The 56,740-nt window shown below is 71.3% G+C and carries 47 protein-coding genes and 2 tRNA genes (2 of these 49 only partly in view); 26 read left to right on the forward strand and 23 right to left on the reverse strand.

From position 1 onward, the window contains the following. Window positions 1-1,568, reverse strand: the 5' portion of a protein-coding gene (mutS, locus tag ACE101_RS27035) for a DNA mismatch repair protein MutS (RefSeq protein WP_379138962.1). The gene continues 1,102 nt to the left of window position 1, outside the view; 1,568 of the gene's 2,670 nt are visible here — the first part of the coding sequence; the start codon lies at window positions 1,566-1,568; the stop codon falls past the left edge of the window. Between the two features lie 385 nt (window positions 1,569-1,953). Between mutS and ACE101_RS27040 the strand changes: the two genes are divergently transcribed. Beyond that, window positions 1,954-4,245 (forward strand): NADP-dependent malic enzyme, encoded by a 2,292-nt coding sequence (locus ACE101_RS27040; RefSeq protein ID WP_379136385.1) that lies wholly within the window; start codon window positions 1,954-1,956, stop codon window positions 4,243-4,245. Window positions 4,246-4,307: 62 nt separating this feature from the next. On the opposite strand, the gene ACE101_RS27045 is transcribed toward ACE101_RS27040, so the two are convergent. Next, window positions 4,308-4,592: a hypothetical protein gene (locus tag ACE101_RS27045; RefSeq protein ID WP_379136388.1), complete on the reverse strand. Its 285-nt coding sequence runs from the start codon at window positions 4,590-4,592 to the stop codon at window positions 4,308-4,310. 156 nt (window positions 4,593-4,748) lie between these two features. Between ACE101_RS27045 and hrpB the strand changes: the two genes are divergently transcribed. Then, a complete protein-coding gene (gene hrpB / locus ACE101_RS27050) occupies window positions 4,749-7,232 on the forward strand; it encodes an ATP-dependent helicase HrpB (RefSeq protein WP_379136391.1) in 2,484 nt (827 codons plus the stop codon). Between the two features lie 148 nt (window positions 7,233-7,380). Here the strand turns inward: hrpB and ACE101_RS27055 are convergent, their stop codons facing one another. The 3 genes from ACE101_RS27055 to aroA all read right to left on the reverse strand — a co-directional run bounded on the left by ACE101_RS27055 (window position 7,381) and on the right by aroA (window position 10,416). Beyond that, a complete protein-coding gene (locus ACE101_RS27055) occupies window positions 7,381-8,325 on the reverse strand; it encodes a class I SAM-dependent methyltransferase (RefSeq protein WP_379136393.1) in 945 nt (314 codons plus the stop codon). A gap of 68 nt (window positions 8,326-8,393) precedes the next feature. Then, window positions 8,394-9,032 (reverse strand): (d)CMP kinase, encoded by a 639-nt coding sequence (gene cmk / locus ACE101_RS27060; RefSeq protein ID WP_379138965.1) that lies wholly within the window; start codon window positions 9,030-9,032, stop codon window positions 8,394-8,396. Between the two features lie 34 nt (window positions 9,033-9,066). Next, the gene (gene aroA / locus ACE101_RS27065) at window positions 9,067-10,416 is read right to left on the reverse strand and encodes a 3-phosphoshikimate 1-carboxyvinyltransferase (RefSeq protein ID WP_379136396.1); all 1,350 of its coding nucleotides are present in this window, start codon (window positions 10,414-10,416) and stop codon (window positions 9,067-9,069) included. A 176-nt stretch (window positions 10,417-10,592) separates the two neighbouring features. Here aroA and ACE101_RS27070 point away from each other — a divergent pair, with 176 nt between their 5' ends. From ACE101_RS27070 to ACE101_RS27080, 3 genes are all read left to right on the forward strand, one after another. Next, window positions 10,593-10,979 (forward strand): TIGR02300 family protein, encoded by a 387-nt coding sequence (locus ACE101_RS27070; protein ID WP_379136398.1) that lies wholly within the window; start codon window positions 10,593-10,595, stop codon window positions 10,977-10,979. Window positions 10,980-11,162: 183 nt separating this feature from the next. Next, window positions 11,163-11,238 (forward strand) — tRNA-Ala (locus ACE101_RS27075). A gap of 96 nt (window positions 11,239-11,334) precedes the next feature. Continuing rightward, window positions 11,335-11,410 (forward strand) — tRNA-Ala (locus ACE101_RS27080). 481 nt (window positions 11,411-11,891) lie between these two features. On the opposite strand, the gene ACE101_RS27085 is transcribed toward ACE101_RS27080, so the two are convergent. Further along, the gene (locus ACE101_RS27085; RefSeq protein ID WP_379138968.1) at window positions 11,892-12,188 is read right to left on the reverse strand and encodes a hypothetical protein; all 297 of its coding nucleotides are present in this window, start codon (window positions 12,186-12,188) and stop codon (window positions 11,892-11,894) included. Window positions 12,189-12,692: 504 nt separating this feature from the next. On the opposite strand from ACE101_RS27085, the gene ACE101_RS27090 reads away from it, so the two are divergent. From ACE101_RS27090 to ACE101_RS27125, 8 genes are all read left to right on the forward strand, one after another. Beyond that, a complete protein-coding gene (locus ACE101_RS27090; RefSeq protein WP_379136401.1) occupies window positions 12,693-13,946 on the forward strand; it encodes an aminotransferase class V-fold PLP-dependent enzyme in 1,254 nt (417 codons plus the stop codon). Window positions 13,947-14,023: 77 nt separating this feature from the next. Continuing rightward, window positions 14,024-14,962, forward strand: a complete 939-nt coding sequence (locus ACE101_RS27095) for a D-2-hydroxyacid dehydrogenase (RefSeq protein WP_379136404.1) — start codon at window positions 14,024-14,026, stop codon at window positions 14,960-14,962. 150 nt (window positions 14,963-15,112) lie between these two features. Beyond that, window positions 15,113-15,976: an NADP-dependent methylenetetrahydromethanopterin/methylenetetrahydrofolate dehydrogenase gene (locus ACE101_RS27100; protein WP_379136406.1), complete on the forward strand. Its 864-nt coding sequence runs from the start codon at window positions 15,113-15,115 to the stop codon at window positions 15,974-15,976. Continuing rightward, on the forward strand, window positions 15,976-16,602 hold the full coding sequence (gene fchA, locus ACE101_RS27105) for a methenyltetrahydrofolate cyclohydrolase (protein WP_379136409.1): 627 nt from the start codon (window positions 15,976-15,978) through the stop codon (window positions 16,600-16,602). Before ACE101_RS27100 ends, fchA begins: the two co-directional genes overlap by 1 nt. 128 nt (window positions 16,603-16,730) lie before the next feature. Further along, entirely contained in the window at window positions 16,731-17,909 is a 1,179-nt protein-coding gene (locus ACE101_RS27110) for a malate--CoA ligase subunit beta (RefSeq protein ID WP_379136412.1), read from the forward strand. A gap of 25 nt (window positions 17,910-17,934) precedes the next feature. Continuing rightward, window positions 17,935-18,834 carry a succinate--CoA ligase subunit alpha gene (gene sucD / locus ACE101_RS27115; RefSeq protein ID WP_379136414.1) on the forward strand — a complete coding sequence of 300 codons (900 nt, stop codon included), beginning with the start codon at window positions 17,935-17,937 and terminating at the stop codon, window positions 18,832-18,834. A 292-nt stretch (window positions 18,835-19,126) separates the two neighbouring features. Continuing rightward, on the forward strand, window positions 19,127-21,889 hold the full coding sequence (locus ACE101_RS27120) for a phosphoenolpyruvate carboxylase (protein ID WP_379136417.1): 2,763 nt from the start codon (window positions 19,127-19,129) through the stop codon (window positions 21,887-21,889). A gap of 32 nt (window positions 21,890-21,921) precedes the next feature. Continuing rightward, window positions 21,922-22,890, forward strand: a complete 969-nt coding sequence (locus tag ACE101_RS27125; RefSeq protein ID WP_379136420.1) for an HpcH/HpaI aldolase/citrate lyase family protein — start codon at window positions 21,922-21,924, stop codon at window positions 22,888-22,890. A gap of 336 nt (window positions 22,891-23,226) precedes the next feature. Here ACE101_RS27125 and ACE101_RS27130 read toward each other — a convergent pair whose 3' ends face one another. The 7 genes from ACE101_RS27130 to ACE101_RS27160 form a co-directional block, all read right to left on the reverse strand. After that, window positions 23,227-24,045 (reverse strand): ATP12 family chaperone protein, encoded by an 819-nt coding sequence (locus ACE101_RS27130; RefSeq protein WP_379136423.1) that lies wholly within the window; start codon window positions 24,043-24,045, stop codon window positions 23,227-23,229. A gap of 49 nt (window positions 24,046-24,094) precedes the next feature. After that, entirely contained in the window at window positions 24,095-24,754 is a 660-nt protein-coding gene (locus ACE101_RS27135; RefSeq protein ID WP_379136425.1) for an HAD-IA family hydrolase, read from the reverse strand. Between the two features lie 51 nt (window positions 24,755-24,805). Beyond that, window positions 24,806-25,156, reverse strand: a complete 351-nt coding sequence (locus tag ACE101_RS27140) for a serine/threonine protein kinase (RefSeq protein WP_379136428.1) — start codon at window positions 25,154-25,156, stop codon at window positions 24,806-24,808. Window positions 25,157-25,302: 146 nt separating this feature from the next. Then, on the reverse strand, window positions 25,303-26,706 hold the full coding sequence (locus tag ACE101_RS27145) for an RluA family pseudouridine synthase (RefSeq protein ID WP_379136431.1): 1,404 nt from the start codon (window positions 26,704-26,706) through the stop codon (window positions 25,303-25,305). A 181-nt stretch (window positions 26,707-26,887) separates the two neighbouring features. After that, window positions 26,888-27,712, reverse strand: coding sequence for a ParA family protein (locus ACE101_RS27150; RefSeq protein ID WP_379136435.1), 825 nt, complete (start codon window positions 27,710-27,712; stop codon window positions 26,888-26,890). Between the two features lie 137 nt (window positions 27,713-27,849). Next, on the reverse strand, window positions 27,850-29,163 hold the full coding sequence (locus ACE101_RS27155; protein WP_379136437.1) for a replication-associated recombination protein A: 1,314 nt from the start codon (window positions 29,161-29,163) through the stop codon (window positions 27,850-27,852). Window positions 29,164-29,579: 416 nt separating this feature from the next. After that, window positions 29,580-30,215 (reverse strand): cation efflux transmembrane domain-containing protein, encoded by a 636-nt coding sequence (locus tag ACE101_RS27160; protein ID WP_379136440.1) that lies wholly within the window; start codon window positions 30,213-30,215, stop codon window positions 29,580-29,582. 243 nt (window positions 30,216-30,458) lie between these two features. Between ACE101_RS27160 and ACE101_RS27165 the strand changes: the two genes are divergently transcribed. Next, entirely contained in the window at window positions 30,459-30,722 is a 264-nt protein-coding gene (locus tag ACE101_RS27165) for a DUF2934 domain-containing protein (RefSeq protein ID WP_379138970.1), read from the forward strand. Between the two features lie 111 nt (window positions 30,723-30,833). On the opposite strand, the gene ACE101_RS27170 is transcribed toward ACE101_RS27165, so the two are convergent. Continuing rightward, a complete protein-coding gene (locus ACE101_RS27170) occupies window positions 30,834-32,216 on the reverse strand; it encodes a deoxyribodipyrimidine photo-lyase (RefSeq protein WP_379136443.1) in 1,383 nt (460 codons plus the stop codon). Between the two features lie 294 nt (window positions 32,217-32,510). Here ACE101_RS27170 and ACE101_RS27175 point away from each other — a divergent pair, with 294 nt between their 5' ends. Beyond that, on the forward strand, window positions 32,511-32,702 hold the full coding sequence (locus tag ACE101_RS27175) for a hypothetical protein (RefSeq protein ID WP_379136445.1): 192 nt from the start codon (window positions 32,511-32,513) through the stop codon (window positions 32,700-32,702). A gap of 2 nt (window positions 32,703-32,704) precedes the next feature. On the opposite strand, the gene ACE101_RS27180 is transcribed toward ACE101_RS27175, so the two are convergent. Then, window positions 32,705-33,784, reverse strand: a complete 1,080-nt coding sequence (locus tag ACE101_RS27180) for a TRAP transporter substrate-binding protein (protein ID WP_379136448.1) — start codon at window positions 33,782-33,784, stop codon at window positions 32,705-32,707. A 301-nt stretch (window positions 33,785-34,085) separates the two neighbouring features. On the opposite strand from ACE101_RS27180, the gene ACE101_RS27185 reads away from it, so the two are divergent. After that, window positions 34,086-34,664 (forward strand): tyrosine phosphatase family protein, encoded by a 579-nt coding sequence (locus ACE101_RS27185; protein WP_379136451.1) that lies wholly within the window; start codon window positions 34,086-34,088, stop codon window positions 34,662-34,664. 16 nt (window positions 34,665-34,680) lie between these two features. On the opposite strand, the gene ACE101_RS27190 is transcribed toward ACE101_RS27185, so the two are convergent. Together ACE101_RS27190 and ACE101_RS27195 are read right to left on the reverse strand one after the other, a co-directional pair. Beyond that, window positions 34,681-35,487, reverse strand: a complete 807-nt coding sequence (locus ACE101_RS27190) for a Cof-type HAD-IIB family hydrolase (RefSeq protein WP_379136452.1) — start codon at window positions 35,485-35,487, stop codon at window positions 34,681-34,683. A gap of 1 nt (window position 35,488) precedes the next feature. Beyond that, a complete protein-coding gene (locus tag ACE101_RS27195; protein ID WP_379136455.1) occupies window positions 35,489-36,757 on the reverse strand; it encodes an alpha/beta hydrolase in 1,269 nt (422 codons plus the stop codon). Between the two features lie 265 nt (window positions 36,758-37,022). Between ACE101_RS27195 and ACE101_RS27200 the strand changes: the two genes are divergently transcribed. Beyond that, complete coding sequence (locus ACE101_RS27200; protein WP_379136458.1) at window positions 37,023-38,192, forward strand: polysaccharide biosynthesis/export family protein; 1,170 nt, start codon at window positions 37,023-37,025, stop codon at window positions 38,190-38,192. 247 nt (window positions 38,193-38,439) lie between these two features. Here the strand turns inward: ACE101_RS27200 and ettA are convergent, their stop codons facing one another. The 3 genes from ettA to ACE101_RS27215 all read right to left on the reverse strand — a co-directional run bounded on the left by ettA (window position 38,440) and on the right by ACE101_RS27215 (window position 41,408). Next, window positions 38,440-40,092 (reverse strand): energy-dependent translational throttle protein EttA, encoded by a 1,653-nt coding sequence (ettA, locus tag ACE101_RS27205; RefSeq protein ID WP_379136461.1) that lies wholly within the window; start codon window positions 40,090-40,092, stop codon window positions 38,440-38,442. Between the two features lie 160 nt (window positions 40,093-40,252). Then, window positions 40,253-40,519 carry a hypothetical protein gene (locus ACE101_RS27210; RefSeq protein WP_379136463.1) on the reverse strand — a complete coding sequence of 89 codons (267 nt, stop codon included), beginning with the start codon at window positions 40,517-40,519 and terminating at the stop codon, window positions 40,253-40,255. A gap of 19 nt (window positions 40,520-40,538) precedes the next feature. Continuing rightward, window positions 40,539-41,408 (reverse strand): DNA/RNA non-specific endonuclease, encoded by an 870-nt coding sequence (locus ACE101_RS27215; protein ID WP_379136465.1) that lies wholly within the window; start codon window positions 41,406-41,408, stop codon window positions 40,539-40,541. A 575-nt stretch (window positions 41,409-41,983) separates the two neighbouring features. Here ACE101_RS27215 and dxs point away from each other — a divergent pair. The 7 genes from dxs to ACE101_RS27250 all read left to right on the forward strand — a co-directional run bounded on the left by dxs (window position 41,984) and on the right by ACE101_RS27250 (window position 51,421). Next, window positions 41,984-43,948, forward strand: coding sequence for a 1-deoxy-D-xylulose-5-phosphate synthase (dxs, locus tag ACE101_RS27220; RefSeq protein WP_379136467.1), 1,965 nt, complete (start codon window positions 41,984-41,986; stop codon window positions 43,946-43,948). 153 nt (window positions 43,949-44,101) lie between these two features. Next, window positions 44,102-45,139, forward strand: a complete 1,038-nt coding sequence (gene hpnA, locus ACE101_RS27225; protein WP_379136468.1) for a hopanoid-associated sugar epimerase — start codon at window positions 44,102-44,104, stop codon at window positions 45,137-45,139. Then, window positions 45,136-46,020: a squalene synthase HpnC gene (gene hpnC, locus ACE101_RS27230; RefSeq protein ID WP_379136471.1), complete on the forward strand. Its 885-nt coding sequence runs from the start codon at window positions 45,136-45,138 to the stop codon at window positions 46,018-46,020. The genes hpnA and hpnC overlap by 4 nt, the downstream gene beginning before the upstream one ends. Beyond that, the gene (hpnD, locus tag ACE101_RS27235) at window positions 46,017-46,868 is read left to right on the forward strand and encodes a presqualene diphosphate synthase HpnD (protein WP_379136474.1); all 852 of its coding nucleotides are present in this window, start codon (window positions 46,017-46,019) and stop codon (window positions 46,866-46,868) included. Before hpnC ends, hpnD begins: the two co-directional genes overlap by 4 nt. Beyond that, a complete protein-coding gene (gene hpnE, locus ACE101_RS27240) occupies window positions 46,868-48,145 on the forward strand; it encodes a hydroxysqualene dehydroxylase HpnE (RefSeq protein ID WP_379136477.1) in 1,278 nt (425 codons plus the stop codon). Before hpnD ends, hpnE begins: the two co-directional genes overlap by 1 nt. Before the next feature lie 145 nt (window positions 48,146-48,290). Further along, complete coding sequence (gene shc / locus ACE101_RS27245; RefSeq protein ID WP_379138973.1) at window positions 48,291-50,255, forward strand: squalene--hopene cyclase; 1,965 nt, start codon at window positions 48,291-48,293, stop codon at window positions 50,253-50,255. A 134-nt stretch (window positions 50,256-50,389) separates the two neighbouring features. Beyond that, window positions 50,390-51,421, forward strand: coding sequence for a TIGR03885 family FMN-dependent LLM class oxidoreductase (locus ACE101_RS27250; RefSeq protein ID WP_379136480.1), 1,032 nt, complete (start codon window positions 50,390-50,392; stop codon window positions 51,419-51,421). Between the two features lie 274 nt (window positions 51,422-51,695). Here the strand turns inward: ACE101_RS27250 and ACE101_RS27255 are convergent, their stop codons facing one another. Together ACE101_RS27255 and ACE101_RS27260 are read right to left on the reverse strand one after the other, a co-directional pair. Continuing rightward, complete coding sequence (locus tag ACE101_RS27255; RefSeq protein WP_379136482.1) at window positions 51,696-52,079, reverse strand: hypothetical protein; 384 nt, start codon at window positions 52,077-52,079, stop codon at window positions 51,696-51,698. A 156-nt stretch (window positions 52,080-52,235) separates the two neighbouring features. Next, window positions 52,236-52,499 carry a hypothetical protein gene (locus ACE101_RS27260; RefSeq protein WP_379136484.1) on the reverse strand — a complete coding sequence of 88 codons (264 nt, stop codon included), beginning with the start codon at window positions 52,497-52,499 and terminating at the stop codon, window positions 52,236-52,238. Window positions 52,500-52,685: 186 nt separating this feature from the next. On the opposite strand from ACE101_RS27260, the gene ACE101_RS27265 reads away from it, so the two are divergent. Continuing rightward, window positions 52,686-53,426 (forward strand): phosphorylase, encoded by a 741-nt coding sequence (locus tag ACE101_RS27265; protein WP_379136487.1) that lies wholly within the window; start codon window positions 52,686-52,688, stop codon window positions 53,424-53,426. Here ACE101_RS27265 and hpnH read toward each other — a convergent pair. Beyond that, window positions 53,349-54,503, reverse strand: a complete 1,155-nt coding sequence (gene hpnH, locus ACE101_RS27270; protein ID WP_379136488.1) for an adenosyl-hopene transferase HpnH — start codon at window positions 54,501-54,503, stop codon at window positions 53,349-53,351. The two genes, ACE101_RS27265 and hpnH, sit on opposite strands and share 78 nt — an antisense overlap. 661 nt (window positions 54,504-55,164) lie before the next feature. On the opposite strand from hpnH, the gene hpnN reads away from it, so the two are divergent. Next, on the forward strand, window positions 55,165-56,740 hold the 5' portion of the coding sequence (gene hpnN, locus ACE101_RS27275) for a hopanoid transporter HpnN (protein ID WP_379136490.1). The gene runs 1,073 nt beyond the window's last position; 1,576 of the gene's 2,649 nt are visible here — the first part of the coding sequence; it begins with the start codon at window positions 55,165-55,167; its stop codon lies off the right edge, out of view.

A 56,740-nucleotide genomic window follows, 5' to 3' on the forward strand; every position in this document is an offset into this window, starting at 1 on the left:
GATTCGAGTTCGCCCAGCTCCACGCTGGTGAAGCGCATCGCGTCCACCATGGTCTGGCGGTGCACGAAGGTCCCCCGCCAGGGATCCTTCAGCAGGGTCTCGCCCATCGCCTGCGGCACCTCGATGAAGAAGCCCAGCAGGTTGTTGTGCTTGATGCGCAGGGTGCGGCAGCCGGTCTCCTCGGCGTAGCGGGTCTGGAGCCCGGCGACGAAGCGGCGCGAATCGCTCTGCAGCACCCGGGATTCGTCGAGTTCGCTCCGGTAGCCCTCGCGCACGAAGCCGCCGTCGCGCTTCATCAGCGGCAGCTCGTCGGCCAGGGCCGCGGCGAGCGTCCCGGCGAGGTCCTCGCCCACCGTGGCGAGGAGCCGGGCCGCCTTGCCGATCTCGCCCGGCAGCGCCCCCGCCCCGGCGAGCCGCGTGGCGATGCTGCGGGCGGCGTCGAGCCCGTCGCGCAGGGCCGCGAGGTCCCGCGGTCCGCCGCGCCCGACGCCGATGCGCGAGAGGGCCCGGGCCATGTCGGGGGCCCGGGCGAGGTCGGCGCGCAACTCCGCCCGCAGGGCGCCCTCATTGACCAGGAAGGCCACGGCGTCGTGGCGGCGGCGGATCAGGGCGAGGTCGGTGGAGGGGCCGGCGAGCCGCTCGGCCAGGAGCCGCGATCCCGCCGCCCCCACCGTGCGGTCGATGGCGGCGAGCAGGCTCCCGGTCCGTTCGCCCTGAAGGGTGCGGGTGAGTTCGAGATTGGTGCGCGTCGCCGCGTCGATCAGGAGGGCGCCGCCCGCGGCCTGCCGGGTCGGCGGGCTCAGGGGCACCTTCGCGCCGAGCTGCGTGCGGGCGATGTAGTGCAGGACGGTGCCCGCCGCTGCGACCTCGGTGCGGGTGAAGGCGCCGAAGCCCTCCAGGGTGGCGACGCCGAACTGCTCCTTCAGCGCCCGCTCGGCCGAGGCCGGATCGGCCTCGCCGCGTCCGAGCGGCGTCACCGCGGCCGCGGTGTCGCGCCACAGGCGCGCCAGGTCCGGATCGGCGTGGATCGCCTCCGCCATGACGATCTCGCGCGGGTCGAGCCGCGCGATCTCGGCCGAGAGCGCCCCGCCCTCCACCTCCGAGAGGGCGAAGCGCCCGGTGGAGATGTCGACCGCCGCGACCCCGTAGGTCCAGCCGGACTCCGAGGCGCGGCGGCGCGCCAGCGCCACCAAGAGGTTGGCCCGGGCCGGATCGAGGAGGCGCTCCTCCGTGATGGTGCCGGGGGTGACGAGGCGCACCACCTCCCGGCGCACCACCGATTTCGAGCCGCGCTTCTTCGCCTCCGCCGGATCCTCGGTCTGCTCGCAGACCGCCACCCGGTGGCCGAGGGCGATGAGGCGCTGGAGGTAGTCGTCGGCGCGCTCCACCGGCACGCCGCACATCGGGATGTCGGCGCCGCCGTGCTTGCCGCGCTTCGTCAGCACGATCCCGAGCGCCCGCGATGCGATCTCCGCATCCTCGAAGAACAGCTCGTAGAAGTCGCCCATCCGGTAGAACAGGAGCGAGCCCGGATTGGCGGCCTTGATCTCGATGTACTGCGCCATCATGGGCGAGGGCGCGGGATCCGCGGCGGCGGGCGCGCCCCGCCGTGCGCGCGGCGGGGGCGGAGCCTCGTCGCTCGGCATGTGGGACGGCATATGGGGCTCATGGGGCTCGTCGCGCAGGCGCCGGCCGAGGTCGCTGTCCATCGTCATCGGGTCGACACTAGCAGAGGCCGGCGGCCGTTCCAGGCACCCGGGAGGTTCTCCCCGGGGATGATGGGGATGACGGACCGGTTTCGCGAGAGCGGTATTATCACGGCCGACAGTTGAGTATCCCGGGGCCGCCTCACCCGACAGGTTTATGCCACGACACCGCTTGAGCCCGGCTCCACTCGGCCCTATGGGACTTCTCCCATGGTCATATCAGACTAAAGGCGAAGAAGGTCCCGGCATGAGCGAGTCCCGTCCCACCAGCCGCCGCGCGCGTCCGACCTTCACCGACCAGGAGGCGCTGCAGTTCCACGCCCATGGCCGGCCCGGCAAGCTCGAGGTCGTCGCCACCAAGCCGATGGCGACGCAGCGCGACCTCTCGCTCGCCTATTCGCCGGGCGTCGCCGTGCCGGTGCTCGCCATCGCGGAGGATCCGGCGCTCGCCTTCGACTACACGGCCAAGGGCAACCTCGTGGCGGTGGTGTCGAACGGCACCGCGATCCTCGGCCTCGGCAATCGCGGGGCGCTGGCTTCGAAGCCGGTGATGGAGGGCAAGGCGGTCCTGTTCAAGCGCTTCGCCGACATCGATTCCTTCGACCTCGAGGTCGGCACCGAGGATCCCGAGGCGGTCATCAACTGCGTCCGCTATCTCGGCCCGACGTTCGGCGGCATCAACCTCGAAGACATCAAGGCCCCCGAGTGCTTCATCATCGAGGAGCGCCTGCGGGAACTGATGGACATCCCGGTCTTCCACGACGACCAGCATGGCACGGCGATCATCGCGGCGGCGGGCGTGCTCAACGCCCTGCACCTCACCGGGCGCGACATCCGCGAGGCGAAGCTCGTCGTGAACGGCGCGGGCGCGGCCGGCATCGCCTGCATCGAGCTCCTCAAGGCGATGGGCTTCGGCGACCGCAACGTCGTCCTGTGCGACACCAAGGGCGTGGTCTATGCCGGCCGCACCGAGGGCATGAACCAGTGGAAGTCGGCCCACGCGGTCGAGACCGCCAAGCGCACGCTCGCCGAAGCCCTCGAGGGCGCCGACATCGTGTTCGGCCTCTCGGTCAAGGGCGCCTTCACCCCTGAGATGATCCGCTCGATGGCGCCCCAGCCGATCATCTTCGCCATGGCCAATCCCGATCCCGAGATCACCGTCGAGGAGGTCGGGCAGGTCCGCGACGACGCCATCGTGGCGACCGGGCGCTCGGACTACCCGAACCAAGTCAACAACGTGCTGGGCTTCCCCTACATCTTCCGGGGCGCCCTCGACGTGCGCGCGACCACCATCAACATGGAGATGAAGATCGCCGCCGCGCAGGCGCTGGCGGCGCTCGCCCGCGAGGACGTGCCGGACGAGGTGGCGGCGGCCTACCAGGGCACCCGGCCGCGCTTCGGGCGCGAATACATCATCCCGGTGCCCTTCGACCCGCGGCTGATCCACACCATCCCGCCGGCGGTGGCCAAGGCCGCCATGGATACGGGCGTGGCGAGGAAGCCGATTCCCTCCATGGACCGCTACCGGGCCCAGCTCTCGGCCCGCCGCGACCCCGTCGCCGGCACCCTCAACCGCATCTTCGAGCGCGTGCGCAAGTTCCCCAAGCGCGTCGTGTTCGCGGAGGGCGAGGAGGAGGTCGTCATCCGGGCGGCCGTGTCCTTCGTCAACCAGGGGCTCGGCACCGCGATCCTGGTCGGGCGCGAGGACCGGGTGCTGGCCAATGCCGAGGCCGCCGGCATCGACCTCTCGGGCCGCGACAACATCGAGATCCACAACGCCGCGAAGTCGGACCGCAACGCGGTCTACGCGCAGTTCCTCTACGCGCGCATGCAGCGCAAGGGCCTGCTGTTCCGCGACTGCCAGCGGCTGATCAACCAGGACCGCAACCACTTCGCGGCTTCCATGGTGGCGCTCGGCGACGCGGACGCGATGGTGACGGGGGCGACCCGCAACTATTCGGTCGCCCTCGACGACGTGCGCCACGTCATCGATCCCAAGCCCGGCCACCGGGTGATCGGCGTCTCGCTCTGCCTCGCGCGCGGGCGCGTCGTGCTCGTCGCCGACACGGCGATCCACGAGATGCCCAACGCCCAGGAACTCGCCGGCATCGCCGTCGAGGCCGCGGGCGTCGCCCGGCGCCTCGGCTACGAGCCGCGCGTCGCCATGCTGTCCTTCTCGACCTTCGGCCATCCCAAGGCCGAGCGCGCCGAGAAGGTGCAGGAGGCGGTCAAGATCCTCGACGGGATGCGGGTCGATTTCGAGTACGACGGCGAGATGTCGGCCGAGGTGGCGCTCAACAAGGACGTGCTGGCCCAGTATCCGTTCAGCCGGCTCAAGCAGCCCGCCAACGTGCTGGTGATGCCGGCCTTCCACTCGGCCTCGATCTCCACGAAGATGCTGCAGGAACTCGGCGGCGCGCAGGTGCTCGGGCCGCTGATCGTCGGCCTCGACAAGCCGGTTCAGATCGCCTCGCTCGGCGCCACCGACACCGACCTCGTTAACATGGCGGCGCTGGCGGCCTTCAACATCGGCGGCTGAGCCGATCCGGCCGCGCAACGGGATCCCGGAACCTCCGGGATCCCGTTTTCGCATGAGGCGGCTCAGTAAGCCGGGCCGCCGCTCGTGTTGCCCTTCTGCTGCTGGTAGCCGGGGCGCGACGGGTTCCGGGCGTTGATGTCCTGCTGCATCATCCGGCGGCTCACGCCGCGGCCGTGCATCGTGCGGTGGCGGCGCATCTCGCGGTGGGTCATCCGCGTCTGCTCGATCATGCCGCCGTTCTGCGAGACGGCGGTCGGCCCGGTGACGGCGGCCGAGGCCGGCGCGGTGGACAGGGACAGAGCACCCGCGAGCGTCGCCGCCGCGAGGGACAGGGTAAGGATTCGCATCGACTGGATCTCCGGACGGCGGATCGTGCCGCCGTTCTGTCGCTACAAAGTCTTGGCCGCCGCTTCTGTTCCGTCACCTCGCGAAGAACATTAGGGCAGGTCCGGGCGGCCCCGGCCGGGCTTGCATCGCGGGCCGGGCCCGGCCATGCGGGCCGCATGTCCGCTGCTCCCGCCGCTGCTCCCGCCCTGCCGATCGACGCCGTCCTCGGCGACCTCCAGGCCGCCCTCGCCGCCGGCCCCAACGCCGTGCTGGTCGCGCCGCCCGGGGCCGGCAAGACCACCCGCGTTCCCCTCGCCCTGCTCGACGCGTCCTGGCGCGGGGACGGGCGGATCATCGTACTGGAGCCGCGCCGGCTCGCCGCCCGGGCGGCGGCCGAGCGCATGGCCGAGACGCTCGGGGAGCGCGTCGGCGACACGGTGGGCCTGCGGGTCCGGCTCGGCTCGAAGGTGTCGGGCCGCACCCGGATCGAGGTCGTCACCGAGGGGGTCTTCGCCCGCATGATCCTCGACGATCCGGAACTGTCGGGCGTCGCCGCGGTGCTGTTCGACGAGTTCCACGAGCGCTCCCTCGACGCGGATCTCGGCCTCGCCCTCGCCCTCGACGCCCAAGGGGGGTTGCGTGAGGATCTGCGGCTCGTCGCCATGTCGGCGACCCTCGACGGGGCGCGGGTGGCCCGCCTGATGGGGGAGGCTCCCGTCATCGCCTCGGAGGGCCGGGCCCACCCGGTCGAGACCCGCTACCTCGACCGCGACCCGAACCGGCGCATCGAGGAGGCGATGGCCGAGGCGATCGAGCGGGCCTTGCGGGCGGAGCCCGGCTCGGTGCTGGCCTTCCTGCCGGGCCAGGGGGAGATCCGCCGCGTGGCGACGCTCCTCGAAGGGCGCCTCGGCGCCTTTCCGGAGGTCGATCTCGCGCCGCTCTACGGCGCCCTCGACCGGGCCGAGCAGGACCGCGCCGTGCGCCCGAGCCCGCCCGGCCGCCGCAAGGTGGTGCTCGCGACCTCGATCGCCGAGACCTCGCTCACCATCGAGGGCGTGCGGGTGGTGGTGGATTCCGGGCTCGCCCGGGTGCCGGTCTACGAGCCCGATCTCGGCCTCACCCGCCTCGTCACGGTCCGGGCCTCGCGCGCCTCGGTCGATCAGCGCCGGGGCCGCGCCGGGCGCACGCAGCCCGGCATCTGCTACCGGCTCTGGGCCGAGGCGGCGACGGGGGCGCTGGAGCCCTTCACCAAGCCGGAGATCCTCTCGGCCGACCTCGCCGGCCTCGTCCTCGACGCCGCCGCCTGGGGCGTCGCCGATCCCGCCACCCTGCCCTTCCTCGATCCGCCCCCCGCTCCGGCCCTCGCCGAGGCGAAGGCGCTGCTCGGCGGTCTCGGTGCCCTCGACGCGGACGGGCGCCTGACGCCCGAGGGGGAGCGCCTGCGGGCCCTGCCCCTGCCGCCGCGCCTCGCCCGCATGGTGGTGGCGGCGGGGGCGCGGGGGCGCGCGGCGGCCCGGGACGCGGCCGATCTCGCGGCGGTGCTGGTCGAGCGCGGGCTCGGGGGCGACGCCGTCGACCTGACCGAGCGGGTCGAGCGCTTCCGGCGCGACCGCTCCGGCCGGGCCGAGGACATGCGCCGCCTCGCCGCCGGCTGGGCACGGGCCGCCGGACCCGTCGCCTCCGAGACCGAGTCCCCCGCGCCCGGCGCGCTGCTGGCGCTCGCTTATCCGGACCGGATCGCCCGCGCCCGCGGAAAGCCCGGCGAGTTCGTGCTGGCGAATGGCCGCGGCGCGGCCCTGGAGCCCGCCCTGGCGCTCGCCCGCGAGCCCTTCCTCGCGGTGGCGGAGATCGTCGGCAAGGCCTCCGCCGCCCGCATCCTGGCGGCGGCGCCGATCACCCTCGACGCCATCGAAGCCCTGTTCGCCGACCGGATCGAGGCCCGCACCAGCGTCGCCTTCGATGCGGGCGCCCGCGCCCTGCGCGCCCGGGCCCAGCGCCGCCTCGGGGCGCTGGTGCTCGGCGAGCGCGTCCTGCCGGTGCCGGCGGACGCGGACAGCGCGCGGCTGCTCGCCCGCGGCGTCGCGGATCTCGGGCTTTCCGCCCTGCCCTGGTCGAAGGCGGCGGCGCAGTGGCGCGAGCGGGTGCAGTTCCTGCGCCGGGCCGAGGGCGAGCCCTGGCCCGACCTGTCCGACGCGGCGCTCGGCGCCACGGCCGAGGACTGGCTCGCGCCGCATCTCGTCGGCCTCACCCGCCTCGACGAGATCGGTCCCGACCGCCTCGCCGAGGCGCTCCATGCCCTCCTGCCCTGGAACCTGCGCGCGCGCCTCGATGCGGAGGCGCCGACCCATCTCGAGGTGCCGACCGGCTCGCGCATCCCGGTCGATTACGGGGCCGAGGAGCCGGTGCTGGCGGTGCGCGTGCAGGAATTGTTCGGGCTCGCGGCCCATCCGACCATCGGCGGCGGGCGGGTGCCGCTGCTGCTGCACCTGCTCTCCCCGGCCCAGCGCCCGATCCAGATCACCCGCGACCTGCCGGGCTTCTGGCGCGGCTCCTGGGCGGCCGTGCGCTCCGACATGCGCGGCCAGTATCCGAAGCATCCCTGGCCGGAAGACCCCCTCACCGCCCCGCCGACCCGGCGGGCGAAGCCCCGGGGGGCCTGACTCTCAGCCCTTCACGTGAGGGGCGGGTTGCGTCCGCCGCGCATCATACGGTTTCCGGATGATCGCTTCGCGATGCGGAAACCGGCCTCGCTCAGGCGCCGCGCGGGCTCGTGATCCGGTTTCCGAAAGTGATCTTCCGGAAACCGTATCACTTCAGCAGATCGGCGAAGATGTTGCCCTCGATGTCGGGCCGGTCGGCTCCCGGCCGGATGTCCGGGACGGCGTGGGGCGAACGTCCGCCGTCGCGCCCGGTGAAATGCACCTCCCTGAACCCGACCGTCCTCGCCATGGCCGCGAGCAGGTCCCGCGTGAGGATCGCGATGTGCCCCCATTGCCGCTCGCCCGTATAGACGCCCTCCAGGCCGCGGTTGAAATCGGAGTGGTGGCGCATCGCCCAGATCAGGTTCGGCGTGTTGACCCGCTGCCAGCTCCCGGGCTTCATCACCCGCCGGCTCTCCGCCAGGAACTGGAACTGGTTCGTCTGGTCGATGTGCTCAATGAAGTCCTCATGGTAGACGTAGTCGACGCTGTCGTTCGGGATCTGCCAGCGCCGGTCGCAGAAATCGAAGATGAAGTAATCGTCGTAATCGGTCGTGGAGAAGGCCGGGAGCATCGGCGTGACGTCGAGGTTGAGGAAGCCCCGCCGCGGCAGCCGCCCGGCCCCGCAATAGAGCTTGACCGCCTTGCCCTCGGCCTGGAGCTGCGCCACCCGGGCGGCGAAACGCCGGTTCTCCTCCTCGGGCGAGCCATGCGCGCGCGGCTCGCCCAGGGATTCGGCGAAGTGGAACACCTCCCACACGCCCGGCACCTCGGTGGTGATGAGCGCGCCATCCTTGTCGACGGCGCAGAGATAGCGTCCATCCTTGCGCAGCACGTGCCCGAGCCGGAAATGCGGGATGGCGCGGTAGCCGCCGAGCGGCCCGCCGCCGATCTCGACCTCGCCGTCATAGTCGCGCAGCCGCCGCGCCGCTTCCGCGTCGAAGTCGATCGACAGGAGGGAGCTCGTGATCTTCTTGCGGTCGAGGGATTGGTGCTGAAGACGATTCATGATCGTCTTGCAGAGCACCGTGCCGTGAAAGGTGACCAGGTACATGGCGCCCCCTGCGGCTGACGGGGCGTCCGGGCCGGACGAGGATCCTCGCTCCGCCCGGCCGCCCCGCATCAGGTCTCGTGTCCGCGCCGCCGGCGCGCATCCACCACCGCGGTCGCCGCCCGGAAGGCGCCCTCCGCGTCGAGTTCGGTCGTGTCGATCACCACGGCATCCTCGGCGACGCGCAGCGGCGCCGCCGCCCGGTCGGCGTCGCGGGCGTCGCGGCGGACGATGTCGGCGAGCACCGCCTCGAAGGCCACCGGTTCGCCCCGGCTCCCGAGTTCCCGGTGGCGGCGGTTGGCGCGCTCCTCGGGCGAGGCCGTGACGAACAGCTTCACGGGGGCGTCGGGGCAGACCACGGTGCCGATGTCGCGCCCGTCCAGCACCGCGCCGCCGGGCGAGGCGGCGAAGCGGCGCTGCCAGTCGAGGAGCGCCGCCCGCACCGCGGGGATCGCCGAGACGACGGAGGCCGCCTCCCCCATGGCGCGCTCGCGCAGCCGCGCATCCCCGAGGGACTCGGCCCGCAGCGCGCGGGCCGCCTGCTCCGCGGCCGCCGGATCCGCGAGGTCGCGGTCGGCATCGAGGAGCGCGAGGGCCACCGCACGGTAGAGGAGCCCGGTGTCGAGATGCGGCAGGCCGTAATGCAGGGCGAGCCGCCGGGCCAGGGTCCCCTTGCCCGAGGCGGCCGGCCCATCGATCGCGATCACCATCTCGACTTCCACGCGCGTCACGCCCGATCCTTCCTCAATCCGCGAAGCCACCGCCGAGGCCCCGCAGGTCGGCGAGGAAGGCGGGATAGCTCGTCGCGATCATCGCCCCGTCATCGACGGTGACCGGGTCGCGGCTCGCCAAGCCCATCACCAGGAACGCCATGGCGATGCGGTGGTCGAGATGCGTCGCCACCGTGCCGCCGCCCGGGGCCGGGCCGCCGTCGCCGTGGACGATCAGGTCGTCACCCTCCACCCCATGCGCGACGCCGTTGGCCTTGAGCCCCGCCGCCACCGCGGCGAGGCGGTCCGATTCCTTCACCCGCAGCTCGTGCAGGCCCTGCATCCGCGTCGTGCCCTCCGCGAAGGCGGCGGCGACGGCGAGCACCGGGTACTCGTCGATCATCGCGGGCGCGCGCTCGGGCGGCACGGTCACGCCCGTGAGGCGGCTCGCCCGCACGCGCAGATCCGCGACGGTCTCGCCGCCCTCCTCGCGCTCGTTGAGCCGCGTGATGTCGGCGCCCATCTCCAGGAGCGTGGTGATCAACCCGGTGCGGAGCGGATTCATCATCACGCCCTCGATCACCACGTCCGAGCCCGGCACGAGCAGGGCCGCGACCACCGGGAAGGCGGCCGAGGAGGGATCGGCCGGCACCACCACGTCGGCCGCCCGCAGGGTGGGCTGGCCGGTGAGCGCGATGGCGCGGCCGTGGCCCTCCGGCCCGTGCGTGGCGACGCTCACCTCGGCGCCGAACAGGCGCAGCATGCGCTCGGTGTGGTCGCGCGTCGCCGCCGCCTCGATCACCGTGGTGGTGCCGGGCGCGTTGAGCCCCGCCAGCAGCACCGCCGATTTCACCTGCGCCGAGGCGACCGGGGTCTCGTAGGTGATCGGGATCGCCTCGTCGGGCCCGCGCAGGGTGAGGGGCACGCGCCCGCCCTCCTCCTGCGACACGACCACCGTGCCCATCCGCACCAGCGGGTCGAGGATCCGGCGCATCGGCCGCTTGCGCAAGGAGGCGTCGCCGTCGAAGGTCGCGGTGACCGGCTGGCCGCCGACCACGCCCATCATCAGGCGCGAGCCGGTGCCCGCATTGCCGAAATCCAGGACGCCCGCGGGATCGGTGAGGGCGCCGATGCCGACGCCGCGCACCCGCCAGCGCCCCGGCCCGTCATGGTCGATCCCGGCGCCGAGCGCCCTGGCGGCGGCGGCTGTGCGCAGCACGTCGTCGCCTTCGAGCAGGCCCTCGACGCGGGTCTCGCCGATGCTGAGCAGGCCTAGGATCATCGCCCGGTGCGAGATCGACTTGTCGCCCGGCGGGCGCAGACGGCCCCGCAGGGGCGTCCCGGCCCGGGCGGTGATGGGAGACGGGGTGGAGGCGTGGGACACGGCGGGCTGCCTGGTCGGAGGGGCTGGCGAAGGGCTGGCAGAGGGCTAGCAAGAGCGGCGGGTCGTTACCACGTGGGCGGGGCGGCGTCATCCGCCCGCGGCGCGCGCGATTTGACACCGGCACCGCCCCCGACTAACGGGCCCTTTCCCGACGATATCTCGAAGGCTTTCGAACCGTGGCCAGACCGGAACTCGGCTTGAAGCGCCAGTGCATGAGCTGCGGCGCCAAGTTCTACGACCTCAACAGAGACCCCGCCACCTGCCCGAAATGCGGCACGGTCTACCAGATCGCGGCCCTCGCCTCGACCCGCGTGCCCGCCCCCGCGATCGCCAATCGCGCGCAGCCGGATGACGAGAGCGACGAAGAGACGAGCGGGCCGGAGATGGTCTCCCTCGACGAAGTCGAGGCCGTGGAGGAGGGTGCCGACACGTCCGTGGACGATGACGCCGAGGTGGGCGACACCGGCGGCGACGACGACACCTTCCTGGAGGAGGACGAGGAGGGCGGCGACGACGTCTCCGATCTCATCGACGGCGACATCGAGACCGACGAGGAGTCGTAGGGCTCGGCTAAGGCGTGACCGGGCCTCGCGAATTCGGCCCGGTCACGAAAACTTCGCAGAAGGTCGCCAGAGGGGCTTGTGTCCGCCGCGGCGGCCTCATATACAGCCGCCACCGAACGACGCCGCCCCGAAGGGACGGCTCCGGCGGCACCGCTGGCGACCCAACCGCCGCGGTTTTCAAGTGGGGCCATAGCTCAGTTGGGAGAGCGCTTGAATGGCATTCAAGAGGTCGGCGGTTCGATTCCGCCTGGCTCCACCAGCTTCCTTCCGGTTGTGCCGGGTTTGACAGGGCCGCCTCAGCGGCCTTTTTGAGTGCGAGACCCCGCGGCGGTTCCAGGCGCCGTGGTCGTGGAATGGGGCCATAGCTCAGCTGGGAGAGCGCTTGAATGGCATTCAAGAGGTCGGCGGTTCGATCCCGCCTGGCTCCACCATCCCTCCGCCTCCCTCGAATATCGTGATCCCTCGAACATCGTGATGATCATGCGAGGCATCTCGGGCCTCGGCCGTCGCTCGGCGTCCCGCCTGAGGGATATCTGACATCGTGTGCGACCGGTCGATGCTGCTGGCTGAGCTGAGGCCAGCGATCGCTGCGGGCGAATTCATCGGCTTCCCGACGACCGATCGGGCGGCTCAGGATGGGCCCTGCCCAGGCAGACCGTGGCGCGGAGACCTCCTCCCGCCTGGGCGAGCATGGCTCCGTTCCTCCGCCTGAACGCACCTCTCCTTTTACCTATGGCTGTCCGGGAAAAGAGGGGCGCCTCTCCCCTCTCCCACGCGGGAGAGGGGTTCCCCGTACCCGTCTTGTCCCCGGACAGCCGTGTCGCGGCTGGGGAGAGGACAGCGCCTCATCGGGTGAGAGGACTGCGTGGCCCGGTGCGGGGGAGAGGTCCCCGCGCCCACACCCCATCATCCCTACTTCCCGACCGTCCCCGTCGCGATCTCCGCGTTCGGGTCGAGCGCCGCCGGCATCGAGCGGCCGAAGGCGACGAGGCCGCTGCCGTCGACGCTGCGCAGATCGACCTCGGCGCCCGGCGCCAGGCGCGGCAGCGCCACGAAGAGCGGCATGCCCTTCGGCACGCTGCCGGAGAAGCCCACCACCTCCACGGGCTGAAGGCCGGCCGCGGCGAGGCTCGCATCCTTGGCCTGGGCGCCGCTCGGGGCGAGGCCGGCTCCGGCAACCACGAGGCCGGCGATCATCAGAGATTTCATCAGCACGTCTGGCCCTCCGACTGAGGAATAGCTGACTCATTCAACGCAAAAGACGCGATCCGGTTCTCCGGATGTGCTGAGTCTCGACTGGGGCAGGCCGGACGGCCTCTGTGGTGCAAGCCCGACCTTCGGCCGGACGGGCCTCCGGAAGGGCCGCAATCCCCGGTCTAAAGTACATATTCGAATATTTTGAACGACCTGAACAGATTTTTCAGTTTTCCTTCTGGTCCGGCCGCACCCATAGTCAACCCCGACACGCAGGGCGCACCCGGACAGGCCCGGGCACGGCCTGCGTGACCAAGAACGAACCGGATGGGAAGCGCACCAAGGGGGATCGGGTTCCCGATCCTTCAGATCCCGAGGGCGCTCCAGCATCGACAGATGATCCGTCCGGCCGGCGCGGCCAGCCGCGCCTGAGGCTTTCCCCCGCGAGCCCAAGCGGGGCTCGATACGAGCCCGACCGGGTCTCGACGCTGACGACGGTGAAGGAAACTGGAGGACAACATGGCAGGATCGAGACGGCCGGGTCGCAACTTCCTCTTCGTGCCGGGGCCGACCAACGTGCCGGAGCGCGTCCAGCGCGCGATGATCGTGCCGATGGAGGACCATCGCTCGTCATCGTTCCCGGATCTGACGCTGCCCCTGTTCGAGAACCTGAAGAAGGTCTTCAAGTCGAAGGACGGGCAGGTCTTCATCTTCCCGTCGAGCGGCACCGGCGCCTGGGAAGCGGCGCTGACCAACACCCTCTCGCCCGGCGACCGCGTGCTCGCCTCGCGCTTCGGCCAGTTCAGCACCCTGTGGATCGACCTCGCCCAGCGCGTCGGCCTCGACGTGGTGATCCAGGACGAGGAATGGGGCACGGGCGCCGATCCGGACCGGATCGAGGAGGCCCTGCGCGCCGACCGCGAGCACCGCATCAAGGCCGTGCTCATCGTCCACAACGAGACCGCCACGGGCGTCACCAGCGACATCGGCGCGGTGCGCAAGGCCATCGACGCGGCGAACCACCCGGCGTTGCTCTACGTGGACGGCGTGTCCTCGATCGGCAGCATCGACTTCCGCGCCTCCGAATGGGGCGTCGACTGCGCCATCACCGGGTCGCAGAAGGGCCTGATGCTGCCGGCCGGCCTCGGCATCGTCTGCGTCAGCCCCAAGGCGCTCGCCGCCACCAAGGGCGCCGAGTGCCGCCGCGTCTACTTCGACTTCGCCGACATGACGAAGGCGAACGCCACCGGCTACTTCCCCTACACGCCGGCCCTCCCCCTGCTCTACGGCCTGCGCGAGGCCATGGCCTGCCTGTTCGAGGAGGGGCTGGAGCGGGTCTTCGAGCGCCATCGGGTGCTCGCCGATGGCTGCCGCGCCGCCGTGAAGGCCTGGGGCCTCGGCCTGTGCGCGCGTGAGCCCAAGTGGTACTCCGACACGGTGAGCGCCATCGTGGTGCCGGAGGGCATCAACGGTGCAGAGGTGATCGACATCGCCTTCCGCCGCTACAACCTCGCGCTCGGCGCGGGCCTGTCCAAGGTCGCCGGCAAGGTCTTCCGCATCGGCCACCTCGGTGACCTCAACGACCTGATGCTGCTGGGCGCGCTCGCGGGCGCCGAGATGGCGATGCTGGATGCCGGCATCAAGATCCAGCCCGGCAGCGGCGTCGGCGCGGCGCAGCAGCACTTCCGCGAGACCATCCTCGCCAAGGACAAGCGCCCGAGCGAGGCCGGGATCTTCGACCGCAACCACTCCGACGGCGTCGTCCGGGTCTGAGCAATCCGCCGCGGGTCTGGTAGGTCGGACCCGCGGCCCCGCTTCCCCGCGCGAGGCCATTCGGAGGACCACGCCCCATGTCCCACACGATCGTCTTCCTCGACCGCGAGACGCTCGACGCCACGGTGCGGGAGTTCAGTTTCCCGCACACCTACAAGGAGTACGACGTCACCGCGCCGGACCAGATCGTCGAGCGCCTCAAGGACGCCGAGATCGCGATCGTCAACAAGGTGCCGATGCGGGCCGACACCCTGCGCCAGCTCCCCAAGCTCAAGCTGATCGCGGTCGCCGCCACCGGCACCGACATCGTCGACAAGGCCGTGGCCAAGGAGCAGGGCATCACGGTCGTCAACATCCGCAACTACGCTTTCAACACCGTGCCCGAGCACGTCGTCGCGCTGATCTTCGCCCTGCGCCGCGCCATCGTGCCCTACGCGATCTCGACCCGCCGGGGGGATTGGAACAAGTCGCGGCAGTTCTGCTACTTCGACTACCCGATCCGCGACATCGCCGGCTCGACGCTCGGCATCGTCGGCTACGGGGCGCTCGGCAAGTCGATCGGCAAGCGCGCCGAGGCGCTCGGCATGGAGGTCATCGCCTACGACGTCTTCCCGCAGGAGGGCCTCGTCGATTTCGAGACGATCCTGCGCGAGAGCGACGTCATCACGCTCCACGCGCCGCTCACGCCCGAGACCCGCAACATGATCGGGCGGGACGAACTCGCGAAGATGAAGCGCGACGCCATCCTCATCAACACCGCCCGCGGCGGGCTGGTGGACGAGGCGGCGCTGGCGGAGGCGCTCAAGAACGGCACCATCGCGGGGGCGGGCTTCGACGTGCTCACCACCGAGCCGCCGGTCAACGGCAACGTCCTGCTCGACCTCGACCTGCCGAACCTGATCGTCACGCCCCACGTGGCCTGGGCCAGCAAGGAGGCGATGCAGATCCTCTCCGACCAGCTCGTCGACAACGTCGAGGCCTTCGTGGCCGGCAAGCCGCAGAACGTGGTGGAATAAGGCGCGCCGAGGCCGCGGCCGAGGCTAAAGACAAGGGGACCGGGGCGGGTCGGGCGCATGGGCGGCCCGGCGACGCCTCGGAGGAAACGCGAGCCGCAAGCGGCCCACGCCGCGCCGGCGGCCCATGCCGCACCAGCGGCCAGAGGTTGGATGATGAAGAAGCTTCTGTTCCAGTTCGATACCGATGCCATGCCGAGCGTGTTCGACACGGTCGTCGGCTACGACGGCGGCGCCGACAACATCACGGGCTACGGCAACGTCACCCCGGAGAATGTCGGCGCCCTGGTCGACGGCACGATCTACACCCGCGGCGGCTCGGAGAAGAAGTCCACGGCGATCTTCGTCGGCGGCGGCAGCATGGCGGCCGGCGAGGTGGTGTTCGAGGCGGTGAAGAAGCGCTTCTTCGGCCCCTTCCGCGTCTCGGCGATGCTGGACTCGAACGGTTCCAACACCACGGCGGCGGCGGGCGTCGCCCTCGTCGCCAAGGCGGCGGGCTCGCTGAAGGGCAGCCGCGCGGTGGTGCTCGCCGGCACCGGCCCGGTCGGCATGCGCTCGGCCGCGCTCCTCGCCCGCGAGGGCGCCGAGGTGGTGCTCACCGGCCGCTCGCAGGCCAAGGCCGAGGAAGCGGCGCGGGCCATCGAGAAGCGCTTCGGCGTCGCCGTCCGGGGCCTCGAGACCCCGGATGCCGCCGCGCGCATCGCGGCCGTGAAGGGCGCCAACGTGATCTTCTCGGCCGGCGCCATCGGCCTCGAACTCCTCCCCGAGGAGGCGTGGCGGGACGAGTCCAGCATCCGCTTCCTCGCCGACTACAACGCCCAGCCCCCGCTCGGCTTCGGCGGCATCGACGCCATGGACAAGGGCAAGGACCGGCACGGCAAGGCGGTGTTCGGCGCGCTCGGCATCGGCGGCCTGAAGCTCAAGCTGCACCGCGCCTGTGTCGGCAAGCTGTTCGAGAGCACCGAGTCGCTCCTTGACGCCGAGGAGATCTACGCCCTCGCGAAAGAGATGGCGTGATGGCCGAGCACGAGACCATCGCCCGCTTCCTCGACGGGCTCGCGAGCGAGCAGCCGACGCCCGGCGGCGGCGGGGCGGCGGCGATCTCCGGCGCCATGGGGGCGGCCCTCGTCTCCATGGTCTGCAACCTCACCATCGGCAAGAAGAAGTATGCCGAGGTCGAGGAGGAGCTGAAGGGGATCCGCGAGAAGGCGGAATCCCTGCGCGCCGCCCTCACCGGCATGATCGCCGAGGACGTCGCCGCCTTCGACGCGGTGATGGGCGCCTACGGTCTGCCCAAGGCCACGGACGAGGAGAAGGCGGCCCGCACGGAGGCGATCCAGGTCGCCCTGCGCCAAGCCACCGACGTTCCCCTCGCCTGCTGCCGGGCCTGCCGGGCGGTCATCGACCTCGCGGCGGTCACCGCCGACAAGGGCAACCTCAACGTGATCAGCGACGCGGGCGTCGCGGTCCTGTCCGCCCAGGCGGGCCTGCGCAGCGCCGCGTTGAACGTCTACGTCAACGCCAGGGCCATCACGGACCGCGACTTCGCGGACGGCCGCCTGCGCGAACTCGAAGATCTTCTCTCCGGGACCGACGCCCTGACCGAGAAGACCTACGACGTCGTCAAGACGAAGCTGAGCTGACGGTCCCGCTCCCGGCCTAGGCCGGGAGCGGATGACCCAAAGGCGTGGCGACGAAGACTTCGACCGGGGCGCGGACAGCTCCCGGAACGGGATTCTGCGCGCCGAAACCAAGTCCTGAGGAGGCAACCATGGACGTGCACGAGTACCAGGCGAAGGAATTGCTGGCGAGCTTCGGCGTGCCGATCCCGAAGGGCGCCGTCGCCTTCAGCCCCGACCAGGCGGTCTACGCCGCCACCGAGCTCGGCGGCTGGCACTGGGCCGTGAAGGCGCAGATCCACGCGGGCGCCCGCGGCAAGGCCGGCGGCATCCGCCTCTGCAAGACCTACAACGAGGTGCGCGACGCGGCCAAGGACCTGCTCGGCAAGCGCCTCGTCACCCACCAGACCGGCGCCGAGGGCAAGCCCGTCCAGCGCGTCTACATCGAGACCGCCGACCCCTTCGAGCGCGAGCTCTATCTCGGCTTCGTCCTCGACCGGAAGGCCGAGCGGGTGCGCGTCATCGCCTCGCAGCGCGGCGGCATGGACATCGAGGAGATCGCCGCCACCGATCCGGAGGCCCTGCTCCAGGTCGTCGTGGAGCCGGCGGTGGGCCTGCAGCAATTCGAGGCCCGGGAACTCGCCTTCCAGCTCGGCCTCGACATCAAGCAGGTCGGCGGCGCGGTGAAGACCATCATGAGCGCCTATCGCGCCTTCCGCGACTGCGACGCCACCATGCTGGAGATCAACCCGCTCGTCGTCACCAAGGACGACCGGGTGCTCGCCCTCGACGCCAAGATGTCGTTCGACGACAACGCCCTGTTCCGGCGGCGCAGCATCGCCGACATGTACGATCCCTCGCAGAGCGACCCGCGCGAGGCGCAGGCCGCCGAGCACAACCTGAACTACATTGGCCTCGAGGGCGAGATCGGCTGCATCGTCAACGGCGCGGGCCTCGCCATGGCGACGATGGACATGATCAAGCACGCGGGCGGCGAGCCGGCGAACTTCCTCGATGTCGGCGGCGGCGCGAGCCCGCAGCGCGTCGCCACGGCCTTCCGCCTCGTCCTCTCGGACGCGAACGTCAAGGCGATCCTCGTCAACATCTTCGCCGGCATCAACCGCTGCGACTGGATCGCCCAAGGCGTCATCCAGGCCGCTCAGGAGGTGCAGATCACCGTGCCGCTGGTGGTCCGGCTCGCGGGGACCAACGTCGAGGCCGGCAAGGCGATCCTGGAGAAGAGCGGGCTCAACCTCATCACCGCCGACACCCTGACGGAAGCCGCCGAGAAGGCCGTGCAGGCCGTCAAGGGCGCCCGCGCGGCGGCCTGATCCCGAGATCCCGGAGACCGAAGTCATGAGCATCCTGATCGACGAGAAGACCCCGATCCTCATCCAGGGCATCACCGGGGACAAGGGCAGCTTCCACGCCAAGGAGATGATCGAGTACGGCTCGAACGTCGTCGGCGGCGTGACGCCCGGCAAGGGCGGGCGCAGCCATCTCGGCATCCCGGTCTTCAACACCGTCAAGGAGGCGGTGAAGCAGACCGGCGCCAAGGCCAGCATCACCTTCGTGGCCCCGCCCTTCGCGGCGGACGCCATCATGGAGGCGGCGGATGCGGGCATCGAGCTGATCTGCTCGATCACCGACGGCATCCCGGCCCAGGACATGATGCGGGTGAAGCGCTACCTGCGCCGCTACCCCAAGGAGCGCCGCTCCATGGTGGTGGGCCCGAACTGCGCCGGCATCATCTCGCCCGGCAAGTCGATGCTCGGGATCATGCCCGGCCACATCTACCTCAAGGGCAATATCGGGGTGATCTCGCGCTCGGGCACGCTCGGCTACGAGGCCGCCTCGCAGATGAAGGCGGTGGGCCTCGGCATCTCCACCTCGGTGGGCATCGGCGGCGACCCGATCAACGGCTCGTCCTTCCTCGACCACCTCGCCCTGTTCGAGGAGGATCCCGAGACCGACGCGGTGCTGATGATCGGCGAGATCGGCGGCCCGCAGGAGGCCGAGGCTTCGGCCTGGATCAAGGAGAACATGTCGAAGCCGGTGGTGGGCTTCGTCGCGGGCCTCACCGCCCCGAAGGGCCGCCGCATGGGGCATGCGGGCGCGATCATCTCGGCGGCCGGCGACAGCGCCGCCGAGAAGGCCGAGATCATGCGCTCCTACGGCCTCACCGTGGCCCCGAGCCCCGGCGAGTTCGGCTCCACCATGGCCCAGGTGATGGCGACCCGCCGCCGGGCGGCGTGACCGTCCTGATCACGGATGCTGTGATCGCCGCGTGCGGACAGAGCGCGGGAACCCCTCTCCCGGGTGGGAGAGGGGCAGGGGTGAGGGACGGACGCTTCAGCAGGAAACCTGAACCGTCCCGCTGCCAGCTCGACGTTTGGTGCTTGATCCTGAGGCCGAGCCGCCCTCGCCCCGACCCCTCTCCCACCCGGGAGAGGGGATCCCGCGCACGCTCGTCCGTGGGCTGTTCGCCTCCGACGCTCAGGGATCGCATCGCGATGATCCCACCCCCAAGTTCCCGAAGGGGCCGACGATGAACTTTGCGCATACCGTCACCGCGGGCGCGACCGACCAATCGTTCGCGCCGCCCGTGATCACCGGCACCTCGTCCCGCGAGGCGACCGACATCCTGTTCCACTCGCTGCTCGACGTCTGCCGCCGCCACGAGCCGGAACTCGAATCCGTGCTGCACGGCAACGCCAACATCTCGGATTTCTCGCCGGAGCTGATGGCCCGCGCCCTCCAGGTGCAGGGCATCTGGTTCCAGCTGATCTCGATCGCCGAGCAGAACACCGCCATGCGCCGCCGCCGCCATCTGGAGCGGACGCGCGGGCGCCACGCCCTGCGCGGCTCCTTCAGCGCCGTGCTGGCCGAGGCCGTGCACAACGGGATCCCGGCCGCCGGAATCCACGCCCTCCTCAAGGACCTGCGCATCCGCCCGACGCTGACCGCCCACCCGACCGAGGGCAAGCGCGTCACGGTGCTGGAGAAGTTCCGGCGGATCTACCTGCTCCTGCGCGAGCTGGAGCTGCCGCGCTGGACCGAGCGCGAGCGCAATGGCCTGATGGCCGACCTGCGCGACCAGATCGAACTCGTCTGGATGACGGGCGAGCTGCACCTCGAGAAGCCGAGCGTCGAGCAGGAGGTGGCCTGGGGGCTGCACTTCTTCGACGAGACCCTGTTCGAGATGCTGCCCGAGGTGATGGTCTCCCTGGAGGAGAGCCTGCGCGAGTTCTACCCGGACGAAACGTTCGAGGTGCCGGCCTTCTTCCAGTTCGGCTCGTGGATCGGCGGCGACCGGGACGGCAACCCCTTCGTCACGGCCTCCGTCACCCGCGCCACCCTGCGGCGCAACGCGCTCGCCAGCATGCGCCGCTACCGGGACGGCGTGCTCCATCTCGGCCGCATGCTCTCGATCACCGAGCGCTCGCTGCCCGCCCCGGCCTCGTTCAAGGCGGAGCTGGCGCGCCAGCTCGCGGAGAGCGGCGATGCGCGCGGCATCGAGCGGCGCAATCCCGGCGAGCTTTACCGGCAGTACCTGACCTGCATCCTGCGCAAGCTCGAAGCCACGATCGCCCGCAACGAGGGCGACGCGATCACCGGCGCGCCGGATTACTCGGACGCCGACGACCTCATCAACGACCTGCGGGTGCTGGAGCAGGGCCTCACCGACGCCAAGTGCCCGTCGCTCGCCGTCGACCTCGTGCGGCCGGTGCGCCGGATGGTCGAGATCTTCCGCTTCTCGACCGTGCGCCTCGACATCCGCGAGAACACCACCCGCACCACCCGGGCGCTGCACGCCCTGTGGGCGCAGGGGCGGGGCGACGACGCGGCGCCGCCCGAGGTCGATGCCCCGGCCTGGAAGGCGTGGCTCCTGGAGGAGCTGGCGCGTCCCCTCGAAGGCCAGCGCTCGTTCCAGTCCCTGCCCGAGGAGGCCCGCGAGACGCTGGCCACCTTCCGGCTCGTCGGCGAGATGCGCACCCAGCTCGACCGCGAGGCCTTCGGCGCCTTCGTGCTGTCGATGACCCATTCGGTGCCGGACATCCTCGGCGTCTACCTGCTCGCCAAGGAGGCCGGGCTGTTCCTCGACGCGGCCGGCGTCGAGATCTGCCCGCTGCCGATCGTGCCCCTGTTCGAGACCATCGACGACCTGCGCGCCGCGCCCGCGATCATGAAGGAGCTGCTGCAGATCCCGGTGGTGCGCCGCTCCACCCGCTGGCAGGGCGGCGTGCAGGAGGTGATGATCGGCTATTCCGACTCGAACAAGGACGGCGGCTTCGTGTCGTCGAACTGGGAGCTGGCCAAGGCCCAGGCCAAGCTCACCGAGATCGGCAAGCAGGCCGGCGTGCCGATCGCCTTCTTCCACGGGCGCGGCGGCTCGGTGAGCCGCGGCGGCGCGCCGACCGGGCGGGCGATCGCCGCCCAGCCCCCGGGCTCGATCCGCGGGCGCTTCCGCACCACCGAGCAGGGCGAGGTGGTGTCGTTCAAGTACGCCAACCGCGGCACTGCCGCCTACCAGATGGAGCTGCTCGCCTCCTCGGTCTTCGCGCATGCGCTCAATTCCGAGCGCGATCCCTCCTTCGCCGGGAAGGCGGAGTTCGACGACGCCCTGGAGGCGCTCTCCGGCGCCTCGCGTGCGGCCTACGTCAAGCTGGTGTCGCACCCGGACCTCGTGACCTATTTCGGCGCCGCGAGCCCGCTCGACGAGATCGCGCTCCTCAACATCGGCTCGCGCCCGGCCCGGCGCTTCGGGGCGCGCAGCCTCGCCGACCTGCGCGCCATCCCGTGGGTGTTCGCGTGGTCGCAGAACCGGCACGTCATCACCGGCTGGTACGGGGTCGGCAGCGGCCTCGAGAGCTTCCTCGACGTGCGGGGCGAGGCCGGCGAGGCGCTGCTGCGCCGGATGTTCGCGGAGTCGCGGCTGTTCCGCCTGATCCTCGACGAGGTCGAGAAGACGCTGCTCACCGTCGATCTCGACATCGCCCGCGACTTCGCGAGCCTCGTTCCCGACGAGGCCGTGCGCGAGGAGATTTTCGCGATGATCGCGGAGGAGTACCGTCTCACCCGGGCGATGGTGGTGCGGGTGAGCGGCGACCCCGAGGTGGCCGGGCGCTTCCCGCAATACCGGAGCCGGCTGACCGAGCGGCTGCCGGTGATCAATCAGGTCAGCCGCGAGCAGGTGGAGCTGCTCCGCCGCTTCCGGGCCGAGACCGACGCCACGAGGCGGGAGGCGATCAAGTCCGCGCTCCTGCTCTCCATCAACTGCATCGCGGTCGGCTTCGGCGCGACGGGCTGACCACGAGCACGAACTCTCACGGAGGAAACCGAATGAGCTTCACCCTGATCCCGCAGGCCAAGGCCCGGCTGCACCGCTCGGAACTGGCGGTGCCGGGCTCGAACCCGACCTTCATGGAGAAGTCGGCCAAGTCGGCGGCGGACGTCATCTTCCTCGATCTTGAGGACGCGGTCGCGCCCGACGACAAGGAGCAGGCCCGCAAGAACATCATCCAGGCGCTCAACGAGATCGACTGGGGCAACAAGACCATGATGATCCGCATCAATGGTCTCGACACCCACTACATGTACCGGGACGTGGTGGACATCGTGGAGGCCTGCCCGCGCCTCGACATGATCCTGATCCCCAAGGTCGGCGTGCCGGCGGACGTCTACGCGATCGACGTGCTCGTCACCCAGATCGAGCAGGCCAAGAAGCGCGAGAAGGCGGTCGGCTTCGAGGTGCTGATCGAGACGGCGCTCGGCATGGCGAACGTGGAGGCGATCGCGCAATCCTCCCGGCGCCTGGAGGCGATGTCCTTCGGCGTGGCCGATTACGCGGCCTCGACGCGGGCCCGCTCGACGGTGATCGGCGGCGTGAACCCGGATTTCGCGGTCCTGACCGACAAGGACGCCGAGGGCCGGCGCGAGACCCACTGGCAGGATCCGTGGCTGTTCGCCCAGAACCGGATGCTGGTGGCCTGCCGCGCCTATGGCCTGCGCCCGATCGACGGGCCGTTCGGCGATTTCAGCGACCCGGACGGCTACCGCTCGGCGGCCCGGCGCTGCGCGGCGCTCGGCTTCGAGGGCAAGTGGGCGATCCACCCCTCGCAGATCGACCTCGCCAACGAGGTCTTCACCCCGAGCGAGGCCGAGGTGACCAAGGCCCGCCGTATCCTGGCGGCGATGGAGGAGGCCGCCAAGGCCGGCCGCGGCGCCGTCTCGCTGGACGGCCGGCTCATCGACATCGCCTCGATCCGCATGGCCGAGGCGCTGATCGCGAAGGCCGACGCGATGGCGTGAGGGCGCAGCCCGTCCGTGGAAGGGGCGGATGACGGTGGGCGCGCGCGATCCCCTCTCTCACGGGGGATCGCGGGTTCATACGGTTTCCGGATGATCGCTTCGCGATGCGGAAACCGGCCTCGCTCAGGCGCCGCGCGGGCTCGTGATACGGTTTCCGAAAGTGATCTTCCGGAAACCGTATCACACGGCGGCTCGTGAGCGTGCCCTCTCCCCGCACGCGGGGAGAGGAGAAGCCCGCGCTTCATCCGGCGACGGGTGAATGCGATCATCCCCATGGGAGAGGGGATGGGAGAGGGTATCGGAGAGAGGGGACCGCGGCGGTTCCCGGGCGACCGGTCACGCCGTCAGCGCGACCAGCTTGGCTGCGGCCATGAACTCCTCGCGGCGCAGGGCCCGGCGTGCCTCCGCCTCCTCGTCGCGTCCCCACACGCTGGCCTGGAAGGTCTCGTCCACCTGCGCCGCCGCCCAGGCCTCCTCGGCCGTGAGGCGTCCGCGCAGGACCGCGAGGGCGAGCAGCACCGAGCCCGTCAGCGTCGTCATCACGTGCAGCCCGGCGAGCGCGAGCGGGCTCCCGACCGCATCGACGGCCTGCCGCACCGCCCGCAGCGACTCCTCCGGCTGCGCCACGTGCATCACGCCCTCGCTGAGCATGAAGCGGGCGCCGAGATCCGTGCGCGCCCAGTCGAGCACGGGATCCCAGGCCGCCGCCTGGCTCGCCACCAGCCGCGCCGGATCGCCGGCCCGGTAGACGAGGAGATCCGAGCCCGCGTAGCGCGCCGCATCCTCGGCCACCGCCTCGCGCCGCTCCGCCACCCCGTCGAGGGCGGTGTTGACGAGGCGCGTCAGCGGCATCCGGGCCGGATCGATGACCGTCTCCTGCGCCCCCCATTCCTCCGCCAGGGCCTCGGCCACAGCGGCCTGCGGCACTGCGATGAGGCGGCGGCCCGGCGTGCGGGCGGGGCGGCCGTCGAGGACGAGCCGGTGCCCGTCCTCCGCCGCGGCGACGCCCGCCTCGGCATAGAAGCGCTTGGGCAGGGCGGGCTTCCCGGCCTGCCGGGCGGCGCGCAGGGGATCGACGTCCGGATCGGGTTGGCCGAGCCAGTCGCGCAGGGTGCCGTCGCGGGGAGAATCGTCGCGGGAGGTGTCGTCGGTCATGGCTGGCAGATAGGGTGTTGCGGGCTCCGATGCGAGGCGCCGCGTGCGATCAGCCCGGGAGCCGTCCATCCAGCACCGCATCGAGCTCCGCGTAGGACCCGACCACCTGCTGGGCGCCCGCGGCGGTCAGGGCCTCCACCGTGTGGTAGCCCCAGGCGACCCCGATCGGCAGCACCTGGGCGCCCCGCGCCATCACCATGTCGTAGGTCGTGTCGCCGATCATCAGCGTGTCGGGGGGAGACAGCCCCACCTCCCCCATCGCCTGCTGGAGCATCGCCGGGTGCGGCTTCGAGGGGGCATCGTCCGCGGTCTGGATCGTGGAGAACCACGCCTCCCAGCCATAGGCGCGCAGGAGATGGTCGACGCCGCGCCGCGACTTGCCGGTGGCGATGCCGAGCAGCACCTCCGGCGTGCGGTGCAGGCGCGCCACCAGGTCGGCGGCGCCGGGAAAGAGCGGCTCGCGCAGGGCCGCCTCGGCGCGCAGGCGCCCGAAGGCCTCCTTGTAGTGGGTGGCGAGCGCCGTCACCGGGCCGTCCGCGCCGACGAGGGCCGTGAAGGCCTGGGGCAGCGACAGGCCCACCACCGACAGGGCCCGCTCGCGGCTCGGCGCCGGCAGGCCGACGGCGGCGAAGGCCGCCTGCTGCGCGGCCACGATCAGGTGCTGGCTGTCGACGAGGGTGCCGTCGACATCGAAGACGATGAGGATCACGCGCGGGCCCGTCCGTTCGCCCGGGCGTCCCTGCCCCGGCCGCGGGTCCCGTCAGGGCCGCGTGCGGGCGGGGTTCCCCGGCTGGATCCGCTCATAGCCCAGGCGGCAGCGGATCAGGAAGCGGCGCCGCGCCCCACCCTTCAGATTGCGGCGCAGGGCGGCGCGATTGCAGGCGGCGTAGGAGATGCGGCGCTTCGCGCGGCCCGCGCCGCGCCCGTCGCCCCGCGGGGCCGGAGCGGCGGCGGGGGGAGCCGGGGCGGTGACGGGCGGAGGGGCCGCCTGAGTCGTCTCGATCTGCGGCGGCGGGGCGGCCGGCGGCGCCTGGGCCAGGGACACGGCCGGGGGCAGCGCCGCGGCGGCGAATCCGAGCAGGCCGAGACAGGCGAGCGCGACGGATCTCATCGGGCCGGGTCGCATGGCGTTGAGGCTCTCTCTCCGGACAAGATCGACGGGCCGCGGATCCCGCGCGACGGCACCGCGCGGGAAGATAAGGCACGGCGGGATCCTGCCAAGGCCCGGTCGCGCCCGCTGCGTCAGCCTTCGCCGCGTCAGCCTTCGGGCGCCTCGACGATCGGGTCGTAGCGGCCCGCGTCGAAGCCGAGCAGGTTCCAGCTCTGCGCCATGTGCGGCGGCAGCGGCGCCGTCACGTCGACGGGCTTGTTGGTGCGCGGATGCGGGATCACGATGCGGCGGGCGAGCAGGTGCAGGCGGTTCTGCAGGCCCCCCGGCAGCTCCCAGTTCTCGATGTCGAAGTATTTCGGATCGCCGACGAGCGGGTGCCCGATATGGGCCGCGTGGGCGCGCAGCTGGTGCGTGCGCCCGGTCACCGGCTTCAGCGACAGCCAGGACAGCTTCTGGCCGGCCTGATCGACCACCGCGTAGTAGGTGAGCGCGTGGCTCGCCCCCTCGTCGCCGTGCTGGGCGATCCGCATGCGGGCATCCGCGTCGCCGACCTCCTCCTTGGCGAGGTAGGTCGAGACCCGGCCCTGGCGCACCCGCGGCACGCCGGCGGCGAGCGCCCAGTAGATCTTGCGCGCCGCCCGCGAGCGGAAGGTCTTGGCCAAGGTCGCGGCGGCCAGCCGCGTCTTGGCGATGACGAGGCAGCCCGCCGTGTCCTTGTCGAGGCGGTGGACGAGGCGCGGCTTCTGGCCGTCCGGCGTGCGCATGGCCTCCAAAAGCCCGTCCACGTGCCGCTTGGTGCCCGAGCCGCCCTGGACCGCGAGGCCGAAGGGCTTGTTGAGCACCATCATGTCCTGGTCCTCGTAGAGGACCAGGGAGCGCAGGAAGGCGAGGTCGCTCTCCGCCTTGGCGGGGCTCGGTCCGGGGGGAGCGGCGTCGAGCTTGAGCGGCGGCACGCGCACGCTCGCCCCGGGCTCGACCCGGTCGGCCGCCTTCGCGCGCTTGCCGTTCACCCGCAACTCGCCCTTGCGCACGAGGCTCTGGATGCGGGTGAAGGGCAATTGCGGGAAGCGTGCCGCGAGGAAGCGGTCGATGCGCAGGCCCGCCTCGTCCGCCGTCACCTCCAGGGTCTGGACGCCCGTCGCCAGGGCGGCGGCGGTGGCCTCCCGCAGCTCCCGGCGGGTCGGGCCCGGCTGGGGCGCCGGGGCGGGCCTTGCGCCGGCCGCGGGCGCCGGCCGTGCCGCGCGGGGCGCGGCGGGCTTGGAGGCGGACCTCGAGTCGGGTGTGCCGGTGGACTTGCGGGAAGGCTTGGCGGTGGAGTGGGCCGTGGGCTTGGATTGGACCGCGGGCTTGGATTGGACGGCGGGCTTGGCCGCGGGGGCGCCGCCCTCGTCCCGGGCCCAGGGCGCGGCGTCGCTCAGGTCGCGCCCGCCGGCGGCGCGCTCGGCGGCGTCGCGCGCGGTATTGCGCGGGCCGGTGCGCGGGCGTGCGGGCCGGCGTCCGGCGGGGCCGGATTGCGGGCGGCCGCCACGGCTGGGGGGTTTTGCGGTCATGCGGCGTTCCTCAACGCTCCCCGGACGGAGCGAATGCCGGGGCGCTGCAGAAAAGGCGGCACCATCAAGGGACTAGGGCGACATCCGGTCGACGAATGGCTGCTGCTCTAGAGCATTTTGTCCCGAAGGGGAAACCGCCGCGTCGCAGATAAATGCGACGCGGCCGCGGGCGCGCGCAGGCTCACATCCAGGGCGTGCGCACGAAGCCCTCGACCCGGCCGCGCATGACCGGGAAGGATTCCCGCGCCTCGACCGAGAAGCGGCGCACGACATCGGCGGCGACGCCGCGGAAATCCTCCGCCGCCCGGGCCCGGGCGCGGTGTCGCCGCACCGGCTGGCGCCGCGCGAAGGCCTCGCTCACCGCGATGTCGGTGCGCACGCCGCGGATCATCTGCCCCGGCCCGAAGCTCGTGCGCAACTGGCCGAGCACGTCCTTCTCGACGTTGGAGCGCAGGTCGATGCGCATCGGCGCGATGGCGAAGCCCCGCACCGCCGCCCCGTGCTGGAGCATCAGGCTGTGGTAGGAGCGGGCGAATTGCCGGACGCCCTCCAGGCCGAGCGGATCGAGGGTGGTGGGGATGATCACCCCGTCGCTCGCCATGAGGGCGCAGACGGTGAGCGCCGCCGCGGCCGGCGGCACGTCGAGGAGGATCAGGTCGTAATCGGGCTTCAGGGGCTCCAGCGCCTCCGCAAGGCAGCGGATGCCCTTGTTCGTGATCTGGCCGTCGAAACTGCGGTCGGCGGGCAGCACGTCGACCTCGTCCTCCTCGCTGCGCAGGACCGCGCCGCGCAGGTCCATCCGCCGCCCGAGGAGCGGCGCGTGGGCGTTCGCTTGGCCGAGCCGGGCCGCCAGCCCGAAGCCGAGGCCCGAATGGCCCTGCGGATCGAGATCCATCACCAGCACGCGGAAATGCTCGGCCGCCAGCTCGGCCGCGACGTTCACCGCGGTGGTCGATTTCCCGGTGCCGCCCTTGCAGTTGGCGATCGACAGGACGCGGGCGGTCATGATGTCGGCGCCGTGCGCGGGAGCGGGCGGCGCGCGTCGTCTCTGGTTGTCTCCATCGTGGCTCCATCCTGACCCTGGGGCGGCTCCAGCGTCAACTTGGTAAATCACGATGGTTCACAAATTCGTCACACCGGCCGTCAGTCCTCGTCCCGGCGCCGCTGCCGCTCGGCCTCCCACCAGTCGAGGCGCTCGGCGATCCGCCGCTCGAAGCCCCGCCCGGTTGGCGCGTAGAAGCGCTGGCGGCCGAGCCGCTCGGGCCAGTAATCCTGTCCCGAGAAGGCTTCGGGCTCGTCGTGGTCGTAGCGGTAGCCCTCCCCGTAGCCGAGCCGGCGCATCAGCTTGGTGGGGGCGTTGAGGATGGTGCGGGGCGGCGGCAGGGAGCCGTGCTCCTTGGCGGTGCGGGTCGCGGCCTTGTAGGCGGTGTAGACCGCGTTCGATTTCGGCGCGGTGGCGAGGTAGACCGTGGCCTGGGCGAGCGCGAGTTCGCCCTCCGGCGAGCCCAGGAAGTCGAAGGCCTCCTTGGCGGCGTTGGCGACCGCGAGCGCCTGCGGATCGGCGAGGCCGACATCCTCCACCGCGGCGCGCACCAGCCGGCGGGCGATGAACAGCCGGTCCTCCCCGGCATCGAGCATCCGGCAGAGATAGTAGAGCGCCGCGTCCGGATCCGAGCCGCGGATCGTCTTGTGGAGCGCGCTGATGAGGTTGTAGTGGCCCTCCTGCGCCTTGTCGTAGACGGGGGCGCGGCGCTGGATCAGCCCCTGCAGCGCCTCGGGAGTGAGCACCTCGTCCGCCTCGGTCGAGCGCCAGATCTCCTCGGCGAGCGTCAGTGCGGCGCGCCCGTCGCCGTCGGCCATGCGCAGCAGCACGGCCCGCGCCTCCGCGTCGAGCGGCAGCGGGCGCCCGGTGACCGCCTCCGCCCGGTCGAGCAGCTTGGCGATGGCCGCCTCGTCGAGGGCCCGGAACACCAGGACCCGCGCCCGCGACAGGAGCGCGGCGTTGAGCTCGAAGGAGGGGTTCTCGGTGGTGGCGCCGACGAGCGTCACGGTGCCGTCCTCGGTGACCGGCAGGAAGGCATCGAGCTGGGCGCGGTTGAAGCGGTGGATCTCGTCCACGAAGAGCAGCGTGCCCTGCCCCGCCGCGCGCCGGGCGCGGGCGGCCTCGAACACCTTGCGCAGCTCCGCCACGCCGGAGAAGATCGCCGAGATCTGCTCGAAATGCAGCGCCGTTTCCCGGGCCAGCAGCCGCGCCACCGTGGTCTTGCCGGTGCCGGGCGGTCCCCACAGGATCAGCGAGCCGAGGCTTTTCCCGCGCAGGAGCCGGGTGAGCGCCCCGCCCTCCCCGGTCAGGTGCTCCTGGCCCACCACCTCGGCGAGGCTGGTCGGGCGCAGGCGGTCGGCGAGGGGCCGGGGGGCGTCGGCCGGGAGGCCGGCGGCGGCGAAGAGGTCGGACATGCCCCGCATCAACACCGGTGGACCGCCGTCCCGCAAGGGCCGATCAGGCAGGGCAATCGCTGGAGCGATCGCCCTGCGGCCGCCCGCCGGGCGGCGCCGTCAACCGGGCGCGAACGGCGCCCCGCGGAGCGGGACTGGACGACCGAAGGGCTTCCAGGCGCAGAGCGGAGCGGAAGCCGAGGTCGCGGCGACGCAGACGTCGCGGCGACGCAGGCACCGCGGCGATGCCTGCGTCGCGGAGGCGGCCGCCGGCGGCTGATACGGTTTCCGGACGATCACTTTCGGAAACCGTATCACGAGCCCGCGCGGCGCCTGGGCGAGGCCGGTTTCCGCATCGCGAAGCGATCATCCGGAAACCGTATGAGGCCGGGCGGAGAGCCGGGGCCAAGCGCTCCGAAGCGCTTGGCCCCGGCTGATCAGGGCTGAAGGCCGACCGGATCCGGAACGACCGCCGGGCGCATCTCGCGCCACGCGGCCCACAGCACGCTGGCGGCGGCCTGGAACGAGAAGACCACCCCCGCGAGGTCGAGGAGCGCGCCCGGCCAGCGGGCCGGCGCCAGGGTGGCGAGGAGCCCGAGCGCCGCCGTGGTGAGCGTCGCGATGGCGTCGTTGCGAGCGTTGAGCCAGGTGGCGCGGACGAGCGGGTGATCGTCGGCGCGGAAGCGCCGCAGGGTCAGGGCGGCGAGGCAGGCCACCAGCGTCGCCACGAGGTTGGCGGTGACGACCTCGCCCACCTCCTCGCCGGCCGGGTCGCGCAGGTTGGCGACGAAATCCGTGAGCCCGTCGATCCCGGTCGCCAGGAGGATGCCGGCGATCACGAGGGCCGAGAGCCGCTCGATCCGGGCGCCGCGGCCGAAGACCAGGGCCGCCACCCCGTTGAGCGCGATGTCGTAGCCGAAGGAGCCTGCATCGCCGAGGAGCCCCCGCGATCCCGTCGCACGGGCGAGCGCGGCCTCGCCGAGGGCGGCCGCGAGCGTCAGGGCGGCGATCGCCCAGAGGCGTCGGGTGTAGTCCGACCGGCCCGCGCCGGCCGGGATATCGGCTCGGCCCATCGTGCGCCTCCGATCCCGTCAGGTCTTCCCGAGCAGACTCCGCCGTGTTGACTAAATTGAGGCAATACCCGCGACCGCTGCGCGCAGCCGGCGAGCGTAGAGCTGGCTACAGGTGGATCGCTCGTCTCGTCGCGAGGATGCGCTTTCGGGCGGAGAATCGGGTGGATCCGGCCGCTCTCCGGCGATTAGCGCTTCCTTAAGCCTCACCTCGCATCGTTGGTCGCATCGAGAACGGTGGTGACCATGGATCATTGCGAGCACAACATCCGCGAACGGGCCTACATCCTGTGGGAGCGCGACGGCCGCGCCATGGGCCGGGACGAGCATTACTGGACGCTCGCCGAGCAGGAACTGCGCGCGGCGGCCCCGGCCGTCGAGGAGGCTCCCAGGACCGTCGCGAAGCCGCGCGCCAAGGCCGCCCCGAAGCCGCCCAGCAAGGCTGCCGCCGCCGTGAAGGCCGCCCCGCGCCGCCGCCGCGCCGCCGCCGAGGGCCTCGCGGTCTCGTAGGGCGCCTCATACGGTTTCCGGATGATCGCTTCGCGATGCGGAAACCGGCCTCGCTCAGGCGCCGCGCGGGCTCGTGATACGGTTTCCGAAAGTGATCTTCCGGAAACCGTATCAGGCCTCCGCGGCGCAGAGCGCCTCGACGCTCCGCAGATACGCCGCGGCATCGAACTTCCGCAGGGTGTTGGGGCCGAGATAGCGCACGGTCCCGAAGATCGGCCGCCGGCCCCAGGGCCGGTCGTGCAGACCGTAGAGCCACGCGACGTTCGTGAACGAGTTCGCGTCGCGCCCATCAAGGAAGTAGCGGTTGTTGAGCCGCAGGGTGCGGGCGAACCCCTCCTCGGGCGAGGGCGACCATTCGAGGATCTTCTTGCCCCAGTACATGCGCAGGTGATTGTGCATGAAGCCGGTCTCGCGCATCTCGCGCATGGCCGCGTTCCAGTGGCGGTCGTGGGTGTGGCCCTCGGCGAGCGCCGCCTCGTCGTAGACCGGGTCGCGCCGGTCCCCCGCATGCTCGGCCAGCGCCTTGCGGGCCCAGTCCGGCACCGCTGCGTAGGTGGCGTAGTCCGGCTGGTAGTGGACGTGGTTCATGGCGAGTTCGCGCCGGACGATCAGCTCCTCCAGATAGGCGGCCTTGTCCTCCGCCGTGCCCGCCCGCGCGGCCCGCACCCGGAGGGCGATCGCCACCGGCGAGATCTGGCCGAAATGCAGGTAGGGGCTCATATGCGAGGCCGCCCCCGCCTCCGGGCGGCCGCGTTCCGTGCCGTAGCGTGCGAAGGGGCCGGCCAGGTAATCGTCGAGGCGCGCCATCGCCTCCTCCTCACCGCCCCGGAACCTGCGCACCGGCTTGACAGAGCGGTCGAGGGTCAGGGCGGCGAGCGCCGCCTCGGGGTCGGAGACGTCGAGATCGCTCGGCAGGCCGAGCCCCTCCGCCGGCCGCGCCACCCGCCGGGGGCGCAGGGGTGCCAGATACTCCTCCCAGAGTCGGTGCAGCTTCGGCCGCAGGGTGCGGGCGGCGAATTCGTGCTTGGGCGAGGCCGTCTCCACCGGCACCACCACGTCCCCCTCGACCTGCAGCACCGGCCGGTCGAGGCCCGCGGCGATCTCGGCGTACCAGCTCTTCTGGATCGCCAGGTAGCCGCGGTCGAGGACCACCACGGCCGCCTCGGTCCCGAGGGCCAGGGCCGCCTGCGCGGGCGTGCTGCGGCGCAGCACGAAGGCGATGCCCCGGCGCTCCAGCCCCGCCTTGGCCTCGGCGAGGCCCTGGAGCAGGAAGGCGTAGTGGCGGGCATTCGCCTCCGGGAAATGCCGGCCTCCGTCGAGCAGGCCGAAGCCCGCCACCACCGGCAGGCCGCGCCGGTTCGCCTCCTCGATCGCGACTTCGAGCGCCGGGTTGTCGCGGCTGCGCATGCTCTGCTGCATCAGGTAGAGCACGTAGCGGCCGGCCCCCTCCTCCGCCGCGGTGAGTGCCCGGATCCGCGCCGCCTGGATCGCCATACCGTCCGCCCTTCGACCCGTTGCGCCTGCGGCGCCGTGCGTGAAAAATCGGCATCGCTGCCAATTATCCCGGCTTGCGTTCGCAGGCCGGCATCCTATCTTGTTGCAGTGCGGGATCGCGATGGCGTCGCGGTCCTGCTGCCCTCCTTGGGCGTTTCCTCCCTAGACTTGGGCCGCACCGCGTGTGCGGCCTTTTTTCTGTGCGCTGCACCGACCCCGGAGGCGGCTGCCGCGTTTCCGCTCTGCCCTGGCCCGCCGCGTGCATCGGTGGGGTGGGACACGAACGGAGGCGAGATGCAGCACTTCACCCTGCGGATCGAGCAGACCGGGAGCGGCTTGGTCTGCATCACGAGTCCGGAGATCAAGAGCCTGTTCGTCGCCGACGAGACCCTCGACGGCGCCCTGCAGGCAGTGCCGAGCCTGGTCAAGGCGCTCACCCGCGACGAGGGCCACACCCTGCTGCTCGGCGAGGAGCCGGCCGAATAGGCTCATCCCCGGGCGCGGGCCCGGATCATGAAGTTGTCATAGGTGTATTCGGCCACCTGGAACCACAGGTATTCCTCGTTGCGGAAGCTTTTCAGGGATTCGTAGAGCCGCTTGAAGTCGGGATTCTTGGCGGAGATCTCGGTGTAGATCTCGTTGGCGGCCTTGAGCGCGGCCTCCATAACGTCCTGCGGGAAGGGCTTGAGCTGCGCGCCGCCGCCCACCAGCCGCCGCAGCGCGCCCGGATTGCGGGCATCGTACTTCGCCTGCAGGTCCGTGTTGACCTGGGCGGCTGCGCTTTGGGCAATCGCCTTGTAGGATTTGGGCAATTCGCCCCATTTCTGGGCATTGAACCAGAAGTGCAGCATCGCCCCGCCCTCCCAGAAGCCCGGATAGTAGTAGAACGGCGCCACCTTGTTCAGCCCGAGCTTCTCGTCGTCGTAGGGGCCGATCCATTCGGCGGCGTCGAGGGACTTGGATTCGAGGGCCGCGTAGAGTTCCGGCCCGGCGAGCGACTGGGGCACGACGCCGAGCTTGGCTAGCACCTGCGCGCCGAGCCCGGCGATGCGGAAGCGCAGGCCCTGCAGGTCGGCGGTGGTCTTGATCTCGCGCCGGAACCAGCCGCCCATCTGGGTGCCGGTATTGCCGCCCGGCAGCGCGTAGAGGCGCTGGCGCGCGAAGATCTCGTTGAACTGGTCGAGGGCCCCGCCCTGGACCATCCAGGCGTTCTGCTGGCGGGCGTTGAGCCCGAAGGGCGTCGCGGTGGCGAGCGCGAAGGTCGGGTCGCGGCCGATCTCGTAATAGGCGGCCGAATAGGCGATCTCGACCGTGCCGGCCCCGACCGCGTCGAGGAGCGCGGGCTCGCCGCTCGCCGCGGGCGCGACCTCGATCTGGAAACGCCCGTCGCTCGCCTCGCCGACGATCCGCGCGAAGAGTTCGGCCGCGCCGTAGAGCGCGTCGAGGTTGCGCGGGAAGGCGGAATGCAGGCGCCAGCGCAGGGCGGGCGCCGTTTGCGCCACGGCCGGGGCGGCAAGACCGGCGCCCGCCAACCCGATTCCGGCCGTCAGGACGTCGCGACGTTTCATGCTGTCTCTCTCCGGCAACCACCCCCGCCGCCGCGGGCCGCCGTGACACCTAAGCGGGTTTCGGGAAACTGCCACGCGGTTTTCCGACAAAACCTGCCTCGGACACGGACTCCCGCAGGCCCGCAGGGGCGGGCCGCCGCGTGTCCGCCCCGGGGACGGGAGGCCCGGTTCTCCCGCGGGAGGTCCGGTCAATCAAAGACTTAATCTCATCCCGAGAACCCGGGAAGCGTGCCCCGGGGGCGCATCGCCCCGGGCCGAGAATCCCCTCCCCCGCGGCGCCAGCCTGTGGTAGCCGGGGAGCGTGACACCAGAACCGATCTCCCTCCACACCGTCTGCGGCCTGGAAGAGCTGGGGCACCACTCGGCCCGGGGCGTGACGCATGTCCTCTCGATCCTCGATCCGGGCTGGCCGGAGCCCGACGCCTTCGGAAGCTACGACGTGCATCACCGCACGACGTTGCGCTTCCACGACATCATCGCTCCGCTGCCCGGCCAGATCCTGCCGGAGCCGGAGGACGTGGCGGCGATCCTGGCCTTCGGCCGCGATCTCTCGGGCGAGCGCCGGGACAAGACCCATCTGCTGATCCACTGCCACGCGGGCATCTCGCGGTCGACCGCCGCGATGACGATGCTGCTGGCCCAGGCCCATCCGGATCTCGACGAGGCGGCGGTGGTCGCCCGGGTGCACGACCTGCGCGAGAAGGCGTGGCCCAATGCCCGCATGATCGCCTTCGCGGACGAGGCTCTGGGACGCCGGGGCCGGCTCTCCGAGGCCGTGCGCCGGTTGCACGCCGTGCAACTGCGGGTGCGCCCGCATCTCGACGGGCTGATGCGGGAGCTGGGGCGCGGTCAGGAGGTGGACGCCGCGCTCGCCGGGTGATCGCGGCGGCGCCCGCTCAGGCGCCGGCCGCGAGCACGTAGCGCTCGATCGCCCGCGCGAAGCCCTCCGCGTCGTTGGCCTCGGTCACGGCCCTCGCCTGCCGCTTCACCGCATCGGCGGCGTTGCCCATGGCGATCGAGAGGCCGCCCGCCGCGAACATCGCCACGTCGTTGGCCATGTCGCCCAGCGTTGCCACGTCCTCGCGGGCAAGGCCGAGCTGGCGCCGGAGGCGGTCCACGAAGTGGCCCTTGTCGGTACCGGGCGGCGTCACGTCGAGGTAGTAGGTCTGCGAGCGGTGTACGGCGGCCTGGGAGCCGAGTTCCGCCGCTAGGGCGGTCTCGCAGGCGGCGAGGCCGGTCGCGTCCCGGCTCACGCCGACGAGCTTGGCGGCCCGGTCGAGGAAGGGGCCGAGATCCGCCGCCACCCGCGGCTCCGCCCGGAGGGTGCGGCGCTCGAGATCGGTGTAGGGCCCCTGCGGGTCGCGCAGCAGCCACGCCCCGTCCGCGAAGACCCAGAGGTCGATGCCCCGCTCCGCGAAGCGTGCGGCGGCGGCTCGCGCCGCATCGGCCGGGATGTGGGCTTCGCTGACCACGGCGAGGTCCGGCGTCACCACGGTCGAGCCGTTGAAGGCGCCCATCGGCAGGGTGAGGCCGAGCGTCTCGATCAGCGGACGCAGCCCGATCGGCGGGCGGCTCGACGCCACCGTGAAGGCGATGTCCCGCGCGCGCAGCGCCCCGATCGCCGCGATCGTGGCCGGGGTGAGCGTCTTCTCGGGCGTGACCAGCGTTCCGTCGACATCCGAGACGACGAGGCGGATGGGCATGTCAGATCTCCCGGTGGGCCGAGGCCGGTTCGGCGGCGACGTCGCCGCGGGCCGGCACGATCTGCGGCGCCAGGACCCGGTCGCGCAAGGCTTGCGGGCCGAGCGTGAGAGCGAAGAAATCGTACTCGCCGGGCCGGTCGTTCGACATCAGGAACTGGAAGTGCATCCGGAACGGCCGGAAGCTGATCTTCGCGTAGACCGCGGGGTCGAGCAATTCCCGGAACTTCGTGGAGCGGATCAGCGGGTTGGCGATGCGGGCGAGCGGCGGCAGGGCGAGGTCGCGGGCCGGGTTGAAGCCTGGGAAATTCATCCAGTCCTGCGGCGCCTGGTAATCGGCCCAGACCACCCGGTCGCTCTCGACGAGCCGGGCGATGGCGGCGCGGGCGGGTTGCGCCAGGGGGTTCAGCGCGACGAGCGGCAGCCCGCCGCCGAGCGTCAGGACCGACAGCGCGGTCCCGCTGCCCTCCGTACGCTCCAGGAGCCGGGCCGCCACCTCCACCGCCGTGAGGGCCCCCGAGGAATGGCCGATGATCATCACCTCGTCCGCCCCGACCGCCCGGCCGCGCGCCGCCGCGTAATCGGCGAACCAGGACAGCCGCTCCTCGTAGTCGCGGCGCCAGCCGTTGCTGTGCTGCCAGTTGAACACCCAGTCGTTGATGAGCTGGCGCAGGAAGATGCGGTGGTCGTAATGCGGCAGGATCGCGAGGGCGGCCGCCAGGGCGGCGAAGCCCGCCACCGCGCCGAGCCCGGCATTCGCGGCGGGGCCCAGGCCGGTGGGCAGCCCCGCGACGAACCAGCCGATCCCGCCCGCGGCCAGAACCAGCGCCAGCGTCATCACGAACGGATAGAGGATGATGTTCCCGTACTTCCAGTTGAGCCGGTACATCCGGAACAGCTGGGTCGTGGCGGTGGTTTGCAGCACGCCGGCGGTGAGCAGGAGCATCGTGACCCAGAGAGGGCGCCGGAAATCCTGCCGCACGAGGTCGTCCCAGAGCAGCACCTCGTAGGTGGTGTGGGTCTCCCAGCCGTCCCCGCCCGCCTCCACGGTCCAGCTCTGGACCCGCCCGTCCGGGCTCGCGGTGGCCGGCGAGATCCGGCGCCACAGGGCGAACCGCTTGGCGTAGCGCGACAATTCCCGGGCGAAGAGGGCCCGGTAGCGCTTGTGGCTCTCAGGATCGTAGCCCGGAACGTAGAACACGTGACGCCGACGCACGGGCCCGGACGAGGCCTCCGCCAGGGCGGGCGGCGTGAAGCCGATCGTTCGTGCCATGTGCTGCCCTCGGGTGCCGGTCGCGAAGCGGGGTCTTACCGGTTCGCGCCGGGCGGGTCCAACGGGCCGGACCGGGGCTGCGGCCGTGACCGCGATCCGCCCGGCCGAGGCGTCCAGACCATGTGGGTCCTCCCGAGCCTGTGAGTCCTGGGGAGTGCGGGCATCCGGCCGGCTCCCCTCCGCACTGTGACACGGCGGCCACGGACAGCCCGGCCGGACTGGAGTAGGAGCCAAGCTCACGCGGACAAGGACGAGCCACGCACGGATGCGCCCCCTCCCGATCGCTCTCTGCGCCGCGCTCGCGGTGTCCGGCTGCAGCGGGTTCCTGCCCGCCTCGGGGCCGACCACCAGCGCGGTGACCGAGGGCGCGGACGTTGCCACCGATCAGGGCCTGCTGGCCCGCTACGAGATCATCGACGTCACCCCCGCGGTGGTGGAGGGCCTGCGCGGCCGGCCCCTCGACAGCCTGCTCGCCTCCTTCGGCGACCGTCGCCCCTCCGTGGAGCCGGTGATCGGCATCGGCGATGCGGTCACGGTGACGATCTGGGAGGCGAGCACGGGCGGCCTGTTCTCCGGCGCCCTGCTTCCCGACCGGTTCTCGTCCGGCTCGAAATCCGCCACCATCCCGCCCCAGGTCGTGACCCGCGACGGCACCATCACGGTGCCCTATGCGGGCCGGATCGCGGTGGCGGGCAAGCGCGTCCAGGACGTGCAGACCCAGATCGAGCAGGAACTCGCCGGCAAGGCCATCGAGCCGCAGGTCATCGTCACGGTGACCCAGCCGGCCAGCACCGTGGTGACGGTGACGGGCGAGGTGACGGCGGGCGCGCGCATCCCGCTCTCCACCAAGGGCGACCGCCTGCTCGACGTGATCGCGAGTGCCGGCGGCGTGCGCGCGGCGGTGAGCGAGACCTTCGTGCGCCTGTCGCGCGGCCAGACCACCGCCACCGTGCCGCTCACCGCCGTGGTGTCGAACCCGCGCGAGAACATCTACCTGCGGCCCGGCGACACGCTGACCCTGGTGCGCGACCCGCAGACCTTCCTCGCCACGGGCGCGACGGGGGTGAATTACGAGATCCCGTTCCAGGCCGAGGGCATCACCCTCGCCCAGGCCCTCGCCAAGGCGGGAGGCCTGCGCGACTTCCAGGCCGATCCGGCGGGCGTGTTCCTGTTCCGCTTCGAGCCGGCCTCGGTGGTGCGCCGCCTGCGCCCGAACAGCCCGCTCCTCGGCAGCCCGCAGGTGCCGGTGGTCTACCGGATCAACATGCGCGACCCCAACAGCCTGTTCGTCTCCCAGGCTTTCCGGATGCGCAACCGCGACCTCGTCTACGTCTCCAACGCGTCCTTCACCGAGGTCCAGAAGGTGCTGAGCGTGTTCTCGACCATCACGGCGCCGGTCGCGGCGAGCGCCTCGGTCTACTCGTCCACCAAGTGATACGGTTTCCGGACGATCACTTTCGGAACCCGTATCACGAGCCCGCGCGGCGCCTGAGCGAGGCCGGTTTCCGCATCGCGAAGCGATCATCCGGAAACCGTATGATTCGTCCACCAAGCGAGGCGAGGCCGGCGCGGGCGCCGCGCCGCTTCCAGGCCCGCCCGCGAAACGAAGAAGGGGTCCCGCAAGGGACCCCTTCTTCGTTCCGGCACCGTGCCGGAGGGCCGCCGGCCCTCCGGCGAAGCCGTCAGCGGCTGAACTTCTTGTACTTGATGCGGTGGGGGATCGTGGAATCGACCCCGAGGCGGCGCTTCTTGTCCTCCTCGTAATCCGCGAAGTTGCCCTCGAACCACTCCACGTGGCTGTCGCCCTCGAAGGCCAGGATGTGCGTGGCGATGCGGTCCAGGAACCAGCGGTCGTGGCTGATGATCACCGCGCAGCCCGCGTAATCCTCCAGCGCCTCTTCGAGCGCCCGCAGGGTGTCGACGTCGAGGTCGTTGGTCGGCTCGTCGAGGAGCAGCACGTTGGCGCCGCTCTTGAGGATCTTGGCGAGGTGGACCCGGTTGCGCTCGCCGCCCGAGAGCACGCCGACCTTCTTCTGCTGGTCGGAGCCCTTGAAGTTGAAGGCGCCGCAATAGGCCCGGGAATTGATCTCGCGCTTGCCGAGATAGAGGATGTCGTTCCCCCCCGAGATCTCCTGCCAGACCGTGGCGTCGGGGTTGAGCGTGTCGCGCGACTGGTCGACGTAGCCGAGCTTGACGCTCTCGCCGATCCGGATCGTGCCGGTATCGGGCTGTTCCAGCCCCGTGATCATGCGGAACAGCGTGGTCTTGCCCGCGCCGTTCGGCCCGATCACCCCGACGATGCCGCCCGGCGGCAGCTTGAAGCTGAGGTCGTCGATCAGCAGGCGGTCGCCGAAGGCCTTGCCCAGGCCCTCGAAGTCGATGACGTTGTTGCCGAGCCGCTCGGCGATCGGGATGACGATCTGCGCGGTCGAGGGCCCCTTCTCCTGCGACTTCGCCACGAGTTCCTCGTAGCGGGCGATGCGGGCCTTGGACTTGGCCTGCCGGGCCTTCGGCGAGGCGGAGACCCATTGCTGCTCGCGCTCGAGGGTGCGCTGGCGCGCCTCCTCCTCGCGGCCCTCCTGGGCGAGGCGCTTCTGCTTCTGCACCAGCCAGGACGAGTAGTTGCCCTCGTAGGGGATGCCCCGGCCGCGGTCGAGCTCCAGGATCCAGCCCGTGACGTTGTCGAGGAAGTAGCGGTCGTGGGTGACGATCAGGATCGCGCCCGGGTAGCTGCGCAGGTGCCCTTCGAGCCACGCCACCGTCTCGGCGTCGAGGTGGTTGGTGGGCTCGTCGAGGAGCAGCAGCTCGGGCTGCCAGAGCAGCAGGCGGCAGAGGGCGACGCGGCGCTTCTCGCCGCCCGAGAGGGTCGCCACCGCCACGTCGTCGCCGGGGCAGCGCAGCGCATCCATGGCCTGATCGACCTTGGAATCGAGATCCCACAGGCCCTTGGCCTCGATCTCGTCCTGGAGGCGGGTCATCTCGTCCGCCGTCTCCTCGGAATAGTTCATCGCGAGGTCGTTGTAGCGGTCGAGGATGGCGCGCTGTTCCGCCACGCCCTCCATCACGTTCTCGCGCACGGTCTTGCTGGCATCGAGCTGCGGCTCCTGCGGCAGGTAGCCGACCCGGGCGCCCTCGGCCACGAAGCCGTCGCCGCTGAAGTCCTTGTCGATGCCCGCCATGATGCGCAGCAGGGTCGACTTGCCGGCGCCGTTGACGCCAAGCACGCCGATCTTGGCATCCGGGTAGAAGGAGAGGTGCACGTTGTCGAGCACCTTCTTGCCGCTCGCGTAGGTCTTGGTGAGACCCCGCATGTGGTAGATGAATTCACGGGCCATGGGGTGATCCTCGGGGCGAGCAGCGCGGTCCCGCAATGCCGATGCGCCGGGCCGGCCATCACGGGCGCCGGCGCGGGCCTGACGCGCGATGAAATGGGATGGGGCCCGCGATACCAGGGCGGCCGGGGGGGTGCAAGGCGGGGCCTTCGCGGCGCGCGGCCTACCCGAACGGGTTCTTCACGCTCTCCGTTTTCGCCTCCGCCCGCGGCGCCTCCTCGGGCAGGTCCTCCCCCTCCAGCGCCGCCACCACCGCCTCGAGGATCCGCTTGAGCGCGCGGGCCCGCTCCAGGCTCTGCCGGTCGCGGGCGAGGTCGAGGGAGCCGTGCAGCACCACGCGCTCGGTGCCGTTCTCGACCGTCAGCGGGCCGATCGTCTGCACGGTGGCGTCATCGGCGAAGGGGGTCAGCGTGCGGGACGAAGCGGACATGGTCGGTTCTCCCGGGTCGTCAGAACAGCGAGCGGATCGCCTCGCGCAGGGCGCGCTTGGCCATCCGGGTCAGCTCGGCGGCGAGCCAATCCACGAAGGAGGGCTCGGCCTTGCGCGAGCGATGGGTCCCGGCATGCTCGTCGCGGCGGGGCTCGGGCAGCGGCATCGCGCGGCCGCGGGCCGTCTCGGGCAGGCTCGGGAACACCACGATCCCGGCGAGCGCGGCGAGCTGCGCCGGAGAGACGGTTTCCCACCCGGCATCGGCGGCGTTGCGGGCGAGATAGACGCCCGCCTCCCCCCGGCGCGGGTCGTAGACCGCCTTGAACAGGCGCGTCGGCACGAGGACGCGACCCTTCAGGGCCTGGATGTTGCCGCCCTCGAAGACCGGTCCCGTGACGACGTAGAGCTCGCCCCGCTCGACCGCCAGCGCCCGCACGGCGCTCTCGATCCCGGCCCAGAGGGTGCGGTTCAGGTCCGGGTTCTGCGGCACGATGTTGGCGAGGCTGAAGGATTCCGCCTGCGAGGCCGGGTCCGGCATGTCGCCCGAGGGCGCCAGATGTCCGCGGTCGTAGCCGCTGCCCCCATAATCCGAGAGGTCGGCCCGTCCGGTGGCGGGCAGGCGCACCTCCTCGTGGAAGGCATCCACGCGGTCGACCCGGCGGGCGGCCTCGATCCGGGCGCGGTCGAGCCGCTCGGCGGCGTAGAGCGGCGTGCGCGACAGGCCCGAATGCAGCACCGCGAAGGCCCGGTAGCAGAGCAGCGTCGCGTCCGCGGAGAGGCGCGGATTGGCGAGCACGGGCGGCTGCCCGCCCGCGAACTGCTCCGGGCAGGAATCGGCCAGCGCCGGGCCTGCGGCGAGGAGCAGGAGGGCGAGGAGCCGCGCGGCCATGCTCAGAAGCAGACCCGCACCCGGCGGGGTCCCTCGGGGGTCGGGCGCCAGCGCCACGCGCAGGGCGGCCGATAGAGCGGGTTCCAGACGCAGTGCAGGAAAAGGTCGCAGGTCTCGCCACCGGGCGCGGCGGCCGGCGCGTTCGGCGGCGGCGCGGCGGGCGGCCTCGCATCCGCGGTCCACGCGGACGCGCAGGCGACCATGAGACCTCCGGTCGCAAGCCAAGCTCTCACAAGCCAGGCTCTCATCCGCGCGCGCATCCGCCACTCACCCCTGGGGACAAGCCGTCGCCGGAGATCCGGCCCGGTCGCCTTCTAACCTACGCCAGGACCAATGTCCCGGGCTGCGGCGACGGATCGGATTCAGCAGGGGTTCAGAACGTTGTTCGGACTTGTTACAAACCGCACCGCCGCGGCCGGGTGTCTTCTGCCACCTCAATGGCAACCCGGTCCCGTTCGGCTATAAGGGGCGTTCGATGCGCGGCTGTCCGCCCTGCGCCGGATGACATTGAAATTCCTCGCTGAATGCCGCGCCGGGCAGGGCTGTGGCGACGCGTCAACAACGGGTGTACGATCTTGTCAGCACTGGTTCTTCCCCTCCTCGACCGTGTCCGTGACGCGACGGATCTTCGCACCCTTCCGGAGAGCGACCTTGCGCAGCTCGCCGAGGAACTGCGCGCCGAGACGATCGACGCCGTCTCGGTCACCGGCGGCCATCTCGGCGCCGGGCTGGGCGTCATCGAGCTGACGGTCGCCCTCCACTACGTCTTCAACACCCCCGACGACCGCCTGATCTGGGACGTCGGCCACCAGGCCTATCCGCACAAGATCCTCACCGGGCGCCGCGACCGCATCCGCACCCTGCGCCAGGGCGGCGGCCTCTCCGGCTTCACCAAGCGCGCCGAGAGCCCTTACGATCCCTTCGGCGCGGCCCATTCCTCCACCTCGATCTCCGCCGGGCTCGGCATGGCCATCGCCCGCGACCTGCGCGACGCCGCCGCCCGGGCCCGCGGCGAGACGCCCGAGCGGCGCAACGTGGTGGCGGTGATCGGCGACGGCTCGATCTCCGCCGGCATGGCCTACGAGGCCATGAACAATGCCGGCGCGCTGCGCTCGCGCCTGATCGTGATCCTCAACGACAACGACATGTCGATCGCGCCCCCGGTCGGCGCCATGTCGGCCTACCTCGCGCGGCTGGTCTCGGGCGACACCTACCGGAGCTTGCGCGACACCGCCAAGCAGTTCGGCCGGCTCTTGCCCAAGGCCCTGTACGACACTGCGGCGCGTGCCGAGGAATACGCCCGCGGCATCCTGGCGGGCGGCGGCACGATGTTCGAGGAACTCGGCTTCCACTATGTCGGGCCGATCGACGGGCACAACCTCGACCACCTGCTGCCGGTGCTCAAGAACGTGCGCGACGCGCCCGAGGGCCCGGTGCTGGTGCACGTGGTGACCCAGAAGGGCAAGGGCTACGCCCCGGCGGAAGCGGCGGCCGACCGCGGTCACGCGGTGGTGAAGTTCGACGTGGTCTCGGGCCAGCAGGTGAAGGCCAAGCCGAACGCGCCGAGCTACACCAAGGTGTTCGGCGACAGCCTGGTTCGGGCGGCGAACGGGGACGACAAGGTGGTGGCGATCACCGCGGCGATGCCCTCGGGCACGGGGGTGGACATCTTCGCCAAGGCGCATCCGGACCGCACCTTCGACGTGGGCATCGCCGAGCAGCACGCGGTGACGTTCGCGGCGGGCTTGGCGGCGGAGGGCTACCGGCCGTTCTGCGCGATCTACTCGACGTTCCTGCAGCGGGCCTACGATCAGGTGGTGCACGACGTGGCGCTGCAGAACTTGGCCGTGCGGTTTGCGCTGGACCGGGCGGGTCTGGTGGGGGCGGACGGGGCGACGCATGCGGGGGCGTTCGACCTGGCCTACCTGTGCTGCCTGCCGAACATGGTGGTGATGGCGGCGGCCGACGAGGCGGAGCTGGTGCACATGGTGGCGACGGCGCACGCGCACGATGCGGGCCCGATCGCGTTCCGCTACCCGCGGGGCGAGGGCGTGGGCGTTGAGCTGCCGGAGGTGGGCGAGGTGCTGGCGCTCGGCAAGGGGCGGGTGCTGCGTCGTCCGGAGGGGGCGCGGGTGGCGGTTCTGAGCCTGGGGACGCGGCTGGCGGAGGCGCTGAAGGCGGCGGACCAGCTGGAGGATGCGGGGCTGGGTGTGACGGTGGCGGATGCGCGGTTCGCCAAGCCGTTGGACGAGGCGCTGATCCTGGATCTGGCGGGGAGCCACGAGGTTCTGGTGACGGTGGAGGAGGGCTCGACGGGGGGCTTCGGGGCGATGGTGCTGCACCTGCTGTCGGCGCGGGGCGCGCTGGACGGGGGGAGCGTGCGGGTCCGGACGCTGACGCTTCCGGACGAGTACCAGGACCACGACACGCCGGCGCGGATGTACGCGCAGGCGGGCCTGGACGCGGCGGCGATCGTCAGGACCATCCGCGACGTCCTGCCCGCGGAGCGCCGGGAGCGCACCCGCCTGCGGCGCGCGTAACCTGAACGGTTGCGGGAACGGCACGCCGCCCCGCAATCGCCGCCCTCGCCTTGTCGGCGGGATCCCCGAATGGCAGAAGCGGCGGGCCCTTGGCCCCCGCAGGGCTGCCCGTCGCGCCTTGCGCGGCCCTCAAGCCGGACAGTGACGCAGAGCATGATCGAGGCCTCGGACCGCACCTTGTCTGAAGCCCGGCCGGAGGTCGGCCCGGTGCTGATCACCGGCGCGAGCGGCTTCCTCGGCCCGGCTCTGGTCGACGTCTTCCGGGCGGCCGGCTTCCCGGTGCGCATCCTGGTGCGGGCGACGAGCCCGCGCACGAACCTGACGTGGCCCGACGTCTCGGTCGCCGAAGGCGACATGCGCGATCCCGTGGCGGTGGCCGCGGCCATGACGGGCATGCGCTACCTCGTGCACGCCGCCGCCGATTACCGCCTCTGGGCGCCCGATCCCGAGGAGATCGTGCGCACCAACCGCGACGGCACCCGGGTGCTGATGCAGGCCGCGCTCGATGCGGGCGTGGAGCGGGTCGTCTACACGTCGAGCGTCGCGACCATCAAACCGCACGACGACGGCACGCCCGCCGACGAGACCCGCCCCCTCACCCCCGAGACGGCGATCGGCGCCTACAAGCGCAGCAAGGTCGTGGCCGAGCGGGTGGTCGAGGAGATGGTGGCCCGCCACCGGCTGCCCGCCGTGATCGTCAATCCCTCGACGCCGATCGGCCCCCGCGACGTCAAGCCGACGCCGACCGGCCGCATCATCGTGGAGGCGGCGAACGGCAGGATGCCGGCCTTCGTGGATACCGGCCTCAACCTCGCCCACGTGGACGACGTGGCGGCCGGCCATCTGCTGGCGCTCGGCCGCGGGCGCATCGGCGAACGCTACATCCTGGGCGGCGAGAACGTGCTGCTGTCGCGGATGCTCGCCGACATCGCCGGGATCGTGGGCCGCAAGGCCCCGACCGTGCGGCTGCCGCGCGCGGCGGTCTATCCGGTCGCCGTCGTCTCCGAACTCGCCGCCCGCTTCACCGGCAAGGCCCCCCTCGCCACCCTCGACGGCATCCGGATGTCCCGCTACCGGATGTTCTTCTCCGACGCCAAGGCCCGGGCCGAACTCGGCTATTCCGCCCGGCCCTACGCCCGGGGCCTGGAGGATGCCGTGGCGTGGTTCCGTCAGGCAGGATACATCCGATGACCACCGCGACCGAGGCGCGCTCCGGCAAGTCGCACCGCGACGAGAACTTCCCGGTCGCGTCGCACCTGATCCATCCGCGTCACCGCGCGCCGATCCTGGCCTTCTACAACTACGTCCGGGCCGGCGACGACGTGGCCGACAACGGCGAACTCGCGCCCGAGCGCAAGATCGCGCTCCTCGACGGTCTGGCCGATGCGCTCACCGGCGCCGGCCCCGCCGATCCGGAGGCCGAGCCCCTGAAGGCGGCGCTCGCCGCGCGCGGGTTGCCGCCGCGCCACGCCCTCGAACTCCTCGAAGCGTTCCGCATGGATGCGCGCAAGACGCGCTACGCGGATATCGACGAGCTGATGCACTATTGCCGCTACTCGGCCATGCCGGTGGGGCGCTTCGTCCTCGACGTGCACGGCGAGGATCCGGCCGCCACCTGGGCGGCCTCGGACGCGATCTGCGCGGCGCTCCAGATCATCAACCATCTGCAGGATTGCGGGAAGGATTTCCGCCAGCTCGACCGGGTCTACCTGCCCCTCGACCTGATGCGCACGCACGGCGTCGCGGTGAGCGCGCTCGGGGCCGAGACGGCCTCGCCGGGCCTGCGGGCGGTGATCGGCACCCTGGCGCATCGCTGCCTCGACCTCCTGCACGAGGGGCGCGCCCTGCCGGATCTCATCGAGGACACGCGCCTCTCCATGGAGATCGCGGCGATCCACCGGCTCGCGGTGGCGCTCGCCCGCGGCCTCACGGCCCGCGATCCCCTGAGCGAGCCCGTGCATCACGGCAAGGCCGCCTTCGCGCTGATCGCCCTCGCGGCCGCGGGCGCCGCCCTGGCGCGGCGGCCGTTCCGGCGGCGCCTCATCCCCTCCGTCCGCGGAGCCCGTCCGTGACCGCCCTCGCCTCGCCCGCCACCGCGCCGGCCGCCGAGACCCCGGCGCAACCCGCGTCCGGCTCGTCCTTCTATTCCGCCATGCGCCTGCTGCCGGCCGGGCAGCGCGACGCCATGTACGCGGTCTACGCCTTCTGCCGGGCGGTCGACGACGTCGCCGACGAGGGCGGGCCGCGCGAGGTGCGGGCCGCGGAGCTCGACCGCTGGCGGGCCGACATCGACGCCCTCTATGCCGGGCAGCCCGTGCCCCGCGTCGCGGCGCTGGCCGCGCCGGTGCGGGAATTCGGCTTGAAGCGCGAGGATTTCCTCGCGGTGATCGACGGCATGGCGATGGATGCCGAGGCCGACATCGTGGCACCCGACGCCGCCACCCTCGATCTCTATTGCGACCGGGTCGCGAGCGCCGTGGGGCGGCTCTCGGTGCGGATCTTCGGTCTCGCCGAGGAGCCGGGCCGGGCGCTCGCCCACCATCTCGGCCGGGCGTTGCAGCTCACCAACATCCTGCGCGACATCGACGAGGATGCCGAGCGCGGGCGCCTCTACCTGCCGCGCGAGCGGCTCGCCGCGATCGGCCTGACGCAGCCGACCCCCGAGGCGGCTTTGCGCCACCCGCGCCTGCCCGAGGTCTGCGCGGCGCTCGCCGCCGAGGCGGAGGCGCATTACCGGACCTCCTGGCAGATCATGGCCAGGGCGCCCCGGCGCGCCACCAAGGCGCCGCGGATCATGGCGGCGGCCTATCACCTGATCCTCGACCGGCTGCTCGCCCGCGGCTGGGCGGCGCCCCGCCCCCGGGTGAAGCCCGGCAAGCTCGCCCTCGTCGGCGTCCTCCTGCGGCACGGGATCCTGTGATGGCGGGCACCGTTCACGTTCTCGGCGCGGGGCTCGCCGGTCTCTCGGCGGCGGTGCGGTCGGCGCAGGCCGGGCAGCGCGTCGTGGTCCACGAGGCGGCCAAGCAGGCGGGCGGGCGCTGCCGGTCCTACTACGATCCGGCGCTCGGCCTCACCATCGACAACGGCAACCACCTGCTGCTCTCGGGCAACCGCGACGCCCTCGACTTCCTGAGCGCGGTGGGCGCCCCCGCCGGGGCTCTCACCGGCCCCGCGGAGGCCGCTTTCCCCTTCGCCGACCTCGTCACGGGCGAGCGCTGGACCCTGCGCCCCAATGCCGGGCGCCTGCCCTGGTGGGTGCTCGCCGCGGGCCGCCGGGTGCCGGGCAGCCGCGCCCGCGATTACCTCGCGCCCCTCGGCATCTTCCGCGGTGCGGGCAAGGCCGCGACCATCGGCGAGAGCATGGCCTGCGAGGGGCTGCTCTGGAACCGGCTCTGGCGCCCCGTGCTGCTCGCCGCCCTCAACACCGAGCCGAGCGAGAGCGACGCCGGCCTCGCCGCGACCATCCTGCGCGAGACCCTGGGCGCGGGCGGGCGGGCCTGCCGGCCCCTGGTGGCGGTCGAGGGCCTGTCCACCGCCTTCGTGGAGCCGGCCCTGGCCTTCCTGGCCCGGGCCGGGGCCGAGATCCGCTTCGGCCAGCGCGTGCGGGGGCTCGGGCTGGCCCAGGATCGCGTGCTCACCCTCGATTTCAGCGACGGGTCCGAGGTGCTGGAGCCGGGCGACCGCGTGGTCATGGCCCTGCCCGCCTGGGTGGCGGCCGACCTGCTGCCGGGTCTCCCGGTGCCGCAGGAACACCGCTCGATCGTCAACGCGCATTTCGCCGTGGCGCCGCCGGCGGGCTCGCCCCTGATCCTCGGCGTCGTCGGCGGCCTGACCGAATGGCTCTTCGCCTATCCGGACCGGCTCTCGGTGACGATCAGCGGGGCCGACCGGCTCCTCGACACGCCCCGCGAGGACCTCGCCGCGGCGATCTGGGACGAGGTCGCGCGCCTCACGGGGCAGGCGGGCGCGCCCCTGCCCCGCTGGCAGATCGTCAAGGAGAAGCGGGCCACCTTCGCGGCGACCCCGCAGGAGGCCGGGCGGCGGCCGGGTGCGCGCACGCACCTCGCCAACCTCGCGCTGGCCGGAGACTGGACCGCGACGGGGTTGCCGTCGACCATCGAGGGCGCCATCCGATCGGGGGCCGTGGCTGCGGCGATATTCACACAGGACCGGGCAGCCTTGCGCGGAGCCGCTTGACGGCGGCCTCCGCGCCCGGAACAGCTTGAGCAGAGGCGGCGTTCGTTGCAGCGCCGCGAAATCGGAAACCCATTCGGCGGCAGGGCGGGCCGCCCGACCAGGAGAAGGCAAGAACATCGTGGGCAAGGTCGAGACGCTGCACCGGATGAGCACGCAGGACATCACGCTGGACGATGTCGAGCGGCGGGTGTCGCTCGCATCGAAAGCCCTGATGCGGCTCGCCAACCCGGACGGGCACTGGTGCTTCGAGCTGGAGGCCGACGCCACCATCCCGTCCGAGTACATCCTCTACCACCACTTCCGCGCCTCGATCCCGACCGCGGAGCTGGAGGGCAAGATCGCCAACTACCTGCGCCGCACGCAGAGCGCGCAGCACGACGGCTGGTCCCTCGTCCATGAGGGTCCGTTCGACATGAGCGCGACCGTCAAGGCGTATTTCGCCCTCAAGATGATCGGCGACTCGGTCGAGGCGCCGCACATGCGCCGCGCCCGCGACGCCATCCTGCGCCGGGGCGGCGCCGCACACGCCAACGTCTTCACCCGCACCCTGCTCGCCCTCTACGGCGAGGTGCCGTGGACGGCGGTGCCGGTGATGCCCGTCGAGGTGATGCTGCTGCCGCGGTGGTTCCCCTTCCACCTCGACAAGGTGTCCTACTGGGCCCGCACCGTGATGGTGCCGCTCTTCGTGCTCCAGGCCAAGAAGCCGCGGGCCAGGAACCCGCGCGGCATCGGCATCCAGGAACTCTTCGTCGAGCCGCCGGAACGGGTGAAGCACTGGCCGGCCGGCCCGCAGGAATCCTCGCCCTGGCGCCCGGTCTTCGCCGCCATCGACAAGGTGCTGCAGAAGGTCGAGGGGCATTTCCCGGCGGGCTCCCGCGCCCGGGCGATCGACAAGGCGGTGGCCTTCGTCAGCGAGCGCCTGAACGGCGAGGACGGGCTCGGCGCCATCTTCCCCTCGATGGTCAACGCGGTGCTGATGTACGAGGCCCTCGGCTATCCCGAGGACCATCCCCTCGTCGTCACCGCCCGCTCCTCCGTGGAGAAGCTCGTCACGGTCAAGGACCACGAGGCCTACGTGCAGCCCTGCCTGTCGCCGGTCTGGGACACGGCGCTGGCCTCGCACGCCCTCATGGAGGCGGGCGGGCCCGAGGCGGAGCGGCAGGCCAAGCGCGCCCTCGACTGGCTGAAGCCCCTCCAGGTGCTCGACATCAAGGGCGACTGGGCGGCCTCGAAGCCGGATGTGCGGCCGGGCGGCTGGGCCTTCCAGTACGCCAACCCGCACTACCCCGATCTCGACGACACCGCCGTGGTCGTGATGGCGATGGACCGGGCGCAGGGGCGCCGCAGCCCCGGCCCGGCCGCCGCCGATTACAGCCAGTCGATCGCCCGGGCGCGCGAGTGGGTGGAGGGCCTGCAGAGCCGCGACGGCGGCTGGGCGGCCTTCGACGCGGACAACACCTACCACTACCTCAACTACATCCCCTTCTCCGACCACGGGGCGCTGCTCGACCCGCCGACCGCCGACGTGACCGCGCGCTGCGTCTCGATGCTGTCGCAGCTCGGCGAGACCCGGGAGAGCTGCCCGGCCCTCGACCGCGGCGTCGCCTATCTCCTCGCCGACCAGGAGGCGGATGGCAGCTGGTACGGCCGCTGGGGCATGAACTACATCTACGGCACGTGGTCGGTGCTCTGCGCCCTGAACGCGGCCGGGGTCGATCCGGCCTCCGAGCCGGTTCGGCGGGCGGTGACCTGGCTCGCCGGCATCCAGAACCCGGATGGCGGCTGGGGCGAGGACGCGTCGAGCTACAAGCTCGAGTACCGGGGTTACGAGACGGCGCCGAGCACGCCCTCGCAGACCGCCTGGGCGCTGCTCGCGCTGATGGCGGCCGGCGAGGCGGACAACCCGGCTGTGGCGCGCGGCATCAACTACCTGACCCGCACGCAGGCGGCGGACGGGCTCTGGGACGAGGAGCGCTACACCGCGACCGGCTTCCCGCGCGTCTTCTACCTGCGCTACCACGGCTACGCGAAGTTCTTCCCCCTCTGGGCTCTGGCCCGCTACCGCAACCTCCAGCGGGGTAACAGCCGCCAGGTCGCCGTCGGGATGTAAGCGCCGGAGGCGCCCTGCCGGCTCAGGCGGCAGGGTCCGGCGCGCCGTGACGGACCCTCCGTCCGGTTGAGCCGTTCCTCCGGATGGGGACCGGTCCGGACCGGACAGGGTTGATGCCGGCGCGGGGTGCTGCGATGACGCTCTACAGCTTCCACGCCTCGCACGAGCAGATCGCCCCGCGCGACCTGCTCGGCCTCGTGCAGCGCGCCGAGCAGGCGGGATTCGACGCCGCCTTCTCCTCCGACCATCTCCAACCCTGGTCGCCCGCGCAGGGGCAGTCGGGCTTCGCCTGGGCGTGGCTCGGGGCGGCCCTTCAGGCGACGCAGCGGCTGACCTTCGGGGTCGTCACGGTGCCGGGCGGCTGGCGCTACCACCCGGCGGTGCTGGCGCAGGCGGTGGCGACGCTCGGTCAGATGTATCCGGGCCGCCTGCCCTGGGTGGCTCTGGGCAGCGGGCAGGCCCTCAACGAATCGGTCACCGGCGCGCCCTGGCCGGACCGGTCGGAGCGTCACGCCCGCCTGCGCGAGGGGGCCGAGATCATGCGGGCCCTGCTCGCGGGCGAGACGGTGACGCATCGCGGCCGGGTCTCGGCCCTCGACGCGAAGGTCTGGTCGCGCCCCGAGACGCCGACCCGCCTCGTCGGGGCCGCCACCACCCCGGAGACCGCCGCCTGGCTCGGCGGCTGGGCGGACGGGCTCCTCACGGTCGGCAGCCGGCCCGAGGTGCTCGCGCCGATCATCGAGGCGTTCCGGGAGACCGGCGGTGCCGACAAGCCGGTCTTCCTGAAGCTCGACCTCAGCTTCGCCCGTGACCCGGCCGAGGCGCTGCATCAGGCGCACGCGGCGTGGCGCTTCAACCAGCTCGGCAGCCCGGTCGCCTGGGAGCTGCGCAGCCCGGCCGAGTTCGATGCCGCCGCCCGCTTCGTGCGCCCCGAGGACATGCACGCACAGGTGCTCGTCGCCTCGGACCTCGCGGCGATCACGGACCGCATCGCGGCCTGCGCGGCGCTCGGCTTCGACAGCATCGACCTGCATCAGGTCGGCGGCAGCCAGACCGCCTTCATCGACGTCTTCGGCGAGCGGGTGCTGCCGGCCCTGCGGGCCCGCAAGGCGCCGGCGGAGGATTTCGACCCGATGGCAGTGCGGCCCGCCCTGCGGGCGCGGTAGGCCTCGGGGCGGACGGTCGTTCAGGCACGCGGGATTGGAACTTGCGTGCCGTGTGGCCAGGACCACGCTGCGGCTCCGGCCGCATCACTCGTCGGGGACAGCAATCGTAACGGCATCGGGCAGGCCCATACAGGGTCTCAACCGCCGCGATCTGATTGCGGACAGGGTGGTCCTGCGTGAATCCTAAAATGACGGCTGGAATTGGTTCCCGGGCACGTGCCGATGCGAACTCAATTCTTGATGGCATTGGGAAATTCGACCCACTGCCCGTCAACTAGATGGGATTTGGTGACGACAATCTCATTCTGCAATTCTCATTAAAAAATGTCAATGCGACGCTATTATCCTCCGTTCCTCGATTTAAATTTACATTAACTTTCCATTTGTGGGGATCGAAATTCATCCTTAATCCATACTCATCAAAACGAAAAGTTCCAGCTGCTCGGAAGCATTCACCATTGTCTGGCGAGAAAGACGGCCCGGCCTGCACCATCGCCTTCTCCGAAGCGTCTCTATTCATCTCGTATAACAGAACCGGACCTCTTTTCTCCCAGCCGCGCTCTAAGCCTTTCACCTCGCCGCAGACCGGCAGCATGGAGGCTATTGTCAGCACTGTGAGAAAGAGTTGCTGCCTGAAAATTCGCATCGATGCACTCACTTGTCATCGTAGTCGGAATGGGCCGGGCTGATTTGCCGTCAGCCCGGCTGTCGCGCAGCTTTCGAAAGCTATCGATCACAGCGATCGCCGACATCTATTTGCATCCCAGCAGTTCCGTCGGGATTTATTGTGGACATCATCGCTATTATCTGCCAATCATGTGCTACATTCGCTTCGATCACCCCCCCCCTTTGGGGTCGATATTATTGCAGTTTCATTTGTATAGAAATCAATTTGCGCAATTACCGTCTGCCGTTGACTGGCGCCCAGTCTTCCCAGCGGGAATTTGAGTGACGCTCTCGTCAGAGGTGCGGCCTCGAAACACGACGGCACCTCCGCGGTGAAGGGCACCCCCTTTTCCCGCGGGGCGATCTTGACCGGCTGCGCATCGGAGGTGAGCGTGTGCTCGTAGGGCAGCATGGCGGGGTCTCCCGGAGCGTCGCCTCCTGACGGCAGATCCCGCGGGCCGTGGCACGCGGGCTCCGGCGAGTCCTGCCCGCACACCGTGACGCCGGCGCCACAGAGCCGCCCCACACGCCCTGGTATGAAGGGTGCTTGGTGCGGAAACCGTTCCGCGCGTCCCCTTCAGACAGGTTTTCCGCCCGCATGATCGTCGTCGAGGACACCGCCGGCCCGACGGGGCCGCATCCCGTGCTGGCCGTCACCGGATTGGCCCGCGAGGCCCGCCTCGCCGCCGGGCCCGGCGTCGCCACGGTGGGCGCCGGGGGCAATCCGGAGCGGCTGCGGGAACTCCTCAAGGAGCGGGTCCGGCCCGGCTGCCGCGCCGTCATGAGCATCGGCATCGCGGGCGGCCTCGCCCCCGATCTCGTGCCCGGCGACGTGGTGGTGGCGACCGGCATCGTCGCCGCGGGGCGGCGTCAGGCATCCCATCCGGAGGTGGTCCGGGCGCTCGCCGGGCGTCTCGCCGACGCGCCGTTCCGGGTGGTGCGGGCGGATCTCGCGGGCGTCGACGCGGCCGTGCTGTCGCCCTACGCCAAGGCCACCCTGCACGCGGAGACGGGGGCGGCCGCCGTCGACATGGAATCGCACGTGGCGGCGGCCTTCGCGCAGAGCCACGGCCTGCCCTTCTGCGCGGTGCGGGTGGTGTGCGACCCGGCCGACCGGGCGCTGCCCGCCGCGATCGCCAAGGCCCTCAAGCCGAACGGCGAGCCCGATGTGCTCGCCGTCCTGGGGGCTCTCGCCCGGCGTTCCGCCAAGGTGGGCGGGCTGGTGCGCCTCGCCCGGGATTCCTCGGCGGCCTTCGCCTCCTTAGGCCGCTGTCGCGCGCTTCTTGGCTTCGGCCTCGGCGTTCCGGATCTCGGAGAGCTTCTGCGCGACGTTGCGTGAGAACACGAACTCGGCCGGGCGCTGGTTCTCGAGGGAGATCTCGGGGACCATCTCGCCCTCGGTCTTGATGCCCTTCAGAGCGAAGACCAGCGGCTTCCAGGGCTTGCGCACTGAATCGACCACCGAGGACGCCTCGTAGCCCGAGTGGACCATGCAATCGGCGCACTTCTCGTAGTTGCCGGTGCCGTAGGCGTCCCAGTCGGTGGTCTCCATCAGCTCCTTGAAGGTCTTGGCGTAGCCCTCGCCGAGCAGGTAGCACGGCTTCTGCCAGCCGAAGACCGTCCGGGTCGGGTTGCCCCAGGGCGTGCAATGGTAGCTCTGGTTGCCAGCCAGGAAGTCGAGGAACAGGCCCGACTGCTGGAAGGTCCACTTCTCGCGGCCCTTCTGCTTGCCGAGGCGGAACACGCCGCGGAACAGGTCCTTCGTGGCCTTGCGGTTGAGGAAGTGCTGCTGATCGGGCGCGCGCTCGTAGGCGTAGCCGGGGGAGACGGTGATGCCGTCGATGCCCATCCGGGTCACGCTGTCGAAGAAGTCCGCGATCTTGTCGGCCGAGGAGTTGTTGAAGAAGGTGCAGTTGATCGTGACCCGGAAGCCGAGCTCCTTGGCCTTCTTGATCGCCGCCACCGCCTTGTCATAGACGCCGCGCTGGCACACCGACTGGTCGTGCATCTCCTTGTCGCCATCCAGGTGGATCGACCAGGTGAAGTACGGGCTCGGCTTGTACTGCGAGATCTTCTTCTCGAGCAGCAGCGCGTTCGTGCAGACGATGGCGAATTTCTTCTGCGCGATGATGCCTTCGACGATCTGCGGGAGATCCCGGTGCAGCAGCGGCTCGCCGCCCGCGATGACGACGACGGGCGCGCCGCACTCGCGGACCGATTCGAGTGCTTCGTCGACCGGCAGCCGCTTGTTCAGGATCTCGTCCGGATAATCGATCTTCCCGCAGCCGGCGCAGGCCAGATTGCAGCGGAACAGCGGCTCCATCATCATCACGAGCGGATAGCGCTTGCGGCCCGTGAGATGCTGCTTGAGGATGTAGCCGCCGATCTTCGCGACGTACCGTAGAGGGATGCCCAAGATCGAGGCTCCTTGTCTCGCTTGCAGGGTGGAACCGCGTGTGCTTAACGCGAAAAGCGGCGAAATTCCAGCGACCTAGGTTCGAATGGCTCTAACTGTTGCCGAAACCCGACGATAAGGCGAAGCTACTCCGCTCTTCCGTTCTGGCCAATGCCGAGATCGCAACCGGGGTGCGACGCCGCAGCGCAGCAATCGCCTCCGGTGCCGCGACGGGCCGCCTCGCGGCGCCGGGCGCGGGACCCGCCGTCGCGGCCGCGATTCGCGCCGGATCGGAGCGATCGCCGCCGATCCGGGCCGGGCTCGGCCCGATATGCCGTCTTACGGCGGTGACCGGGCGGGCGTAAAGCCCGCCTCGTGGCCATCATGCGGGCGTGAAGCCCGCCTCCCGCCTGTCCGGCCGCGACCGGCTGGGCGGCGCTGCAACCCTCGCGTCCCGGATCCGTTTCGAGCCAATGCGTTGCAATCGTCCTGCCGGACCACTACTTAGCGCGCCATCGCCCCGGGGACGCCCCAGGGGCCTCCCGGCGCGCCCGGACTCGGCGCCCTTCGGCAGCGATCCGGGATCGCGGTTCGCGGAGGCATGGGATGCGGACTCTTCGGGATCCGGGCCGGGCCGCGTCGTGCGGTCCCGGCGCGTTCCCCCAACGGTAGGCAAGGCAACGTGATCGAACGGCTCGTCGCGCTCTCCGTCCGCCATCGCTGGCTCGTCCTCGGGATGGCTCTCGTCATCACCCTGGCCAGCGTGCTCACGGCGGCGCACCTGTTCCGGATCAACACCGACGTCGAGCGGCTGATCTCCCCCGAGGTCGGCTGGCGCCAGGACGAGATCCAGTTCGAGCAGGCCTTCCCCCAACGCAGCAACCTGCTGGTGGCGGTGATCGACGCCCGCACGCCCGAGCAGGCGGACGAGGCGGCCGCCCGCCTCACGGACGCCCTCTCCAAGCACAAGGAGCGTCTGCCGGTCGTCTACCGCCCCGATGGCGGGCCGTTCTTCGACAAGCACGGCTTCCTGCTGATGTCGCAGAAGGAGCTGGAGCAGACGACCGAGCAGCTGGTGCAGCAGCAGGGCCTGCTCGGCCCGCTCTCGGCCGATCCGTCCCTGCGCGGCATCATGCAGGCGATGGGTCTGGGCGCCCAGGGCGTGAAGGGCGGTCAAGCCAAGCTCGAGGACCTGACGCAGCCGATCGGCCAGCTGAAGGAGACCTTCGACACGGTGCTGAAGGGCGAGCCCGCCCGGCTGTCCTGGCAGCTCCTCCTCTCGGGGGGCAAGGCCGAGGCCGGGGACCTGCGCCGCTTCATCATCACCCAGCCCAAGCTCGATTTCGACGAATTGCAGCCGGGCGCGGACGCGACCGCGCTGATCCGCAAGACCGCCCGCGACCTGAACCTGACGCCGCAGAACGGCGTGACCGTGCGGCTCACCGGGCAGGTGGCGGTGGCGGACGACGAGTTCGCCACCCTCTCGGACGACGCGCTCCTCAACAACTCGGTCACGGTCGGGGCGATCGTCCTGTTCCTGTGGCTCGCCCTGCGCTCGGCGAGCCTCGTGATCGCGGTGCTGATCACGACCTTCGCGGGCCTGATCGTCACGGCGGCGCTCGGCCTCCTGATGGTGGGGGAACTCAACCCGATCTCGGTGGCATTCGCGGCCCTGTTCGTGGGCCTCGGCATCGATTTCGGCATCCAGTTCGCGGTGCGCTACCGGGCCGACCGGTTCGTCCAGCCGGATCTCGACAAGGCGATCCGCTCCGCGGCCCACGGGGTCGGCTGGTCGCTGACCCTGGCGGCGGTCTCGCTGCTGGCGGGCTTCTTCTCCTTCCTGCCCACCGATTTCCGCGGCGTGTCCGAACTCGGGCTGATCGCCGGCGTGGGCATGATCGTGGCCTACCTGTTCGCCCTCACCCTGCTCCCCGCCCTCATCGCCGTGATGAAGCCGCCGGGCGAGAAGGAGGAGGTCGGCACCGCCTCGCTCGCCAAGGTCGATCACTGGATCATCGCCAACCGCAAGCTGGTGCTGGTGCTCACCGGGCTGGTGACGATCGCCGGGCTGCCGCTCCTCTACTACCTGCCCTTCGACTCGAACCCGATGCACCTGCGCAGCCCGAAGGTGGAATCGGTCGCGACCTATCTCGACCTCGCCAAGGACCCGAAGACGAGCCCCAACACCATCGACGTCATGGTCCCGAACCGCGACGCGGTCGGTCCGATGGCCGAGCGGCTGCGGGCGCTCCCGATCG

This window comes from Methylobacterium carpenticola, assembly GCF_042748905.1.
In the GTDB taxonomy this organism is placed as follows: Bacteria; Pseudomonadota; Alphaproteobacteria; order Rhizobiales; family Beijerinckiaceae; genus Methylobacterium; species Methylobacterium carpenticola.

Excerpts from the sequence above, each read along its gene's own strand:
- ACE101_RS27150 (WP_379136435.1), bottom strand. The coding sequence starts at position 27,712 with ATGACCGCCCGCGTCCTGTCGATCGCCAACTGCAAGGGCGGCACCGGG.
- ACE101_RS27055 (WP_379136393.1), bottom strand. The coding sequence starts at position 8,325 with ATGTACCTGGTCACCTTTCACGGCACGGTGCTCTGCAAGACGATCATG.
- ACE101_RS27250 (WP_379136480.1), top strand. The coding sequence starts at position 50,390 with ATGACGCTCTACAGCTTCCACGCCTCGCACGAGCAGATCGCCCCGCGC.
- ACE101_RS27165 (WP_379138970.1), top strand. The coding sequence starts at position 30,459 with ATGGATCATTGCGAGCACAACATCCGCGAACGGGCCTACATCCTGTGG.
- ACE101_RS27215 (WP_379136465.1), bottom strand. The coding sequence starts at position 41,408 with ATGGCCGCGCGGCTCCTCGCCCTCCTGCTCCTCGCCGCAGGCCCGGCG.
- ACE101_RS27040 (WP_379136385.1), top strand. The coding sequence starts at position 1,954 with ATGAGCGAGTCCCGTCCCACCAGCCGCCGCGCGCGTCCGACCTTCACC.
- ACE101_RS27125 (WP_379136420.1), top strand. The coding sequence starts at position 21,922 with ATGAGCTTCACCCTGATCCCGCAGGCCAAGGCCCGGCTGCACCGCTCG.
- fchA (WP_379136409.1), top strand. The coding sequence starts at position 15,976 with ATGGCCGAGCACGAGACCATCGCCCGCTTCCTCGACGGGCTCGCGAGC.
- shc (WP_379138973.1), top strand. The coding sequence starts at position 48,291 with ATGAGCACGCAGGACATCACGCTGGACGATGTCGAGCGGCGGGTGTCG.
- ACE101_RS27090 (WP_379136401.1), top strand. The coding sequence starts at position 12,693 with ATGGCAGGATCGAGACGGCCGGGTCGCAACTTCCTCTTCGTGCCGGGG.
- ACE101_RS27120 (WP_379136417.1), top strand. The coding sequence starts at position 19,127 with ATGAACTTTGCGCATACCGTCACCGCGGGCGCGACCGACCAATCGTTC.
- ACE101_RS27045 (WP_379136388.1), bottom strand. The coding sequence starts at position 4,592 with ATGCGAATCCTTACCCTGTCCCTCGCGGCGGCGACGCTCGCGGGTGCT.
- ACE101_RS27265 (WP_379136487.1), top strand. The coding sequence starts at position 52,686 with ATGATCGTCGTCGAGGACACCGCCGGCCCGACGGGGCCGCATCCCGTG.
- ACE101_RS27100 (WP_379136406.1), top strand. The coding sequence starts at position 15,113 with ATGATGAAGAAGCTTCTGTTCCAGTTCGATACCGATGCCATGCCGAGC.
- hpnC (WP_379136471.1), top strand. The coding sequence starts at position 45,136 with ATGACCACCGCGACCGAGGCGCGCTCCGGCAAGTCGCACCGCGACGAG.
- ACE101_RS27175 (WP_379136445.1), top strand. The coding sequence starts at position 32,511 with ATGCAGCACTTCACCCTGCGGATCGAGCAGACCGGGAGCGGCTTGGTC.
- ACE101_RS27170 (WP_379136443.1), bottom strand. The coding sequence starts at position 32,216 with ATGGCGATCCAGGCGGCGCGGATCCGGGCACTCACCGCGGCGGAGGAG.
- ettA (WP_379136461.1), bottom strand. The coding sequence starts at position 40,092 with ATGGCCCGTGAATTCATCTACCACATGCGGGGTCTCACCAAGACCTAC.
- hpnE (WP_379136477.1), top strand. The coding sequence starts at position 46,868 with ATGGCGGGCACCGTTCACGTTCTCGGCGCGGGGCTCGCCGGTCTCTCG.
- ACE101_RS27160 (WP_379136440.1), bottom strand. The coding sequence starts at position 30,215 with ATGGGCCGAGCCGATATCCCGGCCGGCGCGGGCCGGTCGGACTACACC.
- ACE101_RS27155 (WP_379136437.1), bottom strand. The coding sequence starts at position 29,163 with ATGTCCGACCTCTTCGCCGCCGCCGGCCTCCCGGCCGACGCCCCCCGG.
- cmk (WP_379138965.1), bottom strand. The coding sequence starts at position 9,032 with ATGGTGATCGCGATCGATGGGCCGGCCGCCTCGGGCAAGGGGACCCTG.
- ACE101_RS27180 (WP_379136448.1), bottom strand. The coding sequence starts at position 33,784 with ATGAAACGTCGCGACGTCCTGACGGCCGGAATCGGGTTGGCGGGCGCC.
- ACE101_RS27110 (WP_379136412.1), top strand. The coding sequence starts at position 16,731 with ATGGACGTGCACGAGTACCAGGCGAAGGAATTGCTGGCGAGCTTCGGC.
- ACE101_RS27085 (WP_379138968.1), bottom strand. The coding sequence starts at position 12,188 with ATGAAATCTCTGATGATCGCCGGCCTCGTGGTTGCCGGAGCCGGCCTC.
- hrpB (WP_379136391.1), top strand. The coding sequence starts at position 4,749 with ATGTCCGCTGCTCCCGCCGCTGCTCCCGCCCTGCCGATCGACGCCGTC.
- sucD (WP_379136414.1), top strand. The coding sequence starts at position 17,935 with ATGAGCATCCTGATCGACGAGAAGACCCCGATCCTCATCCAGGGCATC.
- ACE101_RS27145 (WP_379136431.1), bottom strand. The coding sequence starts at position 26,706 with ATGACCGCAAAACCCCCCAGCCGTGGCGGCCGCCCGCAATCCGGCCCC.
- ACE101_RS27195 (WP_379136455.1), bottom strand. The coding sequence starts at position 36,757 with ATGGCACGAACGATCGGCTTCACGCCGCCCGCCCTGGCGGAGGCCTCG.
- hpnA (WP_379136468.1), top strand. The coding sequence starts at position 44,102 with ATGATCGAGGCCTCGGACCGCACCTTGTCTGAAGCCCGGCCGGAGGTC.
- ACE101_RS27130 (WP_379136423.1), bottom strand. The coding sequence starts at position 24,045 with ATGACCGACGACACCTCCCGCGACGATTCTCCCCGCGACGGCACCCTG.
- ACE101_RS27140 (WP_379136428.1), bottom strand. The coding sequence starts at position 25,156 with ATGAGATCCGTCGCGCTCGCCTGTCTCGGCCTGCTCGGATTCGCCGCC.
- ACE101_RS27210 (WP_379136463.1), bottom strand. The coding sequence starts at position 40,519 with ATGTCCGCTTCGTCCCGCACGCTGACCCCCTTCGCCGATGACGCCACC.
- ACE101_RS27190 (WP_379136452.1), bottom strand. The coding sequence starts at position 35,487 with ATGCCCATCCGCCTCGTCGTCTCGGATGTCGACGGAACGCTGGTCACG.
- ACE101_RS27095 (WP_379136404.1), top strand. The coding sequence starts at position 14,024 with ATGTCCCACACGATCGTCTTCCTCGACCGCGAGACGCTCGACGCCACG.
- ACE101_RS27260 (WP_379136484.1), bottom strand. The coding sequence starts at position 52,499 with ATGCTGCCCTACGAGCACACGCTCACCTCCGATGCGCAGCCGGTCAAG.
- ACE101_RS27200 (WP_379136458.1), top strand. The coding sequence starts at position 37,023 with ATGCGCCCCCTCCCGATCGCTCTCTGCGCCGCGCTCGCGGTGTCCGGC.